This window comes from Roseateles sp. GW821-FHT03B02, from assembly GCF_059421025.1.
Genome location: NZ_JBWKUV010000013.1, coordinates 1 through 54933 on the forward strand (window position 1 = coordinate 1; position 54933 = coordinate 54933).

A 54933-nucleotide genomic window follows, 5' to 3' on the forward strand; every position below is an offset into this window, starting at 1 on the left:
CCACCTGTTCGAATTGGTGGGCACCATCGTCACGGGCGCATCAGCGCGGTTCAAGATGGGATGGCTGGACGCTCACGCATCAACTGGCAAAGCACTCACGGCAGCGCTGCTCGGCCAAGCCTGATGCTGGGCTTGTCGGGCGCGGCAGCAATCCGTAGTAGCACATTGGGACATGCCGCCGCCTAGCTTCCGTCTCAATTCCGAGAGCCAGTTCGAGGCTGGCGTCTCTTCATTTTTCGTTTGGCGGGGTAGATGGTGGGGCGCCGCCATCAACGCGACTCGGAAATGAAAAAACCCCAAGTAAATCAATTACTTGGGGCTCCCATTTGGCGGAGTCGGAGACTGTCAAGGCCCGCGCCGTTGCTGGGTTTACAGACCGATGCCTGTCCATTCACCAGGCTGTCCGCCGACACCGTGAGGCTGATCAGATCGGCCTTATCACCTCCGGCTTCGACAAGCACTGCGGCGCGGCCAAGCCACTGCCGCATTTCGGCATCGATAGGGCCGGCAGCCAGATCCGGCATCGTCGCCACTAGGCGGCGCAATTGCTGATACAGGGTTTCTGAGCTGATCGTCACGGACCATGACGCCATCACGCTCGCGCCTTGAGCCACCCAGCGAGGAAACTTGCTCGCATGCAGGTAGTCGTGTGGCAGCTACGCCGCGAGGGCGTGAAGCTGCGAGACGCCGAACAGGTGATCGTTTAAGCGGACAGGGACTGGCGAGTGCCGTGTCGCCGACCCCGCATCGCGGCGGCAACCGCGACAACAAGTAGGGCAAATGCATTGGGCTCCGAGACCGTTGACGCTGCCTGAGTCCATCGAGCCCAGACCCAATCTCCGCTCGAAAAGTTGGGCACTGCAGGAGCAAGGTAGACCTCATCCGCAGCCTTCACCCAGGGGTAGTTCTCGCCGATCGAGAACCAAAGAGCGCCTTGTGTTTCATCGAAGTAGGGTGTCACGAAACTGCATTTCTCCGCCCCTAGCTCACAGCCTTTGACCCACTCAGGCTGTAGCTCGTAGTTGCGAGGGCCGGGCGATTGAACGACCTCATAAAGAACGGCATTCATCGCCGCAAGTCCATCCACCACCGTCACGAAAACCGGCGAAGAAACGCCGTAGATGTCCTCGTAGGTGCCGTCGACAAACTCGACGTCGTACAGCTTGCCGCTTACCGTGACACCCTTGGCACCCAGCAGCATCCCTGACGGGTCGGTAATCAAAGTGGCCGCCTGAGCACTCAAGCAGACGGTCAAGGCCGCGGAAAGCGCGGCAAGGATCCTCATTCGCACTGTTCTTACCCCCGTCTATCTCGTCTCGCCAGCGTAGCACCCAATCGTTAGGAAACGCATGTGGCTGCCCCTCCGAATCAGGTGTTCAATGGGAGGAGATGCCGTGGCCAATTCCGGCAACTACCGAGTGCCCTTAACCCGTCGGCAAGGCATCCGCTCTATGTGCTGGTCAAGTTTTCTCGGACACAGCGATAGGTTGTTTGACTGCCGATTGCTGCTCGAAGGCATTGGGTGACGATGGCGTGATTGGGATGCTTCGCGTCGTGGAATGCCGGGTCATTGCGCAGCAGCTTGGCCAGCGCCATTGCCTCGGCCTGGCTCTGCGCCGCCTTGGCGCCACGCTGGGCGTAGTCGGCCCACAGCTCGTGGTCGTTGCGGGCGGTCATACCGGGCACCCCGCGCCGCGCTTCATGCGCTCGATCTTGCCGCGCAGCAGTTGGGCAGGCTCCGCGGCCGGCTCGGCTCGGCGCGGCGCACGTGCTGCGAGGGCGTCGTCGACTTCGGCGTCAACCCAGCGCAGAGCGCGCGGGCCCAGTTCGATGGGATCGGGCACCGGCCTGGCCGGGGCTGCCACGATGGCAGACGCCCAGGCCCATCTCGCGCCGCTTGCCGCTCGGGGCAGTGAATCGGAACACCCAGGAGGCGGATTGCCCGCGCACCCGTAGCAGCAAGCCGCCGCCGTCCGAGAGATCGCCTTCCGGCGCGTGTTGAACCTGCTTCGCAGTCAGCAGGTGGAGCTTCGCCGCCGTCCGGCGGGAGGTGGTAGCCATTCCCCGTTTCCCTTCTGTCCGCCAGCCAGTCCGCCAGAAGATGGCGCGTGCTTGGCGCACGTTGATGCACGTTCGGTGCACCTAGGGAAGTGTGATTCAGGGGGAAAAGTCAGTCAAATCAATGACTTACACCAGCAATCCCTGCACCTTCTTTGCACCGTAGTGCACCGTAGGGAGGGAGTGTGGTGGCGGAGTCGGAGGGATTCGAACCCTCGATGCAGGTTTTGCCCACATACTCCCTTAGCAGGGGAGCACCTTCGGCCACTCGGTCACGACTCCAGCACAGCCGCGCATTCTATACCAGGAATGCGCCACCTCTGTCGGAAACTCAGGCCGCGGCGGTTTCCTGATCCAGATCGAAGGCCTTGTGCAGCGCGCGCACGGCAAGCTCCATGTACTTCTCGTCGATGACGACGCTGGTCTTGATCTCGCTGGTGGAGATCATCTGGATGTTGATGCCCTCTTCCGACAGCGCGCGGAACATCTTGCTGGCCACGCCGACATGCGAGCGCATGCCGATGCCAACGATGGAGACCTTGCAGATCTTGGGGTCGCCGACGACCTTGGCCGCGTTGGTGGCCGGGCCGACGGTGTTCTGCAGCAGGTCCATCGTGCGCGCATAGTCGTTGCGGTGCACGGTGAACGAGAAGTCCGTCTTGCCGTCGTGAGAGACGTTCTGGATGATGACGTCGATGTCGATGTTGGCCTCGGCCACGGGGCCCAGGATCTGGAAGGCGATGCCGGGCTTATCGGGCACGCCCAGCAGCGTCACCTTGGCCTCGTCACGGTTGAAGGCAATGCCCGACACGACGGCTTGTTCCATTTTTTCGTCCTCTTCAAAACTGATCAGGGTGCCGGACTTGGCTTCCTCGTTGATGTCGATGTCCCAGGGCGTGAAGCTGGACAGCACGCGCAGCGGCACGCGGTACTTGCCGGCGAATTCCACCGAGCGGATCTGCAGGATCTTGGAGCCCAGCGACGCCATTTCCAGCATCTCTTCGAAGCTGATGGTGTGCAGGCGGCGCGCCTCGGGGACGATGCGCGGGTCGGTCGTGTAGACGCCGTCCACGTCGGTGTAGATCAGGCACTCGTCGGCCTTCATCGCCGCGGCGATGGCCACGGCCGAGGTGTCGGAGCCGCCACGGCCCAGCGTCGTGATGTTGTTGTCGGCATCGATGCCCTGGAAGCCCGCGATGACGACGACCTTTCCGGCAGCAAGATCGGCGCGCACGCGCTTGTCGTCGATGCTCTCGATGCGGGCCTTGGTATAGGAAGAGTCTGTGGCCACCGGCACCTGCCAGCCCGTGTAGCTGACCGACGGAACGCCCTCCGCCTGCAGCGCGATGGCCAGCAGGCCCACCGAGACCTGCTCGCCGGTGGCGGCGATCATGTCGAGCTCGCGGTTGACCTCGGGTGAGCCGCTTGCGGGTGACAGCTCCTTGGCCAACCCCAACAGGCGGTTGGTTTCACCGCTCATAGCCGAGGGCACGACCACCATCTGGTGGCCGGCGCGCACCCATTTGGCGACACGCTTGGCCACGTTGCGGATGCGATCGGTGGACCCCATCGAGGTGCCGCCGTACTTGTGGACGATCAGAGCCATGTGTTTGAGCGAAGGCTGTAGACGGAGCCGCCGGGACGGCATGCTCGCAAACCCCTGATTTTATGCGCCAGACTCGGCATCGCCTTCGCTCTGCGGCAAGGCTGAATCCTCCAGCCAGCGCAAGGCGAGCTTGGGCTCATCTTGATCGGCGAAGGCACGCGCGTCCATGCCCAGGCCCGCGACGGCGATCAGCCGTCGCCCGGCATCGAACAGCAGCGGGCCGCCGCGCCGCCAGGGCGGCAGGCCGGCCTCCTGGCAGGCCTTCTTCAGGCTGCGCGGCACCGAGGCCGGGGCGCGCTGGAATTGCTCAGCGCCTTCACGGCTTCGCTGGCTCAAGCGGGCGAGATGCCGAGGCGCGATCCCTTGCGCGGCAGGCTCGACCAGCCAGCTGCCACCCCATCCGGGCTGGGGGTAGCGGCCCGGATGGCTGAGATCGATCTGGCTTGCGCAGGCCGCCGGGGTCGCTTGGGGTACCCAGAACAGGCCATCGCGCCAGGCATGCAGGACACCGCTGGGCGCAGGCCAGGACAGCGTGGCGCCAGGCCGCCATTCGCCCAGCAGCCGCCCGACCAGGCTGGCAGGCGCAGTCATGCGTGTCGCCAGCCAGGCACGCAGCGCATTGCTGGCCCGCGCCGACGACAGTCCTTGGAGGCGGGCAAGATCCAGGCGCTCGTCGCTCGCGATGGCGGTCAGATCCTCGGCCGCCACCTCGGCCGCCAGCGCTTCGGCCTGCTGCGCCCAGCGCGCGGCCTGGGCCAGGCCGGCCTCGGCCGACGCAAAGGCCGGCCACAAGGCCTGGCGAAGCCGGTTTCGGGCAAAGCGCGCATCGCCGTTGCTCGGGTCTTCGATCCAGCGCAGGCCCTGCAGCTCGGCATAGGCCTGGATGGCCTCCCGCGGCCTGTCCAGCCAGGGTCGAGCCCAGCAGACGCCGTCGCGCCACTGCGCCCGCGGCATGCCCGAGAGCCCGGCCATGCCGGCGCCGCGCAAGGCCTGCAGCAGAAAAGTCTCGGCCTGGTCACGCCGGTGGTGGGCCAGCAGCAGCAGGTCGGCGTCGGCCGTGATGGCCATGTCGTGCAAGGCGCGATGCCTGCCCGCACGGGCCCAGGCTTCGACGCTCTCGCCCGGCCCGGGCTGGCCGGCCAGTCGCGTGCAGGCGAAGGCCGCGCCCAGTTCGAGCGCAACGGCTTCGCAATGCGCGGCCCAGCCGTCGGCCTGCGGCTGCAGGCCGTGGTGGACGTGGAGGGCAACGACCCGCTGCCCGTTCACCGCACGGGTGGCGGCATGCAGCAGGGCCGTGGAATCGAGGCCGCCGCTGAAGGCGACGGCGACGGCATCACCGGATGGGTCAGCGGTTCTTGGTGTCGCCGAAGCGGCCATAGCCCTGCAGGCGCTCGTAGCGGCGGTCCAGCAGTTCGGGCGTCTTCAGGTCACTGACCTGGCGCAGCGCGTCGCTGAGGGCGCGCTTGAGGTTGGACGCCATCTGCTTGGCATCGCGGTGGGCGCCGCCGACAGGCTCGTTGACGATCTTGTCGATCAGGCCCAGGGCCTTCAGGCGGTGGGCGGTGATGCCCAGGGCGTCGGCTGCGTCGGAGGCGCGCTCGCTGCTCTTCCACAGGATGGAGGCACAGCCTTCGGGCGAGATGACCGAGTAGGCCGAGAACTGCAGCATCAGCACCTGGTCGGCCACACCGATGGCCAGAGCACCGCCCGAGCCGCCCTCGCCGATGACGGTGGCGATGATGGGCACCTCGAGCTGCGCCATCTCCAGGATGTTGCGGCCAATGGCTTCGCTCTGGCCGCGTTCCTCGGCACCGATGCCGGGGTAGGCGCCCATGGTGTCGATGAAGGTGAAGACGGGCAGGCCGAATTTCTCGGCCAGCTTCATCAGGCGCAGGGCCTTGCGGTAGCCCTCGGGGCGGGGCATGCCGAAGTTGCGCAGCGTGCGCTCCTTGGCGTCGGCACCGCGCTGGTGGCCGATGACCATACAGGCCTGACCGTTGAAGCGCGCGATGCCGCCCACGATGGCGGCGTCGTCGGCGAAATGGCGGTCACCGTGCAGTTCCTGGAACTCGGTGAAGACTTCCGAGCAGTAGTCCAGCGTCTGCGGGCGCTGCGGGTGGCGGGCGATCTGGTAGACCTGCCACGGCGCCACGCTCGCATAGACCTCCTTGGTCAGCTGCTGGCTCTTCTTGGAGAGGCGGTCGATCTCTTCGGAGATGTCGACGGCCGACTCGCTCTGCACGTAGCGCAGTTCTTCTATCTTGGTCTCGAGCTCGGCGATGGGCTGCTCGAATTCCAGAAAATGTTTCTTGCTCATCAGTAGTCCACGGGTAGCGGATCGAGGCTGCGCCAAATGTACCAAACGGCCACCGAGCGGTACGGCGCCCAGGCGTCGCCGACCTCGCGGGCCTCGGCACGGGAGACAGGCTCGCCGGAAAAATAGTTCTGGCTGATGCCCTTCAGCAGGCCGACGTCATCCAGCGGCATCACGTTGGGGCGCATCAGGTGAAAGATCAGGAACATCTCGGCCGTCCAGCGGCCGATGCCGCGGATGGCGACCAGTTCCTCGATGATGGCTTCGTCGTCCATCTGCGCCCATTGGCGGACGTGGACCTGGCCGGAGTCGAAATGCTCGGCCAGATCGCGCAGGTATTCGACCTTGCGGGCCGACAGGCCGGCGGCGCGCTGCTCCTCCACGCCCAGGGCCAACACGGCCGCCGGCTGGATCCTGGGGCAAAGCGCCACCCAGCGGGTCCAGACCGACTGCGCAGCCTTGACCGAGATCTGCTGGCCGATGATGGACCGCGCCAACGTTGCAAAGGCATCGCCCCGACTCTGCAGCCGGGCCTCGCCAAACTGGGGGATGAGCTTCTTCAGCACCCGGTCACGCTTGACCAGGTGCTTGCAGGCGTCGTCCCAATAGTCGGGCGTCACCTCGACGGGCGTCTTGGAGGCCATCAGCTCTTCACCCAGGTCGTGCCGCCGGCACCGTCCTTCAGCGTGATGCCCTTGGCCGACAGCTCGGCGCGGATGGCGTCGGCGCCGGCGAAGTCCCGCGCAGCCTTGGCGGCGGCGCGGGCAGCGATGCGCTCCTCGATCCAGGCAGCCTCGTCGCCACCGGAGCCGCCCTGCAGATAGGCCCGAGGCTCCTGCTGCAGCACGCCCAGCACCCCGGCCAGGGCCTTGAGCAGCCCGGCCCGCTGCGGCGAGCGGTCGCGGTTGACCTCGTTGACCAGGTCGAACAGCACGGCCACGGCGCCGGGGGTGCCGAAGTCCTCATCCATGGCCGTCTTGAAAGCGGCGGCGCTGGGCTCGGTCCAGTCGATAGTGACATCGGCCGGCGGCACGGCATCCAGCGCCGTGTACAGGCGCGTGAGCGCCGTGCGGGCGTCTTCCAGGTGCGAATCGCTGAAGTTGAACGGCCTCCGGTAGTGGGTGCGCAGCATGAAAAAGCGCAGCGTCTCACCGTCGAACTTCTTCAGCACGTCGCGGATGGTGAAGAAGTTGCCCAGGCTCTTGGACATCTTCTCGCCGTCGACGTTCAGGAAGCCGTTGTGCAGCCAGTACTTGGCGAAGTCGTAGCCGGCGCCCTGGCTCTGCGCGATCTCGTTCTCGTGGTGGGGGAACTGCAGGTCGCTGCCGCCGCCGTGGATGTCGAAGCTTTCACCAAGCAGCGCGCAGCTCATGGCCGAGCACTCGATGTGCCAGCCCGGACGCCCCTCGCCGAAGGGCGCGGCCCACTTGGCGTCGGCGGGTTCATCGGCCTTGGCGGCCTTCCACAGCACGAAGTCCAGCGGGTCGAGCTTGCCGTCGTCCACCGCCACACGCTCGCCGGCACGCAGGTCGTCCACGCTCTTGCCGCTGAGCTTGCCGTAGCCGTCGAACTTGCGCACGGCGTAGTTCACGTCGCCGCCCTCGGCGCGATAGGCCAGTCCGCGCTGCTCCAGGCGCTCGATCAGGGACAGCATCTGCGGCACGTACTCGGTGGCACGTGGCTCATGGTCGGGGCGCAGCAGGCCCACGGCGGCGAAGTCTTCGTGCATCGCAGCCGTCATCTCCTCGGTGAGCTGGCGAATGGTGATGCCGCGCTCGACCGCACGTTTGATGATCTTGTCGTCGATGTCCGTCACGTTGCGCACGTAGGTGACGGCATAGCCGCTGGCGCGCAGCCAGCGGTAGATGACGTCGAACGCCATGTTCATGCGCAGGTGACCCATGTGGCACAGGTCGTAGACCGTGATGCCGCACACATACATGCGCACCTGGCCAGGCACGAGCGGCTGAAAGTCTTCGAGAGTGCGGCTGAGGGAGTTGTGGACGCGCAGAGACATGGGACAGGAAACGAGGGAGATGCTCCCTGGGAGGCACCAACAAGAAGCCCCGCACCGGGGCCGGCCAGGCGGGGCTCATAGAATCAATTCAGTATAGCGGCCACCCCCGACGCCGCTCCCCGCTACAACCCTCATGCGCCCCCTCCTCCCCACCCTCGCCCTGCTCGCGGCACTTGCCGCGCTGCCGGCCTGTGCCGATGATCTGGCAGGCGCCCAGCGCCTGTGGCTGGCCGGCCAGAAAGCCCAGGCCGTCGAGCAGGTCGAGCAGGCCCTGACCCGCACCCCCGACGACCTGCAACTGCGCTTCGCCCTCGGTGTCATGCGCATGGAGCTCGGCGAGCGAGCCAGGGCGCTCACCATCTTCAAGCGGTTGACCCAGGACTTCCCGGACCTCGCCGACCCCTACAACAATCTCGCCGTGCTGCACGCCGCCGCGGGTGAGCTCGACGAGGCCAGGGCGGCGCTGGAACAGGCGCTGCGCGTACAGCCCGAACATGCCCAGGCCCAGGAGAATCTCGGCGACGTGCTGACCCGCCTGGCCCTGCGCGCCTACCAACGTGCACAGAAGGCCGCGCTCGCCCCCAGCGATGCGCTGGCCGGCAAGATCAGCCGCACACTGGCATTGACGGCAGAGCTCAACAAGACCCGATGACATCTCTCATGACCAAGACCGCCCTCCTTCTGGCCGCCCTGCTGGCCGTCACCGCTGCCTCGGCCCAGACCGTCAGGCTGCAGACCACCGAAGGCGACATCCGCATCGAGCTCAATGCCGAGAAGGCCCCCCGGTCGGTGGCCAACTTCATCCAGTACGTCAAGGCGGGCCACTACAACGGTGTCGTCTTCCACCGCGTCATCGACGGCTTCATGATCCAGACGGGCGGCTACGACGCCAGGCTGGCCCAGCGGCCGGCCCAGATGCTGCAGCCGCGCCCGACCCGGCCGCCCATTCCGCTGGAGTCCCACAACGGCCTGTCCAACGTGCGCGGCAGCATCGCGATGGCGCGCACCAACGATCCCAATTCCGCCACTGCGCAGTTCTTCATCAACGTGGCCGACAACATCCCGCTGGACGGCGAGCCGGACAATCCGGCCTCCGGCTATGCCGTCTTCGGCCAGGTCATCGAGGGCATGGACGTCGTCGACAAGATCCGCACTACCCCCGTTTCGCCCTACCAGATGCACCAGCATCTGCCGGTCAACGCCATCATCATCAACAAGGCTCTCGTCGAGCCCGCCAAAAAATGAGCCAAGTCAAGTTCACCACCAACCAGGGCGACATCCTCATCGAGCTGGATGTCGCGAACGCGCCGCTGTCCGCCGCCAACTTCCTGGCCTACGTCCGCAAGGGCCACTATGACGGCACCATCTTCCACCGCGTCATCAAGGGTTTCATGGTCCAGGGCGGCGGCTTCGACGCCGGCATGAATCAGAAGCCGACCGATGCGGCCATCCAGAACGAGGCCAACAACGGCGTGAAGAACGCCAAGTACACGCTGGCCATGGCGCGCACCAACGCGCCGCACTCGGCCACGGCCCAGTTCTTCATCAACACCGTCGACAACGGTTTTCTGGACTTCAAGTCCGAGTCGCCGTCGGGCTGGGGCTATGCCGTGTTCGGCAAGGTCGTCGAGGGCCAGGACGTCGTCGACAAGATCGAGAAGGTGCGCACCGGCCGCTCGGGCGGCCATGCCGACGTGCCGGTCGAAGCAGTCGTCATCGAGAAGGCCGTCGAGGTTTGATCCACACGCTGACGGCCCCGGCGCAGTGGCGGCAGGTCGACCTGCTGTCCGACCTGCACCTCGGGCCGGACACGCCGGGCACGCTGGCCCGGCTTGAGCAGCACCTCGCCGAGACGCCCGCGCAGGCGGTGCTGATGCTCGGCGACATCTTCGAGGTCTGGGTCGGTGACGATGCGCGCCATCAACCCTTCGAGGCCGGCGTCGTCACGATGCTGCGCGAAGTGGCGCAGCGGCTGGACCTGTTCTTCATGGCTGGCAACCGCGACTTCCTCGTCGGCACCGAGTTGCTGGCCGCCACCGGCATGACCGCCCTGCCCGACCCGAGCGTGCTCGATGCCTTCGGCCGGCGCTGGCTGCTGGTACATGGCGACGCGCAATGTCTGGCCGACGCGGGCTACCAGGCCTGGCGCGCGACCAGCCGCTCTGCGGCCTGGCAGGCCGACTTTCTCGCCCGGCCGCTGGCCGACCGGCAGGCCTTCGGCCGCCAGGCGCGGGCGCAGAGCCGCGCGTCCCAGGCCGCGCAGCTGATGGCCACCGACCTGGACGCCGGCGCCTGCCGTGCGCTGCTGCGTGAGGCAGGCGCGACGACGCTGATCCATGGCCACACGCATCGCCCCGCCGAGCACGACCTCGGCGACGGCCTCAGGCGCGTCGTGCTGTCGGACTGGGATCTGGAGGCAACGCCACCGCGTGGTGACGTGGTCCGCCTGTCGGCGACCGGCCTGCAACGGCTGGCGCTGTGATCCTCAAGGCCATCCGGGACTGGCGCGAGCAGCGCGCCGTCGCGCGCCACGCCATCCCCGACGCGCTGTGGCAGCTGACGCTGCTGCGCTATCCCTTTCTCGCCCAGCGCAGCGCGGACGACCTCGCCGAGCTGCGACGGCTCTGCAGCCTGTTCCTGTCGAGCAAGGAGTTCCACGGCGTCGCCGGCTTCGAGGTCACCGACGAGGTCGCCGTGGCCGTCGCAGCCCAGGCTTGCCTGCCGGTGCTGCGGCTCGGCCTGGGCTGGTACGACGGCTTCGTCGGCATCGTCATGCATGCCGGCGAGGTCGTCGCGCAGCGGCGCTTCGAGGACGAGGACGGTGTCGTCCACGAGTACGACGAGGAGCTGGCCGGCGAGGCGATGGAGGGCGGGCCGCTGATGCTGGCCTGGAACGCGGTGGCCGTCAGCGATGACCCGGCCGAGTTCGGGGCGGATGCGGTCTACAACGTCGTCATCCACGAGTTCGCCCACGTCATCGACATGCGCGACGGCCTGGCCGACGGCGTGCCGCCAATGGACGCTGACGAGCGCTCGCGCTGGATCGGCGTGATCGACGCGGAGTGGGAGAAATTCTGCGAGCGCATCGATGCCGGGGAGGAGACGTTGATCGACCCCTATGGCGGCGAGGCCGTTGAGGAGTTCTTCGCCGTCGCCGTCGAGGCCTTCTTCGTCGCCCCGGCTGCGATGCGCGCCGAGGAGCCGACCATGTACGGACTGCTGGCTGGCTTCTTCAAGCAGGACCCGGCGAGCTGACAGAAAAAAGGGACGCCGACGCGTCCCTTTCTGGATCAGAAACCGCGGCTCAGGCCGTGGCAGGCTCAGCCTTGGGCTTGCCGTCCTTGCTGGGCTTGGGCGGGTTGGGCTGGATGTCCAGCACCGTCTCGCCCTTGTCGTCCACGTCCACCGTGAGGCGGCCGCCATCGACCAGCCGGCCAAACAGCAACTCGTCGGCCAGCGCCCGGCGGATAGTGTCCTGAATGAGACGCTGCATCGGCCGCGCACCCATCAGCGGGTCGAAACCCTTCTTGGCCAGGTGCTTGCGCAGCGCATCGGAGAAGCTGACCTCGACCTTCTTCTCCTGCAGCTGGCTTTCCAGTTGCAGCAGGAACTTGTCGACGACGCGCAGGATGATCTCCTCGTCCAGCGCACGGAAGGACACGATGGCGTCCAGCCGGTTGCGGAACTCGGGCGTGAACAGGCGCTTGATGTCGGCCATCTCGTCGCCCTGCTGGCGCTGGGTCGTGAAGCCGATGGTGGCCTTGTTCATGATCTCCGCGCCCGCGTTCGTCGTCATGATGATGATGACGTTGCGGAAGTCGGCCTTGCGCCCGTTGTTGTCGGTCAGCGTGCCGTGGTCCATGACCTGCAGCAGCACGTTGAAGACGTCCGGGTGGGCCTTCTCGATCTCGTCGAGCAGCAGCACGGCATGCGGCTTCTTCGTGACGGCCTCGGTCAGCAGGCCGCCCTGGTCGAAGCCGACATAGCCAGGAGGCGCGCCGATCAGGCGGCTGACGGCGTGGCGCTCCATGTACTCGGACATGTCGAAGCGGATCAGCTCGATGCCCAGGATGTAGGCGAGCTGCTTGGCGACTTCGGTCTTGCCGACACCCGTGGGGCCGCTGAACAGGAAGGAACCGACCGGCTTGTCGGGGCGCCCCAGGCCCGAGCGCGCCATCTTGATGGCGGCGGCCAGCGCATCGACGGCCGGGTCCTGCCCGAAGACGACGCTCTTCAGGTCGCGGTCCAGCGTCTTGAGCTTGCTGCGGTCGTCGCTGTTGACCGAGGCAGGCGGGATGCGCGCGATCTTGGCGACGATATCCTCCACCTCGGCGCGCGTGATGGTCTTCTTCTGCTTGCTCTTGGGCAGGATGCGTTGCGCGGCACCGGCCTCGTCGATGACGTCGATGGCCTTGTCCGGCAGGTGGCGGTCGTTGATGTACTTGGCCGACAGCTCAGCCGCGGCCTGCAGCGCGCCCAGGGCGTACTTGACAGAGTGGTGCTCCTCGAAGCGGCTCTTGAGCCCCTTCAGGATCTCGATGGTCTGCTCGACCGAGGGCTCGGCCACGTCGATCTTCTGAAAGCGGCGACTCAGCGCGGCATCCTTCTCGAAGATGCCGCGGTACTCGGTGAAGGTCGTCGCACCGATGCACTTCATGGCGCCTGAGCTGAGCGCGGGCTTGAGCAGGTTGCTCGCGTCCAGCGTGCCCCCCGAGGCCGCACCGGCGCCGATCAGCGTGTGGATCTCGTCGATGAACAGGATGGCGTTCGGCTGGTCCTTCAGCGCCTTGAGCACGGCCTTCAGGCGCTGCTCGAAATCGCCACGGTACTTGGTACCCGCCAGCAGCGCGCCCATGTCCAGCGAGTAGACGACGGATTCCGCCAGCACCTCGGGCACCTCGCCCTCGGTGATCCGCCAGGCCAGACCCTCGGCGATGGCGGTCTTGCCGACGCCGGCCTCGCCGACCAGCAACGGGTTGTTCTTGCGGCGGCGGCACAGCACCTGCACCACGCGCTCGACCTCGGCCTCGCGCCCGATCAGCGGGTCGATCTTGCCGTCCTTGGCCTGCTGGTTGAGGTTCTGCGTGAACTGCTCCAGCGGCGACGCCTTGGCGCTGCCGCCCTCGCCTTCCTCACGCTCGCCCTCCTGCCCCTGTGACTGGCCTTCCGGCGCCTTGGGAGGCTCCGGGTCGGTCTTCTTGATGCCGTGGGCGATGAAGTTGACGACGTCCAGGCGCGTGACGCCCTGCTGGTGCAGGTAGTAGACGGCGTGGGAGTCCTTCTCGCCGAAGATGGCCACCAGCACATTGGCGCCGGTGACTTCCTTCTTGCCGCTGCCGGTGCTCTGCACATGCATGATGGCGCGCTGGATGACGCGCTGGAAGCCCAGCGTGGGCTGGGTGTCCACCTCGTCATTGCCGCCCACCATGGGCGTGTTTTCCTTGATGAACTGCGTCAGGCTCTTGCGCAGGTCGTCCAGGTTGGCAGCGCAGGCGCGCAGCACCTCCGCGGCGCTGGGGTTGTCAAGCAGCGCGAGCAGCAGGTGCTCGACGGTGATGAATTCGTGCCGCTGCTGGCGCGCCTCGACGAACGCCATGTGCAAACTGACTTCAAGCTCTTGCGCAATCATGCGGCCTCCATAATGCACTGCAGGGGGTGGCCGGCACGCCGGGAGGCGGCCAGAACCAGCTCCACCTTGGTGGCTGCGACGTCCTTGGTGAAGACACCGCAGACACCGCGACCCTCGTGGTGGATTTTGAGCATGATCTGCGTCGCCGTATCGAGGTCATGCCGGAAAAATTCCTGCAGAACCATGACTACAAACTCCATCGGCGTGAAATCGTCGTTCAGCAGCAGGACCTGGTAGAGCCGCGGGGGCTCGGTTTTCTGGGTCTGGCGCTCGACGACGACCGCACCTTCGCCCTCGTCGCGGCCCGGCTTCAGGGGAGGCGTGGGCGGCGGCGGGACCGACTGGTTTCGCGGTGAAAAAACGGACAGCACAGGCATGAGTCGATTCTATCGACGGGGGTGTTTCCCCCGCCGATGGCGGGCAAGTGGCGCCGGCCGGCGGAATTGCAAGCGAGCGCGGCGCGAGGTCTAGGGTCAACCCGGCCGGGAAGGTCCCGAATTGACGCTTTTTATTGCGCTACCAGAATCCACGTCCGCCTCCTCGGGAGGTGCCACAAAGAATGGAGACAAGATGATGGCGCTGGGCAAAGTCAAGTGGTTCAACGATGCCAAGGGCTTTGGATTCATCGAGCCGGAGGCCGGCGGCGATGATGTCTTCGCCCACTTCTCAGCGATTCAGATGGAAGGCTTCCGGACGCTGAAACAGGGCAGTCAGGTGCAGTTCGATCTGGTGCAGGGCCCCAAGGGCCAGCTGGCCCAGAACATCACGCCGCTGGAAGCCGCGCGAGCGATGGAGCAGCCGCAGCAAATGGCCTCCTGAGCCGCGCCGCAAAAAAGCCCCGTGAGCCGTAAGGCCGCGGGGCTTTGTCTTGCCAGCCTTGCTCGGCTCACCCCGAGGTGCTCTCGATTCAAGGAGGCTGCGTCAGCAAAGTACCGGGACGACTTGCTAGAGTTCATGCCCTGCGCGGCGGCGCCCGCCGCTTTGCGCCGCACGGATTGCACCTCTACTGGAAGACCTCATGACCGCCGACAAGACCCAGATTGTTTACACCCTGACCGACGAAGCCCCCCGCCTGGCCACGGCCTCGCTGCTGCCGGTCGTCCAGGCTTTCGCGGCGCAGGCAGGCATCGATGTCGTTACCAGCGACATCTCGGTGGCCGGCCGCATCCTGGGCCAGTTTCCCGAGTTGTTGAGCGAGGAGCAGCGCCAGCCGGACAACCTCGCCGCGCTCGGCAAGCTCACGCTCAAGCCTGAGGCCAACATCATCAAGCTGCCCAACATCAGCGCCTCGGTGGCCCAGTTGAAGGCCGCCATCAAGGAACTGCAGGACAAGGGCTACAAGATCCCCAACTTCCCCGAGAAGCCCGAGACGGACGAAGAGAAGGACATTCGCGCCCGCTACAACAAGTGCATCGGCTCGGCCGTGAATCCGGTGCTGCGCGAGGGCAACTCCGACCGCCGCGCGCCCAAGGCGGTGAAGGAATACGCCCGCAAGAACCCGCACCGCATGGACCCCTGGAGCCAGGCCTCGCGCTCGCACGTCTCCCACATGCATGACGGCGACTTCTATCACGGTGAAAAGTCGCTGACGCTGGATCGCGCCCGCGACGTGAAGATGGAGCTCATCACCAAGAGCGGCAAGACCATCGTCCTCAAGCCCAAGGTCGCGCTGCTGGACCGCGAGGTCATCGACTCGATGTTCATGAGCAAGAAGGCATTGCTGGCCTTCTACGAGCAGGAGATCGAGGACGCGCGCAAGACCGGCGTGATGTTCTCGCTGCACGTCAAGGCCACGATGATGAAGGTGAGCCACCCCATCGTGTTCGGCCACTGCGTGAAGATCTTCTACCGGGAGGCCTTCGAGAAGCACGCCAAGCTGTTCGACGAGCTGGGCGTCAACGTCAACAACGGCATGGTGGACCTCTACACCAAGATCGCCACGCTGCCGCAGAGCACGCAGGACGAGATCAAGCGCGATCTGCACGCCTGCCACGAGCACCGCCCCGAACTGGCGATGGTGGACTCGGCCAAGGGCATCACCAACTTCCACTCGCCCAATGACATCATCGTGGACGCCTCCATGCCGGCCATGATCCGCAGCGGCGGCAAGATGTACGGCGCCGACGGCCGGCTGAAGGACGTGAAGGCCGTCATGCCCGAGTCGACCTTCGCCCGCATCTATCAGGAGATGATCAACTTCTGCAAGTGGCACGGCGCGTTCGACCCGCGCACGATGGGCACGGTGCCCAACGTCGGCCTGATGGCCCAGCAGGCCGAGGAGTACGGCTCGCACGACAAGACCTTCGAGATCACCGAGGACGGCGTCGCCAACATCACCGACCTGGAGACGGGCGAGGTGCTGCTGAGCCAGAACGTCGAGCAAGGCGACATCTGGCGCATGTGCCAATGCAAGGACGCCGCCATCCGCGACTGGGTGAAGCTGGCCGTCAACCGCGCCCGCAACTCCGGCATGCCGGTCGTCTTCTGGCTGGACAGCTACCGCCCGCACGAGGCGCAGCTGATCCGCAAGGTCAAGATGTACCTGCACGAGCACGACACGGTCGGCCTGGACATCCAGATCATGAGCCAGGTCCGCGCCATGCGTTACACGCTGGAGCGCGTCATCCGCGGCCTGGACACCATCAGCGCCACCGGCAACATCCTGCGCGACTACCTGACCGACCTCTTCCCCATCATGGAGCTGGGCACCAGCGCCAAGATGCTGTCCATCGTGCCGCTGATGGCCGGCGGTGGCATGTACGAGACGGGTGCTGGCGGTTCGGCCCCGAAGCACGTGCAGCAGCTGGTGGAAGAGAACCACCTGCGCTGGGATTCGCTGGGCGAGTTCCTGGCCCTGGCGGTGAGCCTGGAAGACCTCGGCATCAAGAACAAGAACGCCAAGGCCAAGGTGTTGGCCAAGACGCTGGACGCCGCCACCGGCAAGCTGCTGGACAACGGCAAGGGCCCCAGCCCCAAGACTGGCGAACTGGACAACCGCGGCAGCCACTTCTACCTGACGCTTTACTGGGCCCAGGAGCTGGCCGCGCAGACCGAAGACGCCGACCTGGCCGCCCGCTTCAAGCCGGTGGCCGAGGCGCTGGCAGCCAACGAGGCCAAGATCGCCGAGGAGCTGAAGGCGGTGCAGGGCCAGCCGACCGACATCGGTGGCTACTTCCTGCCGGACGTTGCCAAGCTCGACAAGGTGATGCGCCCGAGCGCGACGTTCAATGCGGTGCTGGCCTCGCTGAACTGATCGGGGCTCGCGAATGAAAGACGGGGCGCCGCTGGCGCCCCGTCTTGTTTTCTACCGCTCGGGGGCCGTGGGCCGCCTGCTACATCTGATCGATCATCACCTGCCCGAACCCCGAGCAGGACACCTGCGTCGCACCATCCATCAGGCGGGCGAAGTCGTAGGTCACCTTCTTGCTCAGGATGGCCTTCTCCATGCTGGAGATGATGAGGTCGGCGGCTTCAGTCCAACCCATGTGGCGCAGCATCATCTCGGCGGACAGGATCTCGGAGCCCGGGTTCACGTAGTCCTTGCCGGCGTACTTGGGCGCCGTGCCGTGCGTGGCCTCGAACATGGCGATGGAATCGCTCATGTTGGCGCCCGGGGCGATGCCGATGCCGCCGACCTGCGCGGCCAGCGCATCGGAGATGTAGTCACCGTTCAGGTTCAGCGTGGCAATGACGCTGTACTCGGCCGGGCGCAGGATGATCTGCTGCAGGAAGGCGTCGGCGATGACGTCCTTGATGGTGATGTCCTTGCCTGTCTTCGGGTTCTTCACACGGCACCACGGGCCGCCGTCGATGGGCTGGGCACCGAACTCCTTCTGCGCCAGCGCATAGGCCCAGTCGCGGAAGCCCCCTTCGGTGAACTTCATGATGTTGCCCTTGTGCACGATGGTCACGCTGGGCTTGTTGTTGTCGATGGCGTACTGGATGGCCTTGCGCACCAGGCGCTCGGTGCCTTCACGGCTGACGGGCTTGACGCCGATGCCCGAGGTCTCGGGGAAGCGGATCTTCTTGACGCCCAGTTCCTCCTGCAGGAACCTGATGAGCTTCTTGGCCTTGTCGCTCTCGGCCTCGTACTCGATGCCGGCGTAGATGTCTTCCGAGTTCTCGCGGAAGATGACCATGTCGACCTTGTGCGGCTCCTTCACGGGGCTGGGCACGCCGTCGAAATACTGCACCGGGCGCAGGCAGACGTAGAGGTCCAGTTCCTGACGCAGCGCGACGTTCAGCGAGCGGATGCCGCCGCCCACCGGCGTGGTCAGCGGCCCCTTGATGGAGACGATGTACTCCTTCACCGCCTGCAGCGTCTCCTCCGGCAGCCAGACATCGGGCCCGTAGACGCGCGTGCTCTTCTCACCCGCGTAGATCTCCATCCAGTGGATCTTGCGCGCCCCGCCGTAGGCCTTGGCCACGGCGGCATCCACCACCTTGAGCATGACAGGCGTGATGTCCAGGCCCGTGCCGTCACCCTCGATGAAGGGAATGATGGGGTTGTGGGGCACGTTCAGCGAGAAGTCGGCGTTGACCGTGATCTTCTGGCCGCCTTCGGGCACTTGGATGTGTTGGTACATGGCAGGAGCTTTCGCAGCGATGCGAGGGAAACGGGACGCGCGCAGTTTAGGGGCGCTCAGCAGGCCAGCAGCACGCGCTGCCAAACGCCGTGGCCCAGCGCCCAGCCCGAGGCGGCCACGAGGCCGAGGCCCGCCAGGCGCAGGGCCGGCGACGCATCGCCGACGCGGCGCGGCAGCCGCGCAATCCAGGCCGGCGCCACGGCCAGGCCCAGGGTGCTGGTGGTGGCGAAGGCGGCCATGGCCAGCCCGCCGCTCACGGGCGAGTTGGAGAGGGCCGACAGCAGCAAGGCAGCGTGCAGCAACCCGCAGGGCATGGCGACCCAGGCCATGCCGGTTGCGAAGCTGCGCCCCGGCTGCGGTCGAAAACGCGCATTGCCCAGCCAGGCCGGAACACGCCCCCGCACCATCAGGCTCAGCCCCAGCACCAGCAGGGCTGCCTGCAGCAGCGCCCACAGCGGCTGCAGCACGGCCGCCCCCTGGGACATGCCGGCCAGTGCCTGGGCCGACATCGCAGCCACCACCCCGGCCGCGCTGTAGCCCAGCAGTCGGCCGCCCAGCAGGCGTGTCTGCTGCCGTCGGCCTTGGGCGGCCAGCGCGCAGGGCGCGCTGCACATCAGCGCGCAGTGCGGCGCACCGGCCAGCCCCATCAAGGCAGCAGAGCCGATCAGCGCAGCATCCAGCGACATCGCGCGGCGTTCAGATGATCTTGGAGAAGCGCTCGCGGCTGGCGTCGGCCTGCAGGTAGCGATCGAAGACCAGGGCGACGGCGCGCACGAAGTACCAGCCCAGCGGGGTAACCTGGATGGCGCCGGGCTCCAGCACGATGAGCCCCTGCTCGGCGAGCTGGCGCAGGCGCTCGAACTCGGGCGCGAAATAGGTCGGCACGTCCACCAGGTAGGACGCCGCGATGGACTCGAACTCCACGCGCCCCTGGCACATCAGCGCCATGATGACGGCGCGGCGCAGCAGGTCGTCGCGCGTCAACGCCAGGCCCCGCTGCACGGGGAGCTGGCGCTGGCGCAGCGCGTCCTCGTACTCGTCCATGGTCTTGGCGTTCTGCGCGTAGGTGGCGCCCACGCGGCTGATGGACGACACGCCCAGGCCGACGAGATCGCAGTCAGGCTGCGTGGAATAGCCCTGGAAGCCGCGGTGCAGCAGGCCCTGGCGCTTGGCGACGGCCAGCGGGTCGTCGGGCAGCGCGAAATGGTCCATGCCGATGTAGGTGTAGCCCTCGCCCAGCAGCGCGCTGATGGCGCCCGACAGCATGGCCAGCTTGTCGCCGGCCGGCGGCAGCATCTCAGCCACGATGCGGCGCTGCGGCTTGAAGCGCTGCGGCAGGTGGGCATAGGCGTACATCGCGATGCGGTCGGGCCGCAACTCGGCCACCTGCGCAATGGTGCGGGCAAAGCTCGCCGGCGTCTGCAGCGGCAGGCCGTAGATCAGGTCGACGTTGGTGGACGAGAAGCCCAGCTCGCGGGCGTTCTGCATCAGCGCGGCCACCTGCTCCAACGGCTGCACGCGATGCACGGCCTTCTGCACGGCGGCGTCGAAATCCTGCACGCCGAAGGACAGGCGGTTGAAGCCCAGCGAGCGCAGATGCGCCAGCCGGCCCGCATCCACCGTGCGCGGATCCACCTCGACCGAGACCTCGGCGTTCGGCAGGATCCTGAAGCGCCGGCGCAGGGCGTCCATCAGCGAGGTCAGCTCGACGTCGGACAGGAAAGTGGGGGAGCCGCCGCCCAGGTGCAGCTGCGACACCGGGGCCGTGCCGCCCAGGGCTTCGGCGACGAGATCCATCTCCACCTCCAGCGCGGCCAGGTACGGCGCGGCGCGCTCGTGGTGCTTGGTGATGATCTTGTTGCAGGCGCAGTAGTAGCAGAGCTGCTCGCAGAACGGGATGTGGACGTAGACGGACAGCGGCTGCACCGTGCCGCGTTGGCGCAGCGCCTGCAGATGCTGGGGCCCCTGGTAGGCCTCGACGAGGCGGTCGGCCGTGGGATAGGACGTGTAGCGCGGGCCTGCCACGTCGTGGCGGCGCAGCAGGTCGGCATCGATGGGGCGGTCTGTGACGGCTGGCATGCCGCCACTGTGCCGGCAGCCACCGGGCCGGGCGTTGATCCAAGTCAAGGCTGCAGCGCAGGCCGCCGAGAACAATGCGTTTCATGCTGACCCCTCTCACCCGCCCGATGAGCGTGCCGATCACCCCAGACATGCCCGCGCAGCCCGGTGCCGCGACGCTCGAACCGCTGCGGGTCGCCTGTGCCAGCTGCAATCTGCGTGAACTCTGCCTGCCGGTGGGGTTGAGCCCGGCCGATCTGCAGCGCCTGGACGGGCTGGTGGAGAAGCGCCGCAGCGTTCAGCGAGGCGACCACCTGTTCCGCAACGGCGACCGCTTCGAGGCGTTGTACGCCGTGCGCACCGGCTTCTTCAAGACCTGCGTGGGCAGCGAGGACGGTCGCGACCAGGTGACCGGTTTTCAGATGGCCGGCGAGTTGCTCGGACTGGACGGCATCAGCAGCGACCAGCACCACTGCGATGCCGTCGCGCTGGAGGACTCCTCCGTCTGCGTGATCCAGTACCGCGACCTGGAGGAGCTGTCGCGCGAATTCACGCTGCTGCAGCACCAGTTCCACAAGATCATGAGCCGCGAGATCGTGCGCGACCACGGCGTCATGCTGCTGCTGGGCAACATGCGCGCCGAGGAACGCTTGGCGGCGTTCCTGCTGAACCTGACGCAGCGCCTGCAGGCGCGCGGCTTCTCGTCGAGCAGCCTGGTGCTGCGCATGACGCGCGAGGAGATCGGCAGCTACCTCGGCCTCAAGCTCGAAACCGTCAGCCGCACCTTCTCCAAGTTCCAGGAAGACGGCGTGCTGGACGTCAAGCAGCGCCAGATCACCGTGCTCGATCCTCAGGCCTTGCAGCGTCTCATTTCCAACGCCGCCTGCTGACCGGGCAGGCTCGGGGGTCATTTGCTGCAGCGCAGCAAATGAGGCGTAGCATGGCTTCATGCGTCCCCAAGTCCTCATTATCGGCTGCGGGTTCGGCGGCCTGGAGGCGGCGCGAGCCCTCGCCGCTGCCGAGGTCGACGTCACCGTCGTCGACAAGACCAACCACCACCTCTTCCAGCCCCTGCTCTACCAGGTGGCCACGGCCGGCCTGTCGGCCCCGTCCATTGCGGCGCCCATCCGCCACCTGTTCCGCCGCCAGCCCAACGTGACGACACTGCTGGGCGAGGTCACCGCCCTCGACGCCCGCGCACAGACCGCCACACTGAAGGACGGCGCCACGCTGTGCTGGGACCACCTCATCGTCGCGGCCGGCGCCACCCACAGCTATTTCGGCCGCGACGACTGGGCTGCATTCGCACCGGGCCTGAAGACGCTGCAGGACGCCTTCGAGATCCGCCGCCGCGTGCTGCTCGCCTTCGAGGCCGCCGAGCGGGAGGACGACCCGGTCAAGCGCGTGGCGCTGCTGCAGTTCGTCGTTGTCGGCGCCGGGCCGACCGGGGTGGAGCTGGCCGGCACCTTCGCGGAGATCGCACGCCACACGCTTCCGGGCGAGTTCCGCCGCATCGACCCCAGGCAGGCCCGCGTGCTGCTGGTGGAAGGGGGCTCGCGCGTGCTGCAGGCCATGCCAGAGACCCTGAGCGAGCGTGCCCGCGAGCAGCTGGCTGCGCTGGGTGTGGAAGTGATGCTGGGCGCGCGGGTGAGCGGCATCGACGCCGAGGGGCTGGACATCACGACGGCCGCCGGGCCGCAGCGCCTGCACAGCCGCTGCGTGGTCTGGGCGGCCGGGGTGGCCGCCTCGCCGCTGGGCCGAGCGCTGGCAGACGCCACCGGCTGCATGCTGGACCGCGCCGGCCGCGTCGTCGTCGAGCCAGACCTCAGCCTCCAGGGCTTCCCCGCCATCCAGGTCATCGGCGACCTGGCCGCCGCGCAAAGCCATGCACCAGGCCACGAACCCAGGCCGGTGCCCGGGGTATCACCCGGCGCCAAGCAGATGGGTCGCCATGCGGCGGCCAACATCCGGCGCCGCCTGGGCAGTCAGCCCACCCTGCCCTTCCGCTACCGCGACTACGGCAACCTCGCCACCATCGGCAGGCACAGCGCCGTCGTGGATCTCGGCACGCCGGCCGGGCCGTTGCGCTTCTCGGGCTACGCGGCCTGGCTGTTCTGGCTATTCGCCCACGTGTACTTCCTGATCGGCTTTCGCAACCGCTTCGTGGTGCTGATGGACTGGGCCTGGGCCTACTGGACCCACGACCGGCATGCCCGCGTGATCAGCGCGGCCAGCCCGGCGCGCGACGCGCAGGCTTGACATCGTCGGCCGGCAGGCTGACGAGCAACAGCGCCAGGCTGGCAGCCAGCGCAATGACGCCCCAGAAGATCAGGAAGCTGAGCGTGTAGACCGCCTGGGGCGACCACTCGATGGGCGCAGCGCCGAACCAGCGCAGCTCGCCCGGGTCGACGACGGCGAAGACCAGCAGCTCCAGCACGCCGGCACACAGGAAGGACGACCAGGCCACCGCCATCGCGAAGCGCGCGATGCGCGACGGGCCGGCCTGGGCGTTCATTGATGCACCCTTCGGCCGGCGGTCTGGTCTGCCAAGCGGGAGCGAGCCTGCTTGGGGCGCCCCTGCACGGCGCTCACCGCTTGACCCCGGCGGCGCCGGTGGCGGCATGGTTGCGGGCGATCAGCGCGGGAATGTCGCCCTCGCGTGCGCGCATGTCGGCGGGCTCCACGTCGTCTGCCGAGCGCTGGGCCGAAGCGTGCAGGTCCAGCGGCGGATCGGGGTGCTTGATGGCCAGGGCCAGCGTGAAGAAGCTGGCGACGACGACGCTGGCCGGGCCTCCGACGACGAGCCAGACCATGGGCTCGCGCCAGGCGGATCGGGATTTCAGGGCGGACATGGGGTTCTCCTCGCCGTCAGCGCGGCAGCACGAAGGTGGATTTCTCGACGATGGTTTCGGCGGCGCCCTCGCCAACGCGGCTGATGCGCCACTGCATGGCGTGCGCGCCGGGCTTGAGCTGTTGCGCCGCACTCGGTGGCATGCGCAGGGCCACGGCCACCCAGCGCGCCTCGGCCGGACCCAGGTCCACGGTCGTCGCCTGGGTAAGCACCAGGCCGGGCAGGCCATCGGCCTCGATGCGGTAGCGCTGCGCCGACTCAGTCGCGTTCATGACCTGCAGCCGGTAGACGTTCTCGATCCAGCCGTCCTCGACGAGGCGGGCCAGCGAGGCGCGGTCGCGCACCACGTCGACGCGGAAGCCGTGCCGCGAGGCGATGCTCCACAACAGCGCCGTGCAGATGACGAGCAGCACGGCGGTGTAGATGACGACCCGTGGCCGCAGCACGCGGCGCCAGCGCTGGGCGCTGTTCAGGCCCTGCTCCAGGCCGTTCTCGGTGTCGAAGCGGATGAGCCCGCGCGGCGTGGCCATCTTGTCCATGACGCCGTTGCAGACGTCGATGCAGGCAGCGCAGCCGATGCATTCGTACTGCAAGCCCTTGCGGATGTCGATGCCGGTAGGGCAGACCTGCACGCACAGGCCGCAGTCGATGCAGTCGCCGACGGCGGCGCTGCGGGCTTCGCCCTTCTTGCGCTTGGCGTTGTTGCCGCGCGGCTCGCCGCGGCCCGGGTCGTAGCTGACGATCAGGGTGTCGCGGTCGAACATCGCGCTCTGAAAGCGCGCGTAGGGACACATGTACTTGCAGACCTGCTCGCGCATGTAGCCGGCGTTGCCGTAGGTGGCAAAGCCGTAGAACAGCACCCAGAAGGTCTCCCAGGGCCCCAGGCCCAGCGCCAGCACCTCGGCGCCCAGGGTGTGGATGGGCGTGAAGTAGCCGACGAAGGTGAAGCCCGTCCACAGCCCGAGCGCGATCCAGACGAGCTGCTTGCCTGACTTGCGCCACAGCTTGTCGAAGGACCAGGGCGACTTGTCCAGACGCAGCCGCGCGTTGCGGTCGCCCTCGAACCAGTGCTCCACCCGCATGAACATCTCGGTGTAGACCGTCTGCGGGCAGGCAAAGCCGCACCACAGCCGCCCGGCCACCGCAGTGAACAGGAACAGAGCGTAGGCCGAGATCATCAGCAGGCCTGTGAGGTACACGAAGTCCTGCGGATACAGCACCAGCCCGAAGATGTAGAAGCGCCGCGCCTCCAGATCGAAGAGCACGGCCTGCCGCTCGCCCCAGTCGAGCCAGGGCAGGCCATAGAACACGATCTGGGTCAGCGCGACGATGGCCCAGCGCCAGCGGGCATAGAAGCCATCCACGGCCCGTGGATGGATCTTGTCTTCCGACTTGTAGAGCCGGATGACCTGTACTGCATCGCCCGAACCGGGCGCGGAAGGGACGGGCATGGGGATCAGTTGGCGGCTGCTGGGCCTTGCGACTGTGACAGACCCCAGACGTAGGACGCAAGCACGCGGATCTGCTCGGGCGTCAGGCGCTCGCCGTGGGCCGGCATGACGCTGTGCTTGCCGTTGTTGACCATGGCCATCACGGCCTCCTCACCCCAGCCGTGCAGCCAGATCTTGTCGCTCAGATTGGGCGCGCCCAGGGCCTGGTTGCCCTGGCCGCCCGGGCCGTGGCAGGCCGCGCAGACGACGAACTTGGGCTTGCCAAGCTGGGCATACAGCGCGTTGTGCGGGCTGCCCGACAGCGAGAGCACGTAGTGGGCGACGTTGCGCACGTCCTCGCTCGAGCCCACGGCCGGCGCCATGACGGGCATGTTGCCGTCGCGGCCCTTGGTGATGGTCTCGGTGATGGCCTCGGGCGTGCCGCCCCACAGCCAGTCGTTGTCGGTCAGGTTGGGGAAGCCCTTGGAGCCCTTGGCGTCCGCGCCATGGCACTGCGCGCAGTTGTTGGCGAACAAGCGCTCGCCGATGGCGTGGGCCTTGGGGTCCTTGGCGAGCTGCTCGGGCGTCTTGTCGGCAAAGGCGGCATACACCGGCGCCATCGCGGCGCGGGCCTGGTCGACATCCCTGGCGTGCTCGCCCAGGCTGGTCCAGCCCAGCTTGCCGGCGGTGCTGCCCAGGCCCGGGTAGAGCGCCAGGTAGATGCCGGCGAAGACGATGGTCAGGATGAACAGGCCCATCCACCAGGCCGGCAGCGGGTTGTTCAGTTCGCGCAGATCCTCGTCCCAGACGTGGCCGGTGGTGTTGTCGGCCGCCATCACCTGGCGGCGGCTCGCGATGAAGAGCAGGATGCCGCAGGCGACCAGCCCGCCGATGGTGGCGGCGGCGACGAAGATGGACCAGCCGCTGCTGAAGAAGTCACTCATTGCTCGTCTCCTTCGAAAGGCAGGCGTGCGGCGTCGTCGAAGCGGCCACGCCAGGCCCAGGCGACGATGCCCAGGAAGACGGCCAGCGACACCAGGGTCACGGCCACGCGGAGTTCATTGATGCCCATGGTGCGGGCTCCTTACTTGTTCGCGGTGCCGAGCACCTGCAGATAGGCCACCAGCGCGTCGAGCTCGGTCTTGCCCTTCACGTCCTCGGCGGAGGACTTCACCTCGGCCTCGGTGTAGGGCACGCCCAGCGTGCGCATCGCCGCCAGCTTCGTCGGCATGATGGCCGCATCGACCGGGGCCCCTGCCAGCCAGGAGTAGGCCGGCATGTTGGACTCGGGCACCAGATCACGCGGGTTGTTCAGGTGGATGCGGTGCCAGTCGTCGCTGTACTTGCCGCCCACGCGGGCCAGGTCTGGGCCGGTGCGCTTGCTGCCCCACTGGAAGGGGTGGTCGTAGACGAACTCGCCGGCGGTAGAGTACTTGCCATAACGCAGCGTCTCGGCGGCGAGCGGGCGGATCATCTGCGAGTGGCAGTTGTAGCAGCCTTCGCGCAGATAGATGTCGCGGCCGGCCAGCTGCAGGGCCGTGTAGGGCTTGAGGCCCGGCGCGGCCTGCGTGGTGGAGCGCTGGAAGAACAGCGGCACGATCTCGACGACGCCGCCGACCAGCACGGTCAGCAGCACCAGCACGATCATCAGCAGGTTGCTGGTCTCGATGCGCTGGTGGCCGGAGACGGCTTGGGAATGGTTGCTCATGAAATCTCCTCAGGCGTGGGCCAGCGCGGGGGCGGGAATGCGCACGGGCTGCGCACGGCCGGCCTGCACGGTCTTGATGACGTTCCAGCTCATGATGCACATGCCGCTGAGGTACAGCAGGCCGCCGGCCAGGCGGATCACGTAGAAGGGCCAGGTGGCCTTCACGCTCTCGACGAAGGTGTAGACCAGCGTGCCGTCGGGGTTGACCGCGCGCCACATCAGGCCCTGCATGACGCCAGCGATCCACATCGCGGCGATGTAGAGCACGATACCCAGCGTCGCGACCCAGAAGTGCAGCTCGATGGCGCGCTTGGAGTACATCTCCGTGCGGCCGAACATGCGCGGGATCAGGTGATAGAGCGAGCCCATGGAGATCAGGCCCACCCAGCCCAGCGCGCCGCTGTGCACGTGGCCCACCGTCCAGTCGGTGTAGTGAGACAGTGCGTTGACCGTCTTGATCGACATCATCGGGCCCTCGAAGGTCGACATGCCGTAGAACGACAGCGCCACGATGAGGAACTTCAGGATGGGGTCGTCGCGCAGCTTGTGCCAGGCGCCCGACAGCGTCATGACGCCGTTGATCATGCCGCCCCAGCTGGGCGCCAGCAGCACCAGGCTGAAGATCATGCCCACGCTCTGCGCCCAGTCCGGCAGCGCCGTGTAGTGCAGGTGGTGCGGGCCCGCCCACATGTAGGTGAAGATCAGCGCCCAGAAGTGGACGATGGACAGGCGGTAGCTGTAGACGGGACGCTCGGCCTGCTTGGGGATGTAGTAGTACATCATCCCGAGGAAGCCGGCGGTCAGGAAGAAGCCCACTGCGTTATGGCCGTACCACCACTGCACCATGGCGTCTTGCACGCCGGCATAGGCGGAGTAGCTCTTGGTGAGGCTGACGGGAATCTCGGCGCTGTTGACGATGTGCAGCAGGGCCACGGCGAGAATGAAGGCGCCGAAGAACCAGTTCGCCACGTAGATGTGGCGGATCTTGCGCGTGCCCACGGTGCCGAAGAACACCACCGCGTACGCCACCCAGACCACGGCGATCAGGATGTCGATCGGCCATTCGAGCTCGGCATACTCCTTGCCGGTCGTGAAGCCCATGGGCAGCGAAATGGCCGCGAGCAGGATGACCAGTTGCCAGCCCCAGAAGGTGAACCAGGCCAGCTTCGGGCAGAAGAGCGCGGTCTGGCCGGTGCGCTGCACGACGTGGTAGCTGGTGGCGAACAGCGTGCAGCCGCCGAAGGCGAAGATGACGGCGTTGGTGTGCAGCGGGCGCAGCCGCCCGTAGCTCAACCAGGGAATGCCCAGATTCAGGTCGGGCCAGGCCAGCTGGGCGGCAATGATGACGCCCACCAGCATCCCCACCACGCCCCACAGGACGGCGGCCAGCGCGAAGGCGCGTACCGGTCCGTCTTCATATACCGCCCCGGTGGTGGCCAGGGCCTTTTCGTTCGCCATCGCGACTCCTTCAGTCAGATGCAAACGATTCTTCGTCCGTGACGCTTTACACGCCTTGATCCTCGTCAAGCAGGATGCGTTCACCCTCGTGTGAGAGGTCGTCCAGTTGCCCCGAGTTCACAGCCCAGCCGAACACGGCCAGGATGAGCAGCACGAGCACGACCGAGAACGGGATGAGGAGGTAGAGGATGTCCATCAGCGATTCAGGCGTTGTGCGTTGAGAACGACGAACAGCGAACTGCCGGCCATGCCGATGCCCGCAGCCAGCGGCGGCAGCAGGCCCGCCAGCGCCAGCGGCACGCAGGCCAGGTTGTAGAGAGCCGCCCAGGCCAGGTTCTGGCGCAGCACGCGGCGGGTTTTCTGTGCCAGCACCAGGGCCTGCGGCAGCACCATCAGCCGGTTGGACACCAGCAGCGCGTCGGCGGCGTTGCGGGCCAGCATGGCACCCTGCCCCATCGCGATGCGCACGTCGGCCGCGGCGAGCACCGGCGCGTCGTTGATGCCGTCGCCCACCATCAGCACGCGCTCGCCGCGAGCCTGCCAGTCGCGCAAGGCGGCCAGCTTGGTCTCGGGCGTCGCGCCGCCGCGCCAGTGGGCAATGTCGAGCAGCGTAGCCATGCGCGCGACGGCGGCGGGCTGATCGCCCGACAGCAGGCGCACGCGGCGGCCCTGGGCGCGCAACGCCTTGACCGCCTCGGCGGCGTCGGCGCGCGGCGCCTCGGCCAGATCCAGCCACAACACGCAGTCGCCGCAGCCGAAGGCAAGGCGAGCCTCGGGGTCAGGCCGCTCGCCGACCCAGGCCGGCGCGCCCAGGCGCCAGAGCCTGCCGCCCGCGTCGCGGGCCTCGACGCCGCGGCCGGCGACCTCGCGCACATCGCTCCAGTGCCCGGCGCCGCTGCCATCGGCCAGCGCCTGGGCATGCGGGTGGCGCGACATCCCGGCCAGGCTGCGCGCCATGGCCAGTAGCGCGTCGGCATCGCCACAGTGTTCGCCGTGGACCCACCAGCGGCGCAGCTGCAGGCGGTCCTCGCTGAGCGTGCCGGTCTTGTCGAAAACGATGGTGTCCACCGCGCACAGCCGCTCCAGCGCCGACAGGTCGGCCAGCAGCAGGCCGCGTCGCGCCAGCGTGCCGCTGGCCGTCAGCCAGGCGGCCGGCGCGGCCAGCGTCAACGCGCAGGGGCAGGTGACGATGAGCACCGCCACAGCCACAGCGACGGCGCGCGCTGGCTCGATCCACCACCAGGCAAGCCCTGCCCCCAGCGCCAGCAGCAGCACGGTGGCCGTGAAGCCGGCAGCCACGCGGTCCAGCAGGCCGTGGGCAAAAGGCCGCTGGCTCTGCGCCTGCTGCATCAGCCGCACGATGCCCTGAGCCGTCGTGTCGGCGCCCACGCGCTGTACGGCAACGACCAGAACGCCATCGAGGTTGAGGCTGCCGGCCGCGACCGCGTCGCCCGCGGCCTTGGCCACCGGCGCGGACTCGCCCGTCAGCAGCGCCTCGTTGACCCAGCCTTGCCCCGCCAGCACGCAGCCATCCGCGGCGAAGGCCTCGCCCGCTGCCACGCGGATGCGGTCACCCGGGCGCAGCGCCTCGGGGGCCACGCGCTCGCTGGTGCCGTCGTCCAGCAGCCGCTCGGCCGCAGATGGCAGCGCGCCGGCCACCGCCTCCAGCTCATCGGCCGCCCGGTGGCGCGCGCCCAGCTCGAACCAGCGCGCCAGCAGCAGCAGCGCGATGAACATCGTCAGCGAATCGAAATAGACCTCGTGGCCCAGCGGACCACGCGGATCGAACAGCGCCCCGGAGCTGGCAATGAAGGTCACCGCGATGCCGATGGCCACCGGCACGTCCATGCCAAGCCGGCCCGCACGCAGCTGCCGCCAGGCGCTACGGAAGAACGGCCCGGCCGCGAAGGCCATGACCGGCAGCGTCATCACCCAGCTGCCCCAGCGCAGCAGTTGATCCAGGTCGGCACTGAGCTCGCCCGGGCCGGCCACGTAGGCGGGCGTGGCCAGCATCATGACCTGCATCATCAGGAAGCCCGCGACGAACAGCCGCCACAGCGCCTGCCGCCGCTCCTGGCGGCGCAGTTCGCGCGCGGGCGCGGCGACATCGGGCGTGGCACGGTAGCCGGCGGCCTGCAACGCAGCCAGCACATCCGCCAGCGGGACGCGAGCGGGCTGCCAGCGCAGCGCGAGGCGGGCCGACGCGGCATTGACGCTGGCGCCCTCCACGCCCGGCAGCTTCAGCAGCGCCGATTCGATGATCCCCGAGCAGGCCGCGCAATGCATGCCGGCCACCTGGAACTGCGACAGCGCCACCCCGGCCGGGCCGTCGGGCCATGCAGTGAAAGGGGCGAGGAGCCGCGCGTCGGCATCGGCCGCGTGCAGCCCGAGGGGCGGAGCGCTCACGCCGCCAATCTAGCCGCGCCCTGCGGCGCACCCCATGACCTGAATCAAGGCGCTGGCAATCTTCCCGCCGGGCATTCCGGCAGGAACGCATATTGCGTGTCCTCCGAGGCCTGCAGTTCTTCAGGAGGCCCCTTCATGTCGGATCTGTCGATACCCGTGGACGCCGCCAACGACGCGTCCGCCACGCAGTTCTCCCACGTCAAGCCCGGGGACACACCCTGGCGCAGCGACGGGCTCAGAGACTTCTTCCTCTACCGCGACCTGGGCGTTGCTGCCGCTACCGGTGGGCGGGTCATCGCGCACCTTGTGAAGGCGAACATGGCCCCCGAAAAGGGCACGGGATGGCACCGCCATGAGGCGGAGTTCCAGATCGTGCTGATGACCAAGGGTTGGGCCAAGTTCATGTACGGCGACCAGGTGACCCTGGTGGAGGCCGGCGACTGCGTGCACCAGCGCCCCGGCATCGTCCACTACCTGTTCGATTACTCGCCGGACATGGAGTACCTGGAGATCGTCTCGCCAGCCGACTTCGGCACCGTGGACATGCCGCCGCCCTGCGAGGTGCCGATCCCGGCGCCCTGGGCGTGAGATTCAGAAGTCCATGTCGAGCTGTTCGATCTCGTCCGGCTCCAGCCGGGCGGCGGCGGTCCATTCCTGCAGCTCGGGCATGGCGCTGATGGTCTTGCAGTAGGCCAGGCAGGCCGGGTTCAGCGGCACGTCATAGGTCAGGAAGCGCGTGACGACCGGCGCAAATATCGCGTCGGCCGCGCTGCGCCTGGCGCCGAACAGAAAGGGCCCGCCGTAGCGCGCGAGGCAGTCGGTCCAGATCTCGCCGATGCGCTCGATGTCGGGTCCTGCACCGGCCCAGATCTTGTGCCGCGGGAAGTGGCCCTTGAGGTTCATCGGCAGCGCAGCGCGCAGGTTGGCGAAGCCCGAGTTCATCTCACCGCAGACCGCGCGGGCATGGGCGCGCGCCACGCGGTCGGCGGGCCACAGCGCGGCCTTGGGGAAGGTCTCCGCCAGGTATTCGGCGATAGCCAGCGTATTCCACACCGTCGCGCCGTCATGGCGCAGGCAGGGCACGCGGATGGACGGCGCCAGCAGCAGCAACTCCTTGCGGGCGTCCTCGTCGTCGGGCGGCAGCATGAGCTCCTCGAAGGCCAGGCCGGCGAAGCGCGCCAGCAGCCAGCCGCGCAGCGACCAGGACGAGTAATTCTTGCTGCTCAGCGTCAACGTGGCCGCGGGTGCGGTGACCGCCTTGGGTTTTCGCGCCGGCGCGGCCTTGAAGGGCTTGCGGGCCGCAGGCTTGGACTGCGTGGCAACGGGCATGAGCATCTCCTCGGCGGTCTGGACGCTGGCATCGACGCAAGGCGCATGCCATGCTGGCGCGCTCCTTGCGTCGCCTGACTCATCCCGGCCTTGCAGGAGCAGCCATGTACCCCGCCTACCAGGCCCACAGCGATCTGCTGTGGCCATTGCGCACGGCCACGCGCCTGTCGCTTCCGTTCCTGCAGCAGCCGGGCATTGCCGACGCCAGCTGGCTGCCGGCGCGCCAGCTGGCGGCGGCCGGCAAGGTCTTCGAGCTGGCCCAGATCACCCACACCCGCCCCCACTGGCGCATCGGCGAGATCTTCAGCGGCAACGAGCGCTGGCCCGTGACCGAGGAGGCTGCGCTGACCACGCCCTTCGCGACGCTGTTGCGCTTTCGCAAGGAGGGCGCGCCGGCGCAGCCCCGGGTGCTGGTGGTGGCGCCCATGTCGGGCCACTTCGCCACACTGCTGCGCGAGACGGTGCGCACGCTGCTCCAGGACCATGACGTCTATGTCACCGATTGGCACAACGTGCGCGACGTGCCGCTGGCGGCGGGCCGCTTCGGGCTGGACGAATACACCGGCCATCTGATCGACTTCCTCGCCGCCATCGGCCCCCAGTCCCATGTGGTGGCCGTCTGCCAGCCCTGCGTCAGCGCGCTCGCGGCCGTGTCGCTGATGGCCGAGGACGACCACCCCGCCACGCCGGCCAGCCTGACCTTGATGGCCGGCCCCATCGACTGCCGCGTCAGTCCCACGGCCGTCAACGAGCTGGCCACCAGCAAGCCCATTGGCTGGTTCAGGAAGAACCTGATCAGCCATGTGCCCTGGCAGCACGCGGGCGCGGGCCGGCGCGTCTACCCGGGCTTCGTGCAGCTGTCGGCCTTCATGAGCATGAACAAGGACCGGCACAGCAATGCCTTCAAGGACTACTACAAGCACCTCGTCGCCGACGAGTTCGACAAGGCCGAGGTCACGCGCATGTTCTACGAGGAGTACCTGGCCGTGGCCGACCTCGCCGCCGACTTCTACCTGGAGACGGTGGAGCGTGTCTTCCAGACCTACGACCTGCCACGCGGCGAGATGTTCTTCAAGGGCCGGCGCGTGAACCCGGCGGCCATCCGCCGCACGGCGCTGCTGACGGTGGAGGGCGAGCGCGACGACATCTGCTCGGTCGGCCAGACGCTGGCGGCGCAGGATCTGGCGTCGAGCCTGAAGGCCTATATGCGCACCCACTACATCCAGCCCAACGTGGGCCACTATGGCGTCTTCAGCGGGCGGCGCTGGCAGCACCAGGTCTATCCGCTGGTGCGGCACGTCATCCAGGTCTCGCAATGAGGTCTTACTACGCAAATGGCCCAAGCTCTGTAACAGGGGCGAAAAGTCAAGATATGGCTAGGGAAGGTCTGCATAACCCCGTGCATTGAGCCCGGCGCTGCAGATCGTGGACTTGCGGTTTCGTGATGCGGCTGCAGGACTCGATTTCCGGCTATTCGGCTCGCGAGCGCCGAGGCTTTCGGAGCCTGCGGCGCCCGTCTGGCGCATTGCAGACGCACTCATCCCTGCGCCTCGATGAGTCGCCTGCGCACCATCCACAGATTGCCCAGCGCGAACAACATCGTCAGCCGCGCCGTGTTCTTGGCCAAGCCCTGGTAGCGCACCTTGGCATAGCCGAACTGTTGCTTGACCACGCGGAACGGGTGCTCGACCTTGGCCCTCACGCTGGCCTTGAGCTGCTCGATCTTCTCCAGCACCCGGTGCAACTTGCACTCGGTGTCGAGCGCTCGTCGCTGGCCTGGCTGCATGGCCACGTGCCAACGTGTCTTTGAGTCCTTGAGCTCCTGGCGCTTGTCCACGCCCCGGTAGCCGGCATCGGCCCACGCGTCGCTCTCCTGGCCGTGCAGCAGCCCGGCCGCCTGCGTGACGTCGTTGACGTTGGCCGCCGTGCCGATGACCGTGTGCACCAGGCCCGACTCGGCATCCACGCCGATGTGGGCCTTCATGCCGAAGTGCCACTGGTTGCCCTTCTTGGTCTGGTGCATCTCGGGGTCGCGCTCGCCGTCCTTGTTCTTGGTCGAGCTGGGCGCGGCAATGATGGTGGCGTCGACCACCGTACCGGTCTTGAGCAACAGGCCTTGCTGGGCCAGGCCGGCGTTGATGGTGGCCAGCACCTTCGGCGCGAGCTGCTGCTTCTCCAGCAGGTGCCGGAACCTCAGGATCGTAGTCTCGTCGGGCAACCGCGCCGAGCCGTCCAGGCCGACGAAGCGCCGGTACAGCGGGCGCTCGTGCAACTCTTCTTCCATCGCCGGGTCGCTGAGGTTCCACCAGAGTTGCAGGCAGTGAATGCGCAGCATCGTCTCGATGGGGAACGGCGGACGGCCGCCCAGCGCCTGGTGGGCACCGCGGGCATGGGGCTGGATCAGCGCCACCAATTCCGCCCAAGGCACGACTTGATTCATCTCGTCGAGGAAGACTTCCTTGCGCGTCTTCTTGGGCAGAGGGTCAAGGCCCAGCGTGATCTGATTCATGCCCGCCATCGTCTCTTGCGTTCACGCCGCGCGCCAGTCGGGGTGACGCGGGGTTTTGCAGACCTTCCCTAGGCGCCAACCCACCGTATTAGCTAACCGACGCCAGCTTGAGCAAGAGCCTGGCGTTGTCGGTGCAGATGGCCCGAAAGCTAGCGCTGATTCGCTCGTCAGCCGCGGCAAGTTGCCAGAACTCGATGGCCGCGCGTGCCGCGGGCTCCCAGACGTCGCGCTCGGCCGGTAGCGGTAGCTTGGGCTGGAAGGTTCGGGTTGGAACTTCCACGCCGCGCGCTGGCGCGTAAAGCATCGGTAGCATGTCGTAGGTCGGCGACAGCCGCAGTCTCGCGTGACCGCCCTGGGCGTTCGGCTGGAACGACAGGTTGCCCTCGTGCATGTCGGTGTTGCAGATGAGCTGGCCGAAATGCCACAGCAGCGCGATGTGTTGGGCATCGACAGTGGATAACCAGCCACGCTCGGTCACCATCCGGGCAGCCTCGGTCCAGGGAGCCCCTGCTACGCCGAACAGCGCGGCGTTCAGCGAGGACCAGGACGCCACGCCGGAGCGGCCAAGCAGTCCGTGCCGGTCGAAGCGCTCAACCTCCAGAAAGGTGCGCCCGCTGCTACGGCGGATGCGCGAGGTTGACGCGCCGATGCCCAGGCGCGCCGGCAAGATGACGCTAGCCAGGTGCTCGCACACCAGCAAGTCAGCCCAGCGTCTAGTGCCCGGCGAGTCGTCTGAGCCGGAGAATTTGACCAGCACGTGCTGCACACGCCTGTCGCCGAATTCGCGCACGGCCGCAAACTTTGGAAACTCACCTCCGACCGAGGAACCCACAACCCCTTGGGCCATGGCGGTCTCGGCTAGGCTGGCGTAAACCTGCTCTACCTCGTCCTCAGCGATCGGCGCGTCACCACGGCCCAGACGCGCATCCTGCAGCCGTTCGAGCCATTGACGGCAGGCCGGCTCGCCGACGATGAGATTACCTAGCAGGTCGGCCCCCAGTAGCGACATCGCGTGCAGCGCGTGATCATCGGACCATGCCGTCGGGTCCGCGGGAACCTGAAGCATCTCGGCGTGTTGATGTGCGAAGTTGCGACCTAGGAAGCCCTGGGGCCGCATGTCGTTGAGGGGATAGGGCAGGCCGTCGAACCAGCCCGCCTGCATGTCATCAACCAACGGCCAGCCGAAGTCTGCGACGAACTCGGCGGCGCAGCCGTCCGGGTAGGTCAGGTCGAGTCGGGCAATTTCCTGCACGTCTCCGTGCTCGTCGACGCGGTACAGGGGCAGCGCTGCACTGGAGCCGCGCAATGCGCGGCGCGCGGCATAAGTGGTGCGCCGGGCACTGCCCCGCACGATGACCTCGTCGCCGGCCGCACGCGCCAATCGCATCAGCGTGGCTCGGCTGACCCCGAGCGACTTGAGGAGTTCGCCTGCCCGTAGGCGCCCGTTCAGGCGCAATGTAGCGACAAGGTCCGCAGCCACAATGAAACGATTTTTTGAACCATGACGCGACCGAACTACCTGCGTGAAAGCTCTTTATTTAGAAAATCTCAGAAACGATGTATGAAACGATTGTAGGGCGTCCGTGGAAGTTGGAAAGAGATACCTTTCGCCCCCCTGGACGCGCGGACTCAAGCCCCTCCTCGGCATGGAGCAGTCGTCGGCCTGGACGACGCTGCAGTTCGTGGCTCGCAACGCCGTCAAGTCGTTGTGCGGGTCGGGGGAGGGGCGCCGAAATTGGCTCAAAATCGCTTGGTGCGCGCGGCTTACAGGCCGCAAACCCGCGCCAATGCTCACCTTCCGGCGTTTCTTGGGCCATTTGCGTAGTAAAGCCCTCGCAATGAACAAAGGCCGGCTGAAGCCGGCCTTTGTTCGGGAGCGGATCGCTCAGGCGAAGTTGGCTTCGGCGAACTGCCAGTTCACGAGATTGCTTAGGAAGGTCTCGACGAACTTGGGACGCAGGTTGCGGTAGTCGATGTAGTAGGCGTGTTCCCAGACGTCCACGGTCAGCAGGGCCTTGTCGGCGGTCGTCAGCGGCGTGCCGGCGGCACCCGTGTTGACGATGTCGACCGAACCGTCGGCCTTCTTCACGAGCCAGGTCCAGCCCGAGCCGAAGTTGCCCACGGCGCTCTTGACAAAGGCTTCCTTGAAGGCGGCGTAGCTGCCCCACTTGGCGTTGATGGCCGTGGCCAGGGCACCCGAGGGCTCGCCGCCACCTTGCGGCTTCATGCAGTTCCAGAAGAAGGTGTGGTTCCAGATCTGGGCCGAGTTGTTGTAGATGCCGCCGGAGCTCTTCTTGATGATCTCTTCGAGCGTCATCGATTCGAACTCGGTGCCCTTCTGCAGGTTGTTCAGGTTCACGACGTAGGCGTTGTGGTGCTTGCCGTGGTGGAACTCCAGCGTCTCCTTGCTGTAGTGCGGAGCCAGCGAGTCGATGGGGTAAGGCAGCGGGGGCAGCGTGTGTTCCATGGTGTGAACCTCAGGGTGTTGGGGGGAAGGGAAAACGCGGCGGATTGTAGGGAGGCTCAATCACCCCTGCGCCGAAGGCAATACCTTCAGTCGGGCCTTGCCATCGGCCAGCACGGCGGCCACCTCGCGGCCTGGCGTCAAGTCCTTGACGGAGGTGATCGCGCCGCCCTCGCCGTCATCCAGCCAGGCATAGCCGCGGGCCAGCACATGCTGGGGGTCCAGGGCCTGCAGCCGGGCTTGCAGCGAATCCAGCCTGGCAGCCTGGCGACGCAGCACCTCCAGGCCCGCGCGCTCATGGCGTTGCGCCAGGTGGGCCAGGCGCTGGCGCTGCAGTTCGACGCGCCGTCCGGGCGCTGCCGCGGCACGTTGGGCCAGCAGGTCCAGCAGGCGGCGCTGGCGGGCCAGCGCGTCACTGGGGCGGGCCAGGCGCAAGGCAAGGCGGTCCAGCCGCTGGGCCAGTGATTGCAGGCGCTGCTCGGTGCGCAGCGTCAGCGCGCGCTCGAGGCCGGCAAGCTGGGCCTGAAGAGACTCGCGCGACGGTGCGGCCAGTTCAGCCGCGGCCGTGGGCGTGGGCGCGCGCAGGTCGGCGGCCAGGTCGCACAAGGTCACATCGGTCTCGTGGCCGACACCGCAGACGACGGGCAGGTCCGAAGACGCCACCGCGCGCACGACACGCTCGTCGTTAAAGGCCCAAAGGTCCTCCAGCGAACCGCCGCCACGCACCAGCAGCAGCACGTCCACTTCGGCCCGTGCGTTGGCCACCTGCAGCGCCCGCACGAGTGCCGGGGGCGCCTCGGCACCCTGCACGGGGCTGGGGTAGACGACGACCTCGACCTGCGGCGCCCGCCGCGCCAGCGCCGTCAGCACATCGTGCAGGGCCGCGCCGGCAGCCGACGTGACGACGCCGATGCGCCGCGGATGGGTCGGCAGGGCGCGCTTGGCTTCGGCATCGAACAGGCCTTCTGCCGCCAGCCGCGCGCGCAGCTTCAGGAACTGCTCGTACAGCGTGCCGGCGCCGGCGCGCCGCATGGCCTCGACGACGAACTGCAGCTCGCCCCTCGGTTCATAGACGGCCACGCGGCCGCGCAGTTCGACGAGCACGCCCTCGCCCGGCGCAAAGTCCAGCATCGCCGCAGCGCGGCGGAACATCGCGCAGCGCAGGCTGGCGGCCTGACCGTCGGCGTCCTTCAGCCCGAAATAGCAGTGCCCGCTGGCGGCTCGTGTGAAGCCGGCAATCTCGCCACCGACGACGACGACGGAAAAACGCTCGGCCAGGCTCTGACTCACCGCCTCCAGCAGGCCGGCCACACCCCAGACACGCCGATTTGAAGCGGCTTCGCGAGGCTCAATCACGCGCAAACCCAATGCCGGCGCGGGCCGGGAAGTCCACAGCCGCGCCAATACTGGGCCGGCGGGCCGTTTTCGTGCACGGCGCCTGTCACGGCGCCGTCATGAGCACATAAGGCCTTGTTTTTCAATTCGAAATCCGCTGCTCAAACTTGAGGCAAGTTGTCCAAGGCCTTGATTTGACGGCCTCTGCCGGCCCGCGCCCCGGGCTTGCCCACAAAGTTATCCACAGCAACGGTGGATTGTGGGAACGCTTTCTTGGGGTTTGGGTGTGGGCTGGGCCCTGGAAGGCTGGGGCCATAATCCCGCGCACTTTCCCGGCCGGTCTGCGGCCGCCCACTCGCACTCTCGACACGGGGACGACCTTGTTTTCGATCATACAAGCCGCCGGTTGGCCGATCTGGCCTTTGCTCCTGTGCTCCGTGGTGGCCCTGGCCCTCATCATCGAGCGGCTGTCCAGCCTGCGCAGCAGCCGCATCATGCCGGCGCGACTGCTGGAAGACGTGCTCAACGTCAGCGCCCAGCAGCTGCCCGCGCCCGACATGGTGGACCGCCTGGCCGAGAACTCCGTCCTCGGCGAGGTGCTGGCGTCCGGCCTGCGCGCCGTGACGGCCGAGCCGCAGATGCCCGAGGGCAAGCTGCGCCTGGTGTTCGAGTTCGCCGGCCGCCGCGCCGTACACCAGCTCGAGCGCTACATGAACACGCTGGGCACCATCGCCACGGCCGCGCCGCTGCTGGGCCTGATGGGCACGGTGGTCGGCATGATCGAGATCTTCGGCAGCCAGACGCCCGGCGGCGGCAACCCGGCGCAACTGGCGCACGGCATCTCCATCGCCCTCTACAACACGGCCTTCGGCCTGATGATTGCCATCCCCTCGCTGATGTTCCACCGCTATTTCAAGGGCCGCATCGAGGAGTACGTGCTGGAGCTAGAAGCCGCGGCCGACCGACTGCTGGGCCAGCTGCGCCGCTACACCGCCTAAGCCCGAGAAGGACCGCGTCATGCGCTTCCGCTCCCCCCGCACGGACCCGCCGGAGATCAACCTGATCCCCTTCATCGACGTGCTGCTGGTGATCCTGATCTTCCTGATGCTGTCGACGACCTACTCCAAGTTCACCGAGTTGCAGATCACGCTGCCCTCGGCCGACGCGGAGAAGTTGAAGGACCGCCCGCAGGAGGTCATCGTCGGCATTGCGGCCGATGGCCGCTTCGTCGTCAACCGCCAACCGGTGGAAGGCCGCTCGGTCGACATCCTGATCGGCGCGCTCCGCCAGGCTTCGGGCGGCAATGCGGAGGCTTCGCTGATCATCTCGGCCGACGCCGCCACGCCCCACCAGGCCGTCATCAATGTGATGGACGCCGCGCGCCGCGTTGGCCTCACGCGTGTCACCTTCGCCGCCCAGACCGACGCTCGCTGATCGGCTGCAGGGCGAGTGGCTGACGGGCGGGCCGCTGTCCGCCGCGCTGCTGCCGCTGAGCTGGGTCTACCGCGCCCTGCTCGGGCTGCGCCAGCTGGCCTACAGGAGCGGGCTCAAGCGCGTCGAGACGCTGCCTGTCCCCGTCATCGTCGTCGGCAACTGGATCGTCGGCGGCGCCGGCAAGACGCCCACGACGCTGGCGCTGCTGGCCCTGCTGCGCGCCCGCGGCCTGCGCGCCGGCGTCGTGTCGCGCGGCTATGGACGCGAGGGCGACGGCGTGCACCTCGTCACGCGCGCATCAACGGCACCCGAGGTCGGCGACGAGCCGCTGCTCATCCACCTGCGCAGCGGGGCTCCGGTGGCCGTGGGCCGCGACCGCGTTGCCGCGGCGCGCGCCCTGCTGGCCGCCGAGCCGGCGCTGCAGCTGCTGGTCAGTGACGACGGCCTTCAGCACTGGCGCCTGCCGCGGTGCTTGAGCCTGCTGGTGTTCGACGAACGCGGCCTGGGCAATGGCCGGCTGCTTCCCGCGGGGCCATTGCGCCAGCCGCCAGCACCGCTGGCCGACGACCAGCTCGTCGTCTACAACGCGCCTCGGCCAAGCACGGGCCTGCCCGGCTTCGTCGCAGAGCGCGGGCTGGCGGGCGCCGTGACGCTGGCCGACTGGTGGGCCGGCAAGCCCGCACAGATGGGCGCGCTGCTCGCCTTGCGCGAGTGTTCCGGGCTGCTCGCCGTCGCGGGTGTCGCCCGGCCGCAGCGCTTCTTTGACATGCTGGCCGACCTGGGCCTGGGCTTTGCCATGCTGCCCCTCCCCGACCATGCCGACTTCGCCGAACTGCCCTGGCCCGCCGGCACCGCCGCCGTCGTGCTGACCGAGAAGGACGCCGTGAAGCTGCGGCCCGATCGGGTCAGCGCCCTGCCCGTCTGGGTCGTGGCGCTAGACTTCTGGCCCGGCGCCGGCTTCGAGGCCGCGCTGGACACCCAACTGAAGAAACTCTCCCTGCCCGCCTGATGGATCAACGCCTCATCGAAATGCTGGTCTGCCCGCTGTGCAAGGGGCCGCTGACGCTGCTGCGCGACGGGGAACTGCCCGCCCTGGGCTGCCGTGCCGACCGACTGGCCTTCCCCATCCGCGATGGCATCCCGCTGATGCTGGAGAACGAAGCCAGGCCCTGGGAGCCGGACACCGCCAGCGCCCCTGTGCCGCTCGCCCCGTGAGCTTCACGGTCATCATCCCGGCGCGACTGGCGTCGAGCCGTCTGCCCAACAAGCCGCTGGCCGATATCGGCGGCCTGCCGATGATCGTGCGTGTCGCCCAGCGCGCGGCCCAGTCCGGCGCCAGCCAGATCGTCATCGCAACAGACGCGCCCGAGGTAGCCGCCGCCTGCACCGCCCACGGTCTGCGGGCGCTGATGACGCGAGCCGACCACCCCTCCGGCAGCGACCGGCTCGCCGAGGCCGTTGTGCAGCTCGGCCTGGCGGACGACGCTAGCGTCGTCAACGTGCAGGGCGACGAGCCGCTGATCGCACCGGCCATGATCGACGCCTGCGCCGCGACACTGGCTGCCCAGCCCGACTGCGTGATGGCGACTGTCGCGCATGCGCTGACCGACCCTTCCGAGTTCACGAACCCCAACGTCGTCAAGCTGGTCACGGACAAGGCCGGCCGAGCCCTGTATTTCTCGCGGGCGCCCATCGCCTGGTGGCGCGACGGCGCAGGCCAGCCCAACCAGGCGCTGCGCCATGTGGGGCTGTACGCCTACCGCGCCGGTTTTCTGCGCCGCTTCCCCACGCTGGCGGTGAGCCCTCTGGAGCAGATCGAGTCGCTGGAGCAGTTGCGCGTGCTCTGGCACGGCGAGCGCATCGCTGTGCATGTGAGCGCCGAGCGGCCGGGTCCGGGCGTCGACACACCCGAGGATCTGGCCCGCGTGCGACGCCTCGTCGAGGGTTGACGCGGGTCTGTCACGTCAGGCCCCAGAAAGGCCGCGTGCGATACTCGACCGCTGACCTGAGCAGGACTTTTTCACGGTCCTGACGAGACGAGGAGACCCATGCGACTGATCCTTCTGGGCGCCCCTGGCGCTGGCAAAGGCACCCAAGCTGCCTTCATCTGCAAGCAATTCGGCATTCCGCAGATCTCCACCGGCGACATGCTGCGCGCCGCCATCAAGGCCGGCACCCCGCTGGGCCTGGCAGCCAAGGCCGTCATGGATTCAGGCGCCCTGGTCAGTGACGACATCATCATCGGCCTCGTCAAGGAGCGCATCGCCCAGCCCGACTGCGCCAAGGGCTTCCTGTTCGACGGCTTCCCCCGCACCATCCCTCAGGCCGACGCGATGAAGGCTGCCGGCGTGAAGCTGGACTACGTGCTGGAAATCGACGTGCCCTTCGACGCCATCATCGAACGCATGAGCGGGCGCCGCGTGCATGTGGCCTCGGGCCGCACCTACCACGTCAAGTTCAACCCGCCCAAGGTCGCCGGCAAGGATGACGAGACCGGCGAGGACTTGATCCAGCGTGAAGACGACAAGGAAGAGACCGTCAAGAAGCGTCTGGACGTCTACTCCGCTCAGACCCGCCCACTGGTCGATTACTACTCGCAATGGGCCGCCACCGGCGACGCCAACGCGCCCAAGTACCGCCGCATCGAGGGCGTGGGCTCGGTCGAGGACATCATGAACAAGGCGCTGACCGCTCTGGCCTGAGCCGCTCCTCACTCAACAAAGCCGCGACGCGTAAGCCTCGCGGCTTTTTGTCGGCCACAATTGACGTTTACGTCAACCAATCAACCCAGGAGATCCTCATCATGGAAATCGCAGGCAAGGTGTTCATCGTCACCGGCGGCGCCTCGGGCCTCGGCGAAGGCACAGCACGCATGCTGGCCGCCAACGGCGCCAAGGTCGTCATTGCCGACCTGCAGGTCGAGCGCGGTCAGCAGGTCGCGGCCGAGATCGGTGGCGCGTTCATCAAGTGCGACGTGAGCCAGGAGGCTGACGGCCAGGCTGCCGTCGCCGCAGCCACCGGCCTGGGCAAGCTGATGGGCCTGGTCAACTGCGCGGGCATCGCTCCGGCCATCAAGACGGTCGGCAAGGACGGCGCCCACCCGCTCGCGGCTTTCAGCAAGACCATCACGGTCAACCTGATCGGCAGTTTCAACATGATCCGCCTGGCCGCCGAGGCGATGGCCAAGAACGAGCCCGAGGCGACTGGCGAGCGCGGCGTGCTGATCTCCACTGCTTCGGTAGCCGCCTACGACGGCCAGATCGGCCAGGCGGCCTACTCGGCGTCCAAGGGCGGTGTCGTCGGCATGACGCTGCCCATTGCCCGCGATCTGGCGCGCAACGGCATCCGCAACATGACCATTGCCCCCGGCATCTTCGGCACGCCGATGCTGTTCGGAATGCCCCAGGAGGTGCAGGACGCGCTGGCGGCCAGCGTGCCCTTCCCCAGCCGCCTGGGCAAGCCCGAGGACTATGCCAAGCTCGTGCACCAGATCGTCACCAACGACATGCTCAACGGCGAGGTCATCCGCCTGGATGGCGCGATCCGCCTGGCACCGAAGTGATGTCGTTGCCGCATTGAAAAAAGGGCCTGGTGCGAACCAGGCCCTTTTCGTTTGGAGCTCCGTCGATCAGCGCTTGGCCGAGCGCGACTGGATGATCCACAGGCGGGCCAGGTCGGACGAGCCTTCCGCACCCTTGACCGACTTCCAGGCCGCCTGGGCCTTGGCACCCTCGCCGGCCAGCATGTGCGCCAGGCCAAGGTAGAGCTTGGCGTCCTCAGGGCGCTTCAGATTGCCCTTGGCGATGCCCTGCTCGATCTGCTCGATGCCCTTCTTGGCGTTGCCACCAAAGGCATTGGCCAGGCCCAGGGTCACAAAGGCGTTGCCATCCTTGGCGTCCTCGGCGGCCTTCTCGTTGGCAGCCGCGGAGGCCTTGGCCTCACCGATCTTCTTGACCATCAGGTCGGCCAGGCGCTTGTGGCGGGCGCCTTCGGCACCCTGGCCCAGCACGCCGGCGGCCAGGCCCTTGTCGACGACCTGCTTGCCCTCTTCCGGATAGCCGGCCTGGGCGGCCAGCTGGGCCATCTCCATGTAGTCCTCGGCGCCGCGCGACATGTTGCCGGTCGCCAGGCGCAGGCGGTACAGGTCCAGCGCGTAGCGGCTGCTGTCGAAGCTCTTCTTCTGCGGCAGGCCGCCCAGGATCTGGGCCCACAGCTTGGGATCGGGGTAGAAGTTCAGCAGCTTCTCGGTCGCCAGCCCTTCAGCGTTGGCATCGCCCTTCTTCTGGGCCGCGAACAGCAGCAGGTTGAGCTTGTCCTTGGAAGGCGCGCGGCCGGCGCGCTCGTCGGCGGCGATCTCTTCCAGCGTGTCCTTGATGGTGGCTGTCATGTCGCCCGACAGGAACTGCGCGTTCTGCTGCACCTGCTTCATGGTCGGGCTGGTGCCACCTTCCTTGAAGTAGCGCTGCGCCCAGTTCAGCGCCTTGGCGTTGTCCTTGTTGCGCAGATAGGTGCCGGCGATGGCTTCCATGTACTGCAGCTGCTGGGCCTGGCCCAGCTTGCCGGCGCCCTTGAGGGCGTCGAAGGAGCGGGCCATGGTGTCGGGGTCGTTGGCGCCCATGGCAGCCGAGAAGCGCACGCCTTCGATGGCGTTGTTCTCGCCGGCCGTGCGGCCGCCGACGGCTTCGGCGTCGCGCAGCTTGGCCAGTGCCTCCTTGTACTTGCCGGCCTTGACCAGCTTGCTGGCCTCGCCCAGAGGCGTGCCGACTTCCTTGCGCACGCTGTCCTGGGCGACTGCCTGGCTGAAGCCGAACTCCGCGCCGGGCGCACCGTTCAGGGTCAGGGCCAGAGCGCCAACAGCGACAGCCACCACGGTTTTCAAAGTCTTCAATTTGCTCTCCTGCAAAGCAAAAACGCGCCGCCCTTTCGGGCAGCGCGCATCACTGGTTCGGTGTCAGCGGTCCCGAGCTCACGTCACTTGACGTATTGCTCGTTACCGACCATGCCCATCTTCTTGACGCTGTTGCGCTGGGCCGAGGCCATCACGGCAGCGACGACGCCGTAGTCCACCAGCTTGTTCGGCTTGATGTGGATTTCCGGCTGGTCACTGATCGCCATCGCGCCGACTTCCTGCATCTTCGCGTTCACGGCATCGATGTTCGGCAGCGCGGCTTCGTCCCAATAGACGGTGCCGTCGAAGTCGATCATGACGGTGTGCACGACCGGGTCTTGCTGCGGCGGATTCGTGCTCGGCGGCGGCATGTCCAGGTTGACGGTGTGCAGCTGGATCGGGATGGTGATGATGAGCATCACCAGCAGCACCAGCATCACGTCGATCAGCGGCGTCGTGTTGACGTCCATCAGGACTTCGGGTTCACCGCTGCCCGACGAGCTTCCAACATTCATTCCCATATTCGACTCCTGGGATCAACCGCCACGAGCCGGCGGCTCGGTGACGAAGTTGATCTTCATGATGCCGGCACGCTGGCAGGCGAAGATCACGCGACCGACCGACTCGTAACGCGACTTGTCGTCGCCGCGGATATGCACCTCGGGCTGCGGGTTCTTGACCGATTCCTTGCCGAGGCGCTTGACCAGCTCCTCCATGTCGGGAATCAGCTTGGTGCCCCAGTAGACGTCGCCGTCCTTGCTGACCGAGATTTCGATGTTCTCCGGCTTGGTGACGCGAACCTGGTTGGTCTCTTTGGGGAGATTCACCGCGATCGACTGCGTCACCACCGGCACGGTGATGAGGAAGATGATCAGGAGCACCAACATCACGTCCACGAGGGGCGTGGTGTTGATGGTCGAGACCACATCGTCATCGCCGGAAGAGGATCCGACGTTCATGCCCATGGCATTGGCTCCTGTGCGAGCTTCAGCTCAGGGATTAGCGCTTGGCGACCGAGCGGTTGCCCATCAGCACGCCGTGCAGGTCGCCGGCGAAGGAACGAACCTGGCTCATCACGCTCTTGTTGCGGTTGACCAGCCAGTTGTAGCCCAGCACGGCCGGCACGGCGACGACCAGACCGATGGCGGTCATGATCAGCGCGGCGCCCACGGGGCCGGCCACCTTGTCGATGGAAGCCTGGCCGGCGACGCCGATGGCGGTCAGCGCGTTCAGGATGCCCCACACGGTGCCGAACAGGCCGACGAAGGGAGCGGTCGAACCGACGGTGGCCAGGAAGCCCAGGCCGGCGGAGATCTTGGTGTTGACGTCGGCGACGGCGCGGTCGACGTTCATCGTGACCCAGCTGCTGTGGTCGATGTTCTCGGTCAGGGCGCCTTCATGGTGCTCCGAGGCTTCGATGGCAGTGGTGGCGATGTAGCGGAAGGCGCTTTCTTCCTTCAGGCCCTTGATGCCATCAGCCAGGCTGGCCTTCTTGAAGAAGCTGGCGCGGACTTCCTTGGCTTCCGAGGACAGCTTGCCGGTGTCCCACAGGCGCACGACGAGGATGTACCACGAGCCCATCGACATGATGGCCAGGATGAACAGCACGACCTGGTCGACGACGTTGCCGTGGGCGACGATGTTGGCCAGGCTGTAGGGGTTCTCTTGCTTGGCGGGAGCGGCAGCGGGGGCGGGAGCGGCGCCAGCGTCGGCCACGGCAGCCGAGGCGGCGTCGGCCGGCTTCTGGTCTTGCGCATGGGCGGGCGAGATAGCCAGGGTCGCGGCCATGGCGATGGCTGCAAGGAAGCCGGTGATGCGAGAAATCATGGAGTCAACTCCTAGGGAAAGATTCTGGTTTATGCGGTTCTGAATGCGCCGGTCTGGCGCCGGGTTCGAAGCAGGTCTCTTATTCGATCTTGAACTGGAACTCCTGCTCGAACACGTGATCGCCCGGGCATTCATAGGTGTCACGCAGGGTCGCTTCGATGGCCTGGACCAGCGCGCGCTGCGCCTTGCGGTCCACGCCGCCACGCAGCGAGGTGATTTCGACGGCGGTGACGCGACCAGCCTTGACGGTGGCGACGGCCTTGTAGAGGGCTTCGCCACTCCAGTTGACCGACGGCATCTCGGGCTTGCCCATCTTGGTACAGACCATGCCGGCGGTGATCTTGGCGGGGCGCGGCGCCGGGGCGGGCGCTGCGGGCGCCGGTGCCGGTGCCGGGCGGATTTCCGCGACGGCGGGCGGTGCAACCTGGGTGGACTGGATGGCCGGTGCCGGCGGTGCCGGGGCGGTCACCTGGAATTCAGGCGGCGGCACGAAGGGCGGCGGCGGGGCCTTGAGGTCCGGGGGCGGCGGCACCACCTTCTCGGGCGGCGGCGGCGGCTTGACCTTCTCCTCGATGACCTTGACGTCGATCGGACCGGTGACCTTCTTGACCAGATCCTTGGCCAAGCCGCTGGCCAGCGCGTAGATGGCCACGACGTGGATCAGGACCACGATACCGAAGCCCGTGAACCGGGACGCGCCCTGCTTCTCCTGCGCAAAATTCATGCGCGCTCCTTCTTGCAACTACAAATCACAGTCAATGACTTCTTCTGAGGAACGTGGCCACCGCACGGCGGAAGTTGCGCTCCTGCCGTCAACTGGTTCCCGAAGGGCGTGCATTCTAGATCGCGAAGAGAACGTTTCCGCCTCGTCGAAAACACGCAGTCAAGCCAGCATGCAAGGCTTCTTTACACCTGACCGAGCCAAAAAAAACGCCCGGTGGCCTGAGCCGTCGGGCACGCGTTTCATCGCCACGAACCAGGCGCAGATAAACCGCACCTCTGACCAAACCTGGCCACGCCAGCATCTTAGCCCCGGGGTTTGGAGCATTTTCCTGGGGCTAACCCGGGCAAGAAGAACAGCCTGATTACATGCATCTCGAAACAATAAATGACGCGAAACCAGGGCGGCTCAGGCGGCGATCAGCCAGCCCGTGATGGCGTTGCGCTGCCCTTGGGCGAAAGGCGGAACGTACGATACGAAATGCGTTTGCGGCACGGCAAACACCGACATTGAATTGAAATGCGGGAAGAAGCTGTCACTGACGCCGCCATCCCGCTCGCTGAAGTGCAGCATGCCACCCCAGTCGGGACGCCACTGGCGAGTCAGATTGATGACATAGGCCAGCCGCCGCTCTTCCACTTCCACATGGTCGTCGTGCGCCAGCAGAAAACTGCCGGGCGCGTACATCGTGGCCTGGGCGTACACACGGTTGACCTCTTGAATGCCGGTGATGCGTCTCATGACGGACAAAAAGGCCTCGTCTGCCATGTAGCGGATAAAACGGGCGAGCAGACCGGTGTCTCCGCGCTGCAGGGCATCGGCAAGGGAGTCGGTGTAGAAGGAAAACTGGAACTGACGGCGCGCCACCTCGACGATGTTGTCGACCAGGTAGGCCCGCTGGCTGGCGTCCAGGCTGCGAAGCTGCTCGCCCGTCAGCCGGCGGTCGCCCTGGCTGTCCCGGTAGCACAGGCTCCAGTCGATGGCTTCGACGGCGCGCGCCAGCGCCTCCGCCACATCGGGCTTGAAGAAGTCGCGGATCAGCAGGCGGCGCCCCTTGCTGAACTCGGCATGGAGCTGGTTCAGGTCAAGTGCTGGATTGAGGTAGTCCATGTGCGGGCGGATCAGAAAAGAAAGCAGGCCCGAAGGCCTGCTGGATTGCGTTCGACCGATGAGGATCAGAACTTGTAGTTGGCGCGAACGTAGAAGCTGCGGCCCTTGACGTCGGCGTAGGTCGGGTCGAAACCGACCTGGAAGTAGTCTTCCTGGACCGTCACCGGCGGCTTCTTGTCGAGCAGGTTCAGAACGCCGGCCGTCAGGACCAGGTTCTTCACGCCCTTGTACTGGCCCTGCAGGCTCCAGAGGTCGTACTTGGAGACGTGACGCACTTCGTCGTAGTCGCGGTAGCCACTCTGACGGAAGTAGCGCACACCACCGGCCCAGGCGTTGCCGTCCCAGTCGAGGCTGAAGTTCTGCTTCACGCGCACGATGGGGCCGCCGAGGTAGTACTTGCCGAGGTTGTCCACGACTTCACCGGTGACGATGTTGGTTTCGCTGCTCTTGGTGACGATGGTCGCCTCCCAGGCCGGCGTGAGAGTGCCGAATGCGGTGCGCACGCGGTACTTGGCCGACAGGTCGAAGCCCTCTGCGGTAGCCTGGCCGACGTTCTCCAGGGAAGCCTTGACGTAGTCGAGGTAGCCCTGGGCATTCTTGACCAGGCGGTTGGCGAAGACGGAGGAGCTGGTCGTCGGGCCGGTCTGGTTCTTGTACCAGTCCTTCAGGATGTCGTCGCCGGACAGCGACTTGATGCCGTCGGTGATCTTGATGCTGAAGTAGCCGACTTCCATCGACAGGTCCTTCATCGGCTCGAACACGACGCCGACGGTAGCCGTCTTGGACTTCTCAGGCTTCAGGTTGCGGTTGCTGTTGTTCTGCACCGTCAGCTGCGTGTCGCAGTAGTTGGTGTTGGGCTTGTTGGCGCAACCGACCGCGGTGTTGTAGTACGGGTCGTTGAAGTTGCCGCCCGTGTTGGTCAGCGAAGACGGCGCGTACAGGTTGTCCAACGCCGGCGCGCGGAAGCCCTTGCCGTAGGAGCCGCGCACCAGCACTTCCTTCATCGGGGTCCAGCGCAGGCCGACCTTGGGGCTGGTGGAGGACAGGTTGGGCGAGCTGAAAGCGCCGTCGCGCGACGAGCCCGACGCGCCGGTGTAGCGGTCGGCACGCACGGCGGCGTTCAGTTCCAGGCTCTTGATGACGGGCAGGTTCAGCTCAGCATACAGACCCATGGTCTTGCGCGCGCCATCGACCTTGCCGGCCGTGCCGGAGCCGCCGACGATGTCGCCGGAACCGGCGATGTCGGAGTAGCCGTCGAGGTAGTTTTCCTTGCGCAGGTCCAGACCGGCCGCCAACGCGGCGTTGCCGCCGGCCATCGGGAACAGTTCGCGCGACACCGAGAAGTCGAAGGCGTCCAGCGTCGTCTTGGACGCGCGGTTGTTGCCGTGCAGCTCGGCCTCCTTCAACAGGGCCAGACCGGTGGCGTCATTGGCGCCGAAAGGATTCACCAAGCCGGTCTTGAGCACGCGGACCAGCTGCGTGTCCGAGAAGTTGCCGGTCAGGAAGTCTTCGCTGGCCTTGGACGAGGCGCGCATCAGGCCTGCCTTGTAGTCCCAGCCGGCGAAGTTGCCCTCGGCGCCAACCAGGGCGCGGGTCATGTCGTTGGTGACCTTGGTCAGGCGCTGGCCGCCATCGACGATACGCCAGGCAATGACGAGGTCGCCGCGGTAGCCCTTGCTGGACGATGCGTCCACGGCAGCGGTGGGGTAGTACTTGCCGCCGGCAGGGTAGTAGTAGTCGTCGCGTCCCGAGGTGCTGGACGGCGTCTGCGACGAGCCCAGGATGATCTCGTTGCGCGAGTAGGACAGCTCGGCGAACAGCAGGTGGTCGCTGCTCAGCTCGGCCGTGCCACGCAGCAGGCCGCCGATGCGCGTGGACGCCGGCACGATGTCGATCTTGCTGGTGTAGTCGTAGCGGCAGTTCGACGAGCCCTTGAAGCTGTCGGGCGGGTTGCAGTTCGGGAAGCCGGCGACGCCCGGAATGTAGGCGCCGGTCTGGGCGTTGTAGGCGTTGGCCGGGAAGGTGTTGCCGGAGGACTTCACGACGCCCAGGTCCGGGCGATTGCCGGTCTTGGCAAAGTCGCGTTCAGCCGCGCGGATGACGTCGTACTCCTGGAAGCTGAACGTGCCCAGGATATTGAACTTGTCCTTGGCCAGATCGCCGAAGCCGATGCCGCCCTGTGCGGAGACAACCGTGCCGCCGGATTGCTTGGGCGTCTCGTAGCCCGCCGTCACTTCGCCGCCGCGGAAGTCCTTGCGGGTGATGAAGTTGATGACGCCGCCGATGGCGTCGGAGCCGTAGGTGGACGATGCGCCGTCGCGCAGGATTTCGATGCGCTCGATGGCGGCCATCGGGATGGCGTTCAGGTCGACGCCGGCGCCGGCGAACGGGTAGATGGCCAGGCGGCGGCCGTTCAGCAGCACCAGGGTGCGCTCACGGCCCAGGCCGCGCAGCGAGGCACCGCTCTGGCCGGTCGCATTGGAGTCGCCGATCGACTGGCCGAGCGAGCGGCCGCCACCGTTGTTCGAGCTCAGGCGGTCCACGAGTTCCTGGACGTTGGAGGCGCCGGACTTGTCGATGGCCTCGCGGGTCACGATGGTCAGCGGCACGGCCGTCTCGGCATCGATGCGCTTGATGCTGGAGCCGGTGATCTCGATGCGTTCAAGCTTTTGCGCATCCTGGGCCAGCGCGCCAGTCGCGGCCAGGGCCAGGACGGCGCTCGTGATGATGGTTTTTTTGAACATTGAGACTCCTGAATGAAGGGTGGGGCCGCCGTGATGCCCGGCGGCGGTGGCCTGGGTGAGGCCGTCCTTGGGCTGAGCGTTCGGCTCAGATTTGGGGTGGCGGGAGTTTGTGCGGCCGCAACAATGCAGCAGCCCAAGGAAAGCCCCTAGGCCAACGAAAGGCCCGTCTAAGCCGTTGATTCGATTAGGTTTCCCGCCAGGGCGCCCCCTAGTGTGAAACCCCTAGCCGTTGTCGGCGCGCGACGAGATTACGGCGCAGGAACATGCAATCGCGGCACCGCCGCGAGCAGCGTTTTCGTGAAGCCTTCTCGCGGCTGTCCGAGGACTTCGTCACAGCCACCTCGCTCCACGATCCGCCCCGTCTGCATGACGGCGATCTCGTCGGCGATGTATTCGACCACGCCGATGTTGTGCGTGATGAAGAGATAAGCCAGCCCCTGCTCGCGCTGCAGCTCGCGCAGCAGGTTGAGGATCTGGGCCTGCACCGAGACGTCCAGGGCCGAGGTGGGCTCGTCGCAGACGATGAGGCGGGGCTCGACGGCCAGCGCGCGGGCGATGGCGATGCGCTGGCGCTGGCCGCCCGAGAACTCATGCGGCCAGCGCTGCAGGGCGTCGCGACGCAGGCCGACCTGGTCGACGAGGGCATGCAGGCGCGCCAGGCGCTGGCCCGCATCCAGTTCGGGGCGCAGCGCGATCAACCCCTCCTCCAGCACCTCGGCCACGCGCATGCGCGGATTCAGCGACGCGAAGGGGTCCTGAAAGATGATCTGCACGTGGCGGCGCGCCCGCTGCAGGGCCGCGCCATCCAGCTTGAACAGGTCCTGGCCGTCGAAAAGCGCCTCGCCGGTGATGCGGGCCTGGCGGCGCAGCAGCTGCACGATGGCCTTGCCCGAGGTCGTCTTGCCACAGCCCGATTCCCCCACCAGGGCCAGCGTGCGGCCGGCCTGCAGCTGGAAGCTGATGCCGTCCACGGCGTCGAAGTGACGAGGGCCGCGGTGCAGCAGGGGCGCCTTCAGCATGAAGCGCACGCGCAGGTCATGCACATCCAGCAGCGGCGCGCCCTGCCCTGGCGGCACGGGAGGAAGCGTCCTGACCACGGCGGGCTGGCGCGGCAGCGCTTCGCCGGGCTGGCTGTAGAGCAGGCAGCGCACCTGGTGCTGCGGCCCCTCCTGTGTCAGCTGCGGCGGTGTGCCGGCACAGTGGCCCATGGCCTTGTCGCAGCGTGGCCAGAAGCGGCAGCCAGCGAACTCCAGCCACAGCGGCGGCACCGTGCCGGCAATTGCCGCCAGCGGCTTGTCGCGACGGGCAGCGTCCGGCAGGGCCTGCAGCAGCAGGCGGGCGTAGGGATGTTTGGGCTGGGCGAAAAACGTCGCCGCCGGCGCCACCTCGATGATTTGGCCGGCGTACATCAGCGCCACGCGGTGGGCCATGCCGCTGACGACGGCCAGGTCGTGCGTGATCAGCAGCACGCCGAGCTGGCGCTCGCGCTGCAGGTCACGGATGAGGTCGAGGATCTGCGCCTGGATGGTCACGTCCAGGGCCGTGGTCGGCTCGTCGGCGATCAGGAAGTCGGGCTCGGCGGCCAGCGCGATGGCGATCATCACGCGCTGCTTCTGGCCACCGGAAAGCCGGAAGGGGTAGTCGTCGATGCGACGCTCGGGCTCGGGGATGCCGACGCGCGCCAGCCAGTCGATGGCCTTGGCCCTGGCCACCCCGCCGCGCAACGCCGTGTGTGCCTCGATGGCCTCCACGATCTGGTCGCCGACGCGCATGACCGGGTTCAGGCTGGTCGACGGCTCCTGAAAGATCATCGAGATGCGGGCACCGCGCACCTCGCGCATGCGCCCCTCGGGCAGCGCCAGCAGGTCCTGCCCGTCCAGGCGCACGGTACCGCTGGCGAAGCGGCCGTTCTCGGGCAGCAGGCGCATCAGCGCCAGCGCCGTCACGCTCTTGCCGCAGCCACTCTCGCCGACCAGCGCGAATGTCTCGCCGCGCGACAGGCTCAGCCGCATGCCGGCGATGGCCCTCACGATGCCGGCATCGGCGTCCAGTTCGACCTGCAGGCCATCGATCTCAAGCATGGTCCGCGGCCTTCCTGCGCTGGAAGACGCGCGGCCGGGCCGAGCGCGACTTGGGATCGAAAGCATCGCGCACGCCGTCGGCGAAGAGATTGGCCGCCAGAACCAGGCTCACCATGAAGCCGAAGGCCGCCGCGAAGCTCCACCAGACGACCGGGTCGCGCGACATCTCGGCACGGGCCAGGTTGATCATGCTGCCGAAGCTGTTCATGACCGGATCGACGCCGACGCCGACATAGGTCAGCACTGCCTCGTACAGGATGAGCTCGGAGAAACTCAGCACGACCGTGATCAGCACCAGGTGCATCACATTGGGCACGATGTGGCGGGCCATGATGCGCAGATCGCCGATACCGAAGGCCGTGGCGGCCTGCACGTAGTCCAGCTCCCTCAGCTTCAGCGTCTCCGCGCGCACCAGGCGGCACAGGCCAGCCCAGCCGGTCAGGCCGAGGATGAGGCAGAGCATCAGCATCTTCAGGTCCGAACGCTCCGCGGCCGTCTCGAAGAGTTCAGGGTTCTTGTCGAAGTAGACCTGCACCATCAGCACGCAGGCGGCGATCAGCAGCACGTTGGGCACGGAGCTGAGCGTCGTGTAGGCGTACTGGATGACCTCGTCCACCCAGCCCTTGTAGTAACCCGCCAGCACGCCCAGCGCCAGGGCCAGCGGCAGCGTCGCCAGGGTCGACAGCGCGCCAATGACGAAGGCCGTGCGCACGCTCTTCAACGCCTGCACCAGCACGTCGTTGCCGGTGCGGTCGGTGCCAAAGACATGGTAGTGGGGCATCAGCGCGATGACGGGGCCGGCAAGCAGCAGCACGGCGGCCAGTATCAACAGGACGGCGCGCAGGGGGTAGTACGTGCGATCCGCCGCCAGGTCCGCCAGCGCGTGGCGCCAGCCTCCATGGCCGCGCGCCAGACCTGCCCCCGCCAGCGCAACCGTGGCCATGACGACGACCAGGCCGCCAGCCAGGCCGGCACCGGCACGCGTCACGACATCTGCGGCCCACTGCGTGGGCGGGTCGCTCAGGTGGGCGCCGCCAAACTGCAGCCGCGGGTAGTCGCGGCGCACGTTCCCCTGCGCGTCGACGATGCTTTCCTTGTTGAAGCCCTGCGTACCCAGCGGCAACGAATAGCTGACTTCGCGCATGGCCGTCTGGCGCGCCAGCAGCAGGTCCAGCACGGACAGCGTGCGCGTGTCGTAAACCTGGCCGCCGTCTGCCGCCGGCAATGCGCGTCGCAGATGGATGCTGTCCACCAGCGTCACGAGCATGAACAGCGCCATGACGACGCCGGCGCAGGCGGCGACCGGGTCGCGGAGCACACGCCGCCAGGTGGCGCGCAGATGGACCTGCGCCTTTACACGCCAGGCATAGGCAACAAGCGCGGCCGTCATCAGCCACAGTGCGAGATCGGTCCAGAGCAGCACGGCCTTCATTGCAACCTCACCCGCGGATCGACCCAGGTATAGGCGATGTCGATCAACGCATTGCTGACGATGTAGAGCAGCGCGCCGAGGAAGACCATGGTGCGCACGATGGCGAAGTCCTGCCCCGTGATGGCCTCGATGACGAAGGCGCCCAGGCCCGGGATGCCGAAGAAACTCTCGAACACCAGGCTGCCGAGGAAGACATAGGGCAGATAGCTGCCGGCACTCGTGATGATGGGGATCAGCGCATTGCGCAGCACATGGCGGCCCAGCACCCGGCCCTCGCCGAGACCCTTGGCGCGCGCGGTGCGGACATAGTCCTTGCCCATCTCCTCCAGGAACATCGCGCGGTACAGGCGCGCCTCTCCGCCCAGCCGACTCAGCAGCGACAGCAGGATCGGCAGGGCCAGGAACTTGACCGCGTCCAGCCCCGGTGCGAAGCCGTTCATCGGCACGAGCTTCAGCACGCGGGCGAACAGGAACTGGCCGACGATGATGTAGAACAGGCTGCTGATGGAAAGCATCAGCACGCACAGCACGACGCCCCAGAAGTCGATGCGGCTGTGCCGGAAGAACACCAGCAGCAGCGCGAAGGCCACGCTGACGATGACCTGCAGCAAGAAGAGGGGCAGCGCCAGCTGCAGGCTGACGCCCATGCGCACCTTGATCTCGTGGCCGATGTTGACGGCCTGGCGCGCGTCGCTCTTGCCGAAGTCCAGCGCGAACAGGCTGACCGAGCGCTCCCACAGGATGGTGTGCGTGACGCGCTCCGTGCCGCTGCGGGTCGCGTCGTAGTACAGCGGCTTGTCGTAGCCGCGCTCCGTCTTCCACTTCTCGATCTGCTCCTGCGTGACGCGCTTGCCGCCGATGTTCAGCCGCGCCATGTCGTCGGGCGTGTTGACCGAGAAGAAAAGCAAGAAGGTGAAGAGATTGACGCCCACGAGGAT

56 protein-coding genes and 1 tRNA gene (1 of these 57 only partly in view) are annotated in these 54933 nt (G+C 67.1%); 18 read left to right on the forward strand and 39 right to left on the reverse strand.

What is annotated here, in order from left to right; all coding sequences use genetic code 11:
- Positions 1-305: 305 nt before the first annotated feature.
- The 10 genes from AC07VX_RS25175 to cysS all read right to left on the reverse strand — a co-directional run bounded on the left by AC07VX_RS25175 (position 306) and on the right by cysS (position 7995).
- Positions 306-593: a RidA family protein gene (locus AC07VX_RS25175; RefSeq protein WP_495122030.1), complete on the reverse strand. Its 288-nt coding sequence runs from the start codon at positions 591-593 to the stop codon at positions 306-308.
- Positions 594-703: 110 nt separating this feature from the next.
- Positions 704-1285 (reverse strand): hypothetical protein, encoded by a 582-nt coding sequence (locus AC07VX_RS25180; RefSeq protein WP_493167666.1) that lies wholly within the window; start codon positions 1283-1285, stop codon positions 704-706.
- Between the two features lie 164 nt (positions 1286-1449).
- The gene (locus AC07VX_RS25185; RefSeq protein ID WP_493167665.1) at positions 1450-1677 is read right to left on the reverse strand and encodes a hypothetical protein; all 228 of its coding nucleotides are present in this window, start codon (positions 1675-1677) and stop codon (positions 1450-1452) included.
- A gap of 120 nt (positions 1678-1797) precedes the next feature.
- On the reverse strand, positions 1798-2061 hold the full coding sequence (locus tag AC07VX_RS25190) for an Arm DNA-binding domain-containing protein (RefSeq protein ID WP_493167664.1): 264 nt from the start codon (positions 2059-2061) through the stop codon (positions 1798-1800).
- A gap of 186 nt (positions 2062-2247) precedes the next feature.
- Positions 2248-2340, reverse strand: a tRNA-Ser gene (locus tag AC07VX_RS25195).
- A gap of 49 nt (positions 2341-2389) precedes the next feature.
- The gene (locus tag AC07VX_RS25200) at positions 2390-3664 is read right to left on the reverse strand and encodes an aspartate kinase (RefSeq protein WP_493167663.1); all 1275 of its coding nucleotides are present in this window, start codon (positions 3662-3664) and stop codon (positions 2390-2392) included.
- 60 nt (positions 3665-3724) lie between these two features.
- Entirely contained in the window at positions 3725-5041 is a 1317-nt protein-coding gene (gene tilS, locus AC07VX_RS25205; RefSeq protein WP_493167662.1) for a tRNA lysidine(34) synthetase TilS, read from the reverse strand.
- Positions 5010-5981 carry an acetyl-CoA carboxylase carboxyltransferase subunit alpha gene (locus tag AC07VX_RS25210; RefSeq protein ID WP_493167661.1) on the reverse strand — a complete coding sequence of 324 codons (972 nt, stop codon included), beginning with the start codon at positions 5979-5981 and terminating at the stop codon, positions 5010-5012. The genes tilS and AC07VX_RS25210 overlap by 32 nt, the downstream gene beginning before the upstream one ends.
- Positions 5981-6622 (reverse strand): DNA-3-methyladenine glycosylase family protein, encoded by a 642-nt coding sequence (locus tag AC07VX_RS25215; RefSeq protein ID WP_493167659.1) that lies wholly within the window; start codon positions 6620-6622, stop codon positions 5981-5983. Before AC07VX_RS25215 ends, AC07VX_RS25210 begins: the two co-directional genes overlap by 1 nt.
- Positions 6622-7995 carry a cysteine--tRNA ligase gene (gene cysS, locus AC07VX_RS25220; protein ID WP_493167658.1) on the reverse strand — a complete coding sequence of 458 codons (1374 nt, stop codon included), beginning with the start codon at positions 7993-7995 and terminating at the stop codon, positions 6622-6624. Before cysS ends, AC07VX_RS25215 begins: the two co-directional genes overlap by 1 nt.
- Before the next feature lie 133 nt (positions 7996-8128).
- Here cysS and AC07VX_RS25225 point away from each other — a divergent pair, with 133 nt between their 5' ends.
- Genes AC07VX_RS25225 through AC07VX_RS25245 form a run of 5 tightly spaced genes read left to right on the forward strand, consistent with a single transcriptional unit; the run spans position 8129 to position 11250 of the window.
- Positions 8129-8647, forward strand: coding sequence for a tetratricopeptide repeat protein (locus AC07VX_RS25225; RefSeq protein WP_493167657.1), 519 nt, complete (start codon positions 8129-8131; stop codon positions 8645-8647).
- A gap of 8 nt (positions 8648-8655) precedes the next feature.
- Positions 8656-9240 (forward strand): peptidylprolyl isomerase, encoded by a 585-nt coding sequence (locus tag AC07VX_RS25230; protein WP_493167656.1) that lies wholly within the window; start codon positions 8656-8658, stop codon positions 9238-9240.
- Positions 9237-9734, forward strand: coding sequence for a peptidylprolyl isomerase (locus AC07VX_RS25235; protein ID WP_493167655.1), 498 nt, complete (start codon positions 9237-9239; stop codon positions 9732-9734). Before AC07VX_RS25230 ends, AC07VX_RS25235 begins: the two co-directional genes overlap by 4 nt.
- Positions 9731-10477, forward strand: a complete 747-nt coding sequence (locus AC07VX_RS25240) for a UDP-2,3-diacylglucosamine diphosphatase (RefSeq protein WP_493167654.1) — start codon at positions 9731-9733, stop codon at positions 10475-10477. Before AC07VX_RS25235 ends, AC07VX_RS25240 begins: the two co-directional genes overlap by 4 nt.
- Positions 10477-11250, forward strand: a complete 774-nt coding sequence (locus AC07VX_RS25245) for a M90 family metallopeptidase (RefSeq protein WP_493167673.1) — start codon at positions 10477-10479, stop codon at positions 11248-11250. Before AC07VX_RS25240 ends, AC07VX_RS25245 begins: the two co-directional genes overlap by 1 nt.
- A gap of 49 nt (positions 11251-11299) precedes the next feature.
- Here the strand turns inward: AC07VX_RS25245 and clpA are convergent, their stop codons facing one another.
- Together clpA and clpS are read right to left on the reverse strand one after the other, a co-directional pair.
- On the reverse strand, positions 11300-13624 hold the full coding sequence (gene clpA / locus AC07VX_RS25250; RefSeq protein WP_493167653.1) for an ATP-dependent Clp protease ATP-binding subunit ClpA: 2325 nt from the start codon (positions 13622-13624) through the stop codon (positions 11300-11302).
- Entirely contained in the window at positions 13621-14001 is a 381-nt protein-coding gene (gene clpS / locus AC07VX_RS25255) for an ATP-dependent Clp protease adapter ClpS (RefSeq protein WP_493167652.1), read from the reverse strand. Before clpS ends, clpA begins: the two co-directional genes overlap by 4 nt.
- A 196-nt stretch (positions 14002-14197) precedes the next feature.
- On the opposite strand from clpS, the gene AC07VX_RS25260 reads away from it, so the two are divergent.
- Both AC07VX_RS25260 and AC07VX_RS25265 read left to right on the forward strand, forming a co-directional pair.
- Complete coding sequence (locus tag AC07VX_RS25260) at positions 14198-14443, forward strand: cold shock domain-containing protein (protein ID WP_493167671.1); 246 nt, start codon at positions 14198-14200, stop codon at positions 14441-14443.
- 199 nt (positions 14444-14642) lie between these two features.
- Positions 14643-16877 carry an NADP-dependent isocitrate dehydrogenase gene (locus AC07VX_RS25265; protein ID WP_493167651.1) on the forward strand — a complete coding sequence of 745 codons (2235 nt, stop codon included), beginning with the start codon at positions 14643-14645 and terminating at the stop codon, positions 16875-16877.
- 79 nt (positions 16878-16956) lie between these two features.
- Here AC07VX_RS25265 and icd read toward each other — a convergent pair whose 3' ends face one another.
- From icd to hemN, 3 genes are read right to left on the reverse strand one after another with little or no spacing between them, the layout of a single operon-like run.
- Complete coding sequence (gene icd / locus AC07VX_RS25270) at positions 16957-18210, reverse strand: NADP-dependent isocitrate dehydrogenase (protein WP_493167650.1); 1254 nt, start codon at positions 18208-18210, stop codon at positions 16957-16959.
- A gap of 56 nt (positions 18211-18266) precedes the next feature.
- Positions 18267-18896 carry an urease accessory protein UreH domain-containing protein gene (locus AC07VX_RS25275; protein WP_493167649.1) on the reverse strand — a complete coding sequence of 210 codons (630 nt, stop codon included), beginning with the start codon at positions 18894-18896 and terminating at the stop codon, positions 18267-18269.
- 10 nt (positions 18897-18906) lie between these two features.
- The gene (gene hemN / locus AC07VX_RS25280) at positions 18907-20289 is read right to left on the reverse strand and encodes an oxygen-independent coproporphyrinogen III oxidase (RefSeq protein ID WP_493167647.1); all 1383 of its coding nucleotides are present in this window, start codon (positions 20287-20289) and stop codon (positions 18907-18909) included.
- Positions 20290-20420: 131 nt separating this feature from the next.
- Here hemN and fnr point away from each other — a divergent pair, with 131 nt between their 5' ends.
- On the forward strand, positions 20421-21158 hold the full coding sequence (gene fnr / locus AC07VX_RS25285; RefSeq protein ID WP_493167670.1) for a fumarate/nitrate reduction transcriptional regulator Fnr: 738 nt from the start codon (positions 20421-20423) through the stop codon (positions 21156-21158).
- A gap of 58 nt (positions 21159-21216) precedes the next feature.
- Positions 21217-22527, forward strand: a complete 1311-nt coding sequence (locus tag AC07VX_RS25290; RefSeq protein WP_493167646.1) for an NAD(P)/FAD-dependent oxidoreductase — start codon at positions 21217-21219, stop codon at positions 22525-22527.
- Here the strand turns inward: AC07VX_RS25290 and AC07VX_RS25295 are convergent.
- From AC07VX_RS25295 to AC07VX_RS25335, 9 genes are all read right to left on the reverse strand, one after another.
- Positions 22490-22783 (reverse strand): hypothetical protein, encoded by a 294-nt coding sequence (locus tag AC07VX_RS25295; protein WP_493167645.1) that lies wholly within the window; start codon positions 22781-22783, stop codon positions 22490-22492. The two genes, AC07VX_RS25290 and AC07VX_RS25295, sit on opposite strands and share 38 nt — an antisense overlap.
- A 73-nt stretch (positions 22784-22856) precedes the next feature.
- Positions 22857-23120 carry a hypothetical protein gene (locus AC07VX_RS25300; RefSeq protein WP_493167644.1) on the reverse strand — a complete coding sequence of 88 codons (264 nt, stop codon included), beginning with the start codon at positions 23118-23120 and terminating at the stop codon, positions 22857-22859.
- A gap of 16 nt (positions 23121-23136) precedes the next feature.
- On the reverse strand, positions 23137-24570 hold the full coding sequence (gene ccoG / locus AC07VX_RS25305) for a cytochrome c oxidase accessory protein CcoG (protein WP_493167643.1): 1434 nt from the start codon (positions 24568-24570) through the stop codon (positions 23137-23139).
- A gap of 5 nt (positions 24571-24575) precedes the next feature.
- Entirely contained in the window at positions 24576-25493 is a 918-nt protein-coding gene (ccoP, locus tag AC07VX_RS25310; RefSeq protein ID WP_493167642.1) for a cytochrome-c oxidase, cbb3-type subunit III, read from the reverse strand.
- Positions 25490-25621, reverse strand: a complete 132-nt coding sequence (locus tag AC07VX_RS25315) for a cbb3-type cytochrome oxidase subunit 3 (RefSeq protein WP_493167641.1) — start codon at positions 25619-25621, stop codon at positions 25490-25492. Before AC07VX_RS25315 ends, ccoP begins: the two co-directional genes overlap by 4 nt.
- Before the next feature lie 12 nt (positions 25622-25633).
- Complete coding sequence (gene ccoO / locus AC07VX_RS25320) at positions 25634-26257, reverse strand: cytochrome-c oxidase, cbb3-type subunit II (RefSeq protein ID WP_493167639.1); 624 nt, start codon at positions 26255-26257, stop codon at positions 25634-25636.
- Positions 26258-26266: 9 nt separating this feature from the next.
- The gene (gene ccoN, locus AC07VX_RS25325; protein ID WP_493167638.1) at positions 26267-27715 is read right to left on the reverse strand and encodes a cytochrome-c oxidase, cbb3-type subunit I; all 1449 of its coding nucleotides are present in this window, start codon (positions 27713-27715) and stop codon (positions 26267-26269) included.
- 46 nt (positions 27716-27761) lie between these two features.
- The gene (gene ccoS, locus AC07VX_RS25330; RefSeq protein ID WP_493167637.1) at positions 27762-27911 is read right to left on the reverse strand and encodes a cbb3-type cytochrome oxidase assembly protein CcoS; all 150 of its coding nucleotides are present in this window, start codon (positions 27909-27911) and stop codon (positions 27762-27764) included.
- The gene (locus tag AC07VX_RS25335; protein WP_493167636.1) at positions 27911-30121 is read right to left on the reverse strand and encodes a heavy metal translocating P-type ATPase; all 2211 of its coding nucleotides are present in this window, start codon (positions 30119-30121) and stop codon (positions 27911-27913) included. The genes ccoS and AC07VX_RS25335 overlap by 1 nt, the downstream gene beginning before the upstream one ends.
- A gap of 135 nt (positions 30122-30256) precedes the next feature.
- Between AC07VX_RS25335 and AC07VX_RS25340 the strand changes: the two genes are divergently transcribed.
- Positions 30257-30709: a cupin domain-containing protein gene (locus tag AC07VX_RS25340; protein ID WP_493167635.1), complete on the forward strand. Its 453-nt coding sequence runs from the start codon at positions 30257-30259 to the stop codon at positions 30707-30709.
- Positions 30710-30712: 3 nt separating this feature from the next.
- Here the strand turns inward: AC07VX_RS25340 and AC07VX_RS25345 are convergent, their stop codons facing one another.
- Positions 30713-31450 carry a glutathione S-transferase family protein gene (locus tag AC07VX_RS25345; protein ID WP_493167634.1) on the reverse strand — a complete coding sequence of 246 codons (738 nt, stop codon included), beginning with the start codon at positions 31448-31450 and terminating at the stop codon, positions 30713-30715.
- A 104-nt stretch (positions 31451-31554) separates the two neighbouring features.
- Between AC07VX_RS25345 and AC07VX_RS25350 the strand changes: the two genes are divergently transcribed.
- A complete protein-coding gene (locus AC07VX_RS25350; RefSeq protein ID WP_493167633.1) occupies positions 31555-32769 on the forward strand; it encodes a polyhydroxyalkanoate depolymerase in 1215 nt (404 codons plus the stop codon).
- 218 nt (positions 32770-32987) lie between these two features.
- Here the strand turns inward: AC07VX_RS25350 and AC07VX_RS25355 are convergent, their stop codons facing one another.
- From AC07VX_RS25355 to xseA, 4 genes are all read right to left on the reverse strand, one after another.
- On the reverse strand, positions 32988-33959 hold the full coding sequence (locus AC07VX_RS25355) for an IS5 family transposase (RefSeq protein ID WP_493167632.1): 972 nt from the start codon (positions 33957-33959) through the stop codon (positions 32988-32990).
- Positions 33960-34047: 88 nt separating this feature from the next.
- A complete protein-coding gene (yjjJ, locus tag AC07VX_RS25360) occupies positions 34048-35439 on the reverse strand; it encodes a type II toxin-antitoxin system HipA family toxin YjjJ (protein WP_493167631.1) in 1392 nt (463 codons plus the stop codon).
- 405 nt (positions 35440-35844) lie between these two features.
- Positions 35845-36426, reverse strand: coding sequence for a superoxide dismutase (locus AC07VX_RS25365; protein ID WP_493167630.1), 582 nt, complete (start codon positions 36424-36426; stop codon positions 35845-35847).
- 60 nt (positions 36427-36486) lie between these two features.
- Positions 36487-37779 (reverse strand): exodeoxyribonuclease VII large subunit, encoded by a 1293-nt coding sequence (gene xseA / locus AC07VX_RS25370; protein WP_493167629.1) that lies wholly within the window; start codon positions 37777-37779, stop codon positions 36487-36489.
- Positions 37780-38138: 359 nt separating this feature from the next.
- Here xseA and AC07VX_RS25375 point away from each other — a divergent pair, with 359 nt between their 5' ends.
- The 7 genes from AC07VX_RS25375 to AC07VX_RS25405 all read left to right on the forward strand — a co-directional run bounded on the left by AC07VX_RS25375 (position 38139) and on the right by AC07VX_RS25405 (position 42754).
- Positions 38139-38756: a MotA/TolQ/ExbB proton channel family protein gene (locus tag AC07VX_RS25375; protein WP_493167628.1), complete on the forward strand. Its 618-nt coding sequence runs from the start codon at positions 38139-38141 to the stop codon at positions 38754-38756.
- Positions 38757-38775: 19 nt separating this feature from the next.
- Entirely contained in the window at positions 38776-39192 is a 417-nt protein-coding gene (locus AC07VX_RS25380; protein WP_493167627.1) for an ExbD/TolR family protein, read from the forward strand.
- Positions 39158-40201 carry a tetraacyldisaccharide 4'-kinase gene (lpxK, locus tag AC07VX_RS25385; RefSeq protein WP_493167626.1) on the forward strand — a complete coding sequence of 348 codons (1044 nt, stop codon included), beginning with the start codon at positions 39158-39160 and terminating at the stop codon, positions 40199-40201. Before AC07VX_RS25380 ends, lpxK begins: the two co-directional genes overlap by 35 nt.
- The gene (locus AC07VX_RS25390; protein ID WP_493167625.1) at positions 40201-40407 is read left to right on the forward strand and encodes a Trm112 family protein; all 207 of its coding nucleotides are present in this window, start codon (positions 40201-40203) and stop codon (positions 40405-40407) included. Before lpxK ends, AC07VX_RS25390 begins: the two co-directional genes overlap by 1 nt.
- Positions 40404-41141 (forward strand): 3-deoxy-manno-octulosonate cytidylyltransferase, encoded by a 738-nt coding sequence (gene kdsB, locus AC07VX_RS25395; RefSeq protein WP_493167623.1) that lies wholly within the window; start codon positions 40404-40406, stop codon positions 41139-41141. The genes AC07VX_RS25390 and kdsB overlap by 4 nt, the downstream gene beginning before the upstream one ends.
- Positions 41142-41240: 99 nt before the next feature.
- On the forward strand, positions 41241-41894 hold the full coding sequence (gene adk, locus AC07VX_RS25400; protein WP_493167622.1) for an adenylate kinase: 654 nt from the start codon (positions 41241-41243) through the stop codon (positions 41892-41894).
- A 101-nt stretch (positions 41895-41995) separates the two neighbouring features.
- Positions 41996-42754, forward strand: coding sequence for a 3-hydroxyacyl-CoA dehydrogenase (locus tag AC07VX_RS25405; protein WP_493167621.1), 759 nt, complete (start codon positions 41996-41998; stop codon positions 42752-42754).
- Positions 42755-42820: 66 nt separating this feature from the next.
- On the opposite strand, the gene AC07VX_RS25410 is transcribed toward AC07VX_RS25405, so the two are convergent.
- From AC07VX_RS25410 to AC07VX_RS25455, 10 genes are all read right to left on the reverse strand, one after another.
- Entirely contained in the window at positions 42821-44080 is a 1260-nt protein-coding gene (locus AC07VX_RS25410; protein ID WP_493167620.1) for a hypothetical protein, read from the reverse strand.
- Between the two features lie 83 nt (positions 44081-44163).
- Complete coding sequence (locus AC07VX_RS25415) at positions 44164-44601, reverse strand: ExbD/TolR family protein (RefSeq protein ID WP_493167619.1); 438 nt, start codon at positions 44599-44601, stop codon at positions 44164-44166.
- Positions 44602-44616: 15 nt separating this feature from the next.
- Positions 44617-45045, reverse strand: coding sequence for an ExbD/TolR family protein (locus AC07VX_RS25420; RefSeq protein WP_493167618.1), 429 nt, complete (start codon positions 45043-45045; stop codon positions 44617-44619).
- 34 nt (positions 45046-45079) lie between these two features.
- A complete protein-coding gene (locus tag AC07VX_RS25425; RefSeq protein WP_493167617.1) occupies positions 45080-45907 on the reverse strand; it encodes a MotA/TolQ/ExbB proton channel family protein in 828 nt (275 codons plus the stop codon).
- Between the two features lie 79 nt (positions 45908-45986).
- Positions 45987-46631 (reverse strand): ABC transporter substrate-binding protein, encoded by a 645-nt coding sequence (locus tag AC07VX_RS25430; RefSeq protein WP_493167616.1) that lies wholly within the window; start codon positions 46629-46631, stop codon positions 45987-45989.
- A gap of 405 nt (positions 46632-47036) precedes the next feature.
- The gene (locus AC07VX_RS25435; protein WP_493167615.1) at positions 47037-47738 is read right to left on the reverse strand and encodes a 2OG-Fe(II) oxygenase; all 702 of its coding nucleotides are present in this window, start codon (positions 47736-47738) and stop codon (positions 47037-47039) included.
- 65 nt (positions 47739-47803) lie between these two features.
- Positions 47804-50482 carry a TonB-dependent receptor gene (locus tag AC07VX_RS25440; RefSeq protein ID WP_493167614.1) on the reverse strand — a complete coding sequence of 893 codons (2679 nt, stop codon included), beginning with the start codon at positions 50480-50482 and terminating at the stop codon, positions 47804-47806.
- 248 nt (positions 50483-50730) lie between these two features.
- Positions 50731-52563, reverse strand: a complete 1833-nt coding sequence (locus AC07VX_RS25445; RefSeq protein ID WP_493167613.1) for an ABC transporter ATP-binding protein — start codon at positions 52561-52563, stop codon at positions 50731-50733.
- On the reverse strand, positions 52556-53995 hold the full coding sequence (locus AC07VX_RS25450) for an ABC transporter permease (protein ID WP_493167612.1): 1440 nt from the start codon (positions 53993-53995) through the stop codon (positions 52556-52558). The genes AC07VX_RS25445 and AC07VX_RS25450 overlap by 8 nt, the downstream gene beginning before the upstream one ends.
- Positions 53992-54933, reverse strand: the 3' portion of a protein-coding gene (locus AC07VX_RS25455) for an ABC transporter permease (protein WP_493167611.1). Its footprint extends 42 nt past the window's final position; the window shows 942 of its 984 coding nt (coding positions 43-984); its start codon lies off the right edge, out of view — the gene reads right to left on this strand; its stop codon occupies positions 53992-53994. Before AC07VX_RS25455 ends, AC07VX_RS25450 begins: the two co-directional genes overlap by 4 nt.

What these genes read in the sequence shown, in the direction of transcription:
- adk (WP_493167622.1), top strand. Translation starts at nt 41,241, where the DNA reads ATGCGACTGATCCTTCTGGGCGCCCCTGGCGCTGGCAAAGGCACCCAA.
- AC07VX_RS25210 (WP_493167661.1), bottom strand. Translation starts at nt 5,981, where the DNA reads ATGAGCAAGAAACATTTTCTGGAATTCGAGCAGCCCATCGCCGAGCTC.
- AC07VX_RS25275 (WP_493167649.1), bottom strand. Translation starts at nt 18,896, where the DNA reads ATGTCGCTGGATGCTGCGCTGATCGGCTCTGCTGCCTTGATGGGGCTG.
- icd (WP_493167650.1), bottom strand. Translation starts at nt 18,210, where the DNA reads ATGTACCAACACATCCAAGTGCCCGAAGGCGGCCAGAAGATCACGGTC.
- AC07VX_RS25380 (WP_493167627.1), top strand. Translation starts at nt 38,776, where the DNA reads ATGCGCTTCCGCTCCCCCCGCACGGACCCGCCGGAGATCAACCTGATC.
- AC07VX_RS25440 (WP_493167614.1), bottom strand. Translation starts at nt 50,482, where the DNA reads ATGTTCAAAAAAACCATCATCACGAGCGCCGTCCTGGCCCTGGCCGCG.
- AC07VX_RS25185 (WP_493167665.1), bottom strand. Translation starts at nt 1,677, where the DNA reads ATGACCGCCCGCAACGACCACGAGCTGTGGGCCGACTACGCCCAGCGT.
- cysS (WP_493167658.1), bottom strand. Translation starts at nt 7,995, where the DNA reads ATGTCTCTGCGCGTCCACAACTCCCTCAGCCGCACTCTCGAAGACTTT.
- AC07VX_RS25415 (WP_493167619.1), bottom strand. Translation starts at nt 44,601, where the DNA reads ATGGGAATGAATGTTGGAAGCTCGTCGGGCAGCGGTGAACCCGAAGTC.
- hemN (WP_493167647.1), bottom strand. Translation starts at nt 20,289, where the DNA reads ATGCCAGCCGTCACAGACCGCCCCATCGATGCCGACCTGCTGCGCCGC.
- ccoP (WP_493167642.1), bottom strand. Translation starts at nt 25,493, where the DNA reads ATGAGTGACTTCTTCAGCAGCGGCTGGTCCATCTTCGTCGCCGCCGCC.
- AC07VX_RS25350 (WP_493167633.1), top strand. Translation starts at nt 31,555, where the DNA reads ATGTACCCCGCCTACCAGGCCCACAGCGATCTGCTGTGGCCATTGCGC.
- ccoN (WP_493167638.1), bottom strand. Translation starts at nt 27,715, where the DNA reads ATGGCGAACGAAAAGGCCCTGGCCACCACCGGGGCGGTATATGAAGAC.
- AC07VX_RS25200 (WP_493167663.1), bottom strand. Translation starts at nt 3,664, where the DNA reads ATGGCTCTGATCGTCCACAAGTACGGCGGCACCTCGATGGGGTCCACC.
- AC07VX_RS25190 (WP_493167664.1), bottom strand. Translation starts at nt 2,061, where the DNA reads ATGGCTACCACCTCCCGCCGGACGGCGGCGAAGCTCCACCTGCTGACT.
- AC07VX_RS25175 (WP_495122030.1), bottom strand. Translation starts at nt 593, where the DNA reads ATGGCGTCATGGTCCGTGACGATCAGCTCAGAAACCCTGTATCAGCAA.
- AC07VX_RS25420 (WP_493167618.1), bottom strand. Translation starts at nt 45,045, where the DNA reads ATGGGCATGAACGTCGGATCCTCTTCCGGCGATGACGATGTGGTCTCG.
- AC07VX_RS25180 (WP_493167666.1), bottom strand. Translation starts at nt 1,285, where the DNA reads ATGAGGATCCTTGCCGCGCTTTCCGCGGCCTTGACCGTCTGCTTGAGT.
- tilS (WP_493167662.1), bottom strand. Translation starts at nt 5,041, where the DNA reads ATGGCCGCTTCGGCGACACCAAGAACCGCTGACCCATCCGGTGATGCC.
- AC07VX_RS25445 (WP_493167613.1), bottom strand. Translation starts at nt 52,563, where the DNA reads ATGCTTGAGATCGATGGCCTGCAGGTCGAACTGGACGCCGATGCCGGC.
- AC07VX_RS25315 (WP_493167641.1), bottom strand. Translation starts at nt 25,621, where the DNA reads ATGGGCATCAATGAACTCCGCGTGGCCGTGACCCTGGTGTCGCTGGCC.
- AC07VX_RS25295 (WP_493167645.1), bottom strand. Translation starts at nt 22,783, where the DNA reads ATGAACGCCCAGGCCGGCCCGTCGCGCATCGCGCGCTTCGCGATGGCG.
- AC07VX_RS25425 (WP_493167617.1), bottom strand. Translation starts at nt 45,907, where the DNA reads ATGATTTCTCGCATCACCGGCTTCCTTGCAGCCATCGCCATGGCCGCG.
- clpA (WP_493167653.1), bottom strand. Translation starts at nt 13,624, where the DNA reads ATGATTGCGCAAGAGCTTGAAGTCAGTTTGCACATGGCGTTCGTCGAG.
- ccoG (WP_493167643.1), bottom strand. Translation starts at nt 24,570, where the DNA reads ATGCCCGTCCCTTCCGCGCCCGGTTCGGGCGATGCAGTACAGGTCATC.
- AC07VX_RS25290 (WP_493167646.1), top strand. Translation starts at nt 21,217, where the DNA reads ATGCGTCCCCAAGTCCTCATTATCGGCTGCGGGTTCGGCGGCCTGGAG.
- AC07VX_RS25430 (WP_493167616.1), bottom strand. Translation starts at nt 46,631, where the DNA reads ATGAATTTTGCGCAGGAGAAGCAGGGCGCGTCCCGGTTCACGGGCTTC.
- ccoO (WP_493167639.1), bottom strand. Translation starts at nt 26,257, where the DNA reads ATGAGCAACCATTCCCAAGCCGTCTCCGGCCACCAGCGCATCGAGACC.
- AC07VX_RS25345 (WP_493167634.1), bottom strand. Translation starts at nt 31,450, where the DNA reads ATGCCCGTTGCCACGCAGTCCAAGCCTGCGGCCCGCAAGCCCTTCAAG.
- AC07VX_RS25340 (WP_493167635.1), top strand. Translation starts at nt 30,257, where the DNA reads ATGTCGGATCTGTCGATACCCGTGGACGCCGCCAACGACGCGTCCGCC.
- AC07VX_RS25215 (WP_493167659.1), bottom strand. Translation starts at nt 6,622, where the DNA reads ATGGCCTCCAAGACGCCCGTCGAGGTGACGCCCGACTATTGGGACGAC.
- AC07VX_RS25235 (WP_493167655.1), top strand. Translation starts at nt 9,237, where the DNA reads ATGAGCCAAGTCAAGTTCACCACCAACCAGGGCGACATCCTCATCGAG.
- AC07VX_RS25265 (WP_493167651.1), top strand. Translation starts at nt 14,643, where the DNA reads ATGACCGCCGACAAGACCCAGATTGTTTACACCCTGACCGACGAAGCC.
- ccoS (WP_493167637.1), bottom strand. Translation starts at nt 27,911, where the DNA reads ATGGACATCCTCTACCTCCTCATCCCGTTCTCGGTCGTGCTCGTGCTG.
- AC07VX_RS25300 (WP_493167644.1), bottom strand. Translation starts at nt 23,120, where the DNA reads ATGTCCGCCCTGAAATCCCGATCCGCCTGGCGCGAGCCCATGGTCTGG.
- AC07VX_RS25260 (WP_493167671.1), top strand. Translation starts at nt 14,198, where the DNA reads ATGGCGCTGGGCAAAGTCAAGTGGTTCAACGATGCCAAGGGCTTTGGA.
- AC07VX_RS25390 (WP_493167625.1), top strand. Translation starts at nt 40,201, where the DNA reads ATGGATCAACGCCTCATCGAAATGCTGGTCTGCCCGCTGTGCAAGGGG.
- AC07VX_RS25365 (WP_493167630.1), bottom strand. Translation starts at nt 36,426, where the DNA reads ATGGAACACACGCTGCCCCCGCTGCCTTACCCCATCGACTCGCTGGCT.
- AC07VX_RS25435 (WP_493167615.1), bottom strand. Translation starts at nt 47,738, where the DNA reads ATGGACTACCTCAATCCAGCACTTGACCTGAACCAGCTCCATGCCGAG.
- AC07VX_RS25405 (WP_493167621.1), top strand. Translation starts at nt 41,996, where the DNA reads ATGGAAATCGCAGGCAAGGTGTTCATCGTCACCGGCGGCGCCTCGGGC.
- fnr (WP_493167670.1), top strand. Translation starts at nt 20,421, where the DNA reads ATGCCCGCGCAGCCCGGTGCCGCGACGCTCGAACCGCTGCGGGTCGCC.
- clpS (WP_493167652.1), bottom strand. Translation starts at nt 14,001, where the DNA reads ATGCCTGTGCTGTCCGTTTTTTCACCGCGAAACCAGTCGGTCCCGCCG.
- AC07VX_RS25225 (WP_493167657.1), top strand. Translation starts at nt 8,129, where the DNA reads ATGCGCCCCCTCCTCCCCACCCTCGCCCTGCTCGCGGCACTTGCCGCG.
- AC07VX_RS25230 (WP_493167656.1), top strand. Translation starts at nt 8,656, where the DNA reads ATGACCAAGACCGCCCTCCTTCTGGCCGCCCTGCTGGCCGTCACCGCT.
- AC07VX_RS25450 (WP_493167612.1), bottom strand. Translation starts at nt 53,995, where the DNA reads ATGAAGGCCGTGCTGCTCTGGACCGATCTCGCACTGTGGCTGATGACG.
- AC07VX_RS25355 (WP_493167632.1), bottom strand. Translation starts at nt 33,959, where the DNA reads ATGAATCAGATCACGCTGGGCCTTGACCCTCTGCCCAAGAAGACGCGC.